Here is a 57,671-nt window from a genome sequence, read left to right as displayed (position 1 = left end):
AGATTTAAAAACATCGAATATAGAAATCGGTGCACACCCCAATTCTGATAAGATTAAAGGTATGGTATCTTTACCGATTCAATCTAAATAATTAAATCCATGCTCCTGCTTACATGAGTAATATAATAAGTTATTAATAGATAAAAAATGATAGCACACCACATAAAAATGGTGTGCTTTTTCATGATCAGATCCGATTATTTATAAAATAACATGCATCTTGATAGCATCTTAAATTCATTTTTTCATTTGTAAAAACCTAGACCTATAAGTTAATTTTAAATTCCATATTTGTCCATTATTAGGGCAAAAAGTTACAAAATTTTAGGGTATTTCGCTTTTTTTTGTTAAAAAAGCAATTATTATTGAATTATGGGAACACATTCCCATGAAAGGAACTTTTGAATTATGAAAAAACTATTAGGTCTTTTGGGGACTCTTGGTTTAGCCTCAACAAGCGCGACGGCTGTTGTCTCATTGGTCGAAATACCAAAAAGCAATGATTCTAAAACGATATCAAAAGAAAGTTTGCAGACGCTAATTACTGAAGTCAGAAACTTAGCAACTACTAACAAAGATAAAGCACCCGACGCTTATAAAACACTATATAAAGCAATTGGAGAAGCTGAAGGGGTTTTGGTAATTTATCAAAACGAAACTGAAAACTATGGTGTGTTAGATGAAGCACATAAAAATTTAACGAATGCTAAAGAAACTTTTATAGGTTCGTCTGATGAATTAGCAAAAATAGACACGCTTAAAAATAGAATTACTAGTGCAGAAAAAATTCCAAAAGGTGACAAACTTGAATCAGCTTGAAAGACATTACAACAACAAATTGGTGTTGCCATAACAGTTCGTGATAAAAATCCAAAAGCTGGTGAACAAAGTCTTGTTAATTCAACAGTCTTAGATTTGCAAACCGCGATGGTTGCATTTTTTGATGCAACTAACACACTTGCTGATTACACTGGTTTAAAAACTGCAATTGCAGATGCCAATAAAGCTTTAGAAACACCTAAAGCTGAAGAAGCAATGAAAAAATTAAGAGATGCAATTAAAGCAGCAGAAAGTTTTCCAACTGATTTATCATCAGGGGCACAAGCTGAAGTTAATAAAGCAGTTCAAAGATTGCGAGATGCAATTGAAGAATATAACAAGTCAGGGCAACCAGAAATTCCTGAAACTGATCTTGATTTAAAAGCTTTAAAAGCTTTAATTGTTACAGCCAAAGGAATTGCAAGCGATGCAAAAAATCAATTCAAACCATTAGCAGAACGTAATAAATTTGAAGAAGCAATTGGACATGCTGAAGGAATTATTGCTGGAAAACCAGTTCTTGGTCAAGAGCAAAAAATTAAAGCTGAAGTTACAGCCTTACAAACTGCAATCACCAACTTTAACAAAGTAACTGATGAAAAAGCTGATAAAACAATGTTGGGGAAAAACATTGATGCTGCTAGAAATATTCAAACAGCAAACAAAAAACCAGATGCAGTGACTAAATTTAAACAAGCCATTGATGCTGCAGATGTTGTTTGAAACAGGGATCTAAACATTGATAAACAAAATGAATACGATCAAGCTGCAGAAAATATGTGACAAGCAACTTTTGATTTCGTTAGCTCAGCTAATCGAATCAATATTAATTATGAAATCTATAATGGAGCTCTTTTAACTGTTCCTTTAGCAGATAGTAAAAAAGAAACAATTAAGAGACAATTAGAAATCCAATTCCCAAAAGTTAAAGAAGGAACCGATTATACAATTGGAGATGTTAAAAAATCAAACAAGGTTGATAAGACAAGCGTTCTAATAACTGGAATGGGTAATTACACAGCAACAGCGACTGTCTACTTTGTATTAGATATTAAAAGCATTGAAGGTGAACTTGATACTCTTGTAAATGCGAATCCAGCATTTTGAACCACTGCTGAATTAAAAGCTGAAATTGAGAAAAAAGGTATAGATGTTGGAAATGGTTTAAAAGTAACTGAAATCTATGTCGATATACCATTTAAATTGAAAAGATTTAAAATTAAAGCTAATGATAGATATGAGTTTAGTGCTTATAAAGGTGAAGTAATTATTAATCAATTTTTAGAAAGAGAAAGAAGATCTAAAACTGTTTATGTTGATATAAACACTAATATAATAAAAGAACCAGATACTCCAGCTCCTGAAGGAACAAAAGAAATTATCCATCTTGGATGAGACGCAAAAACATTTCAAGCACATAAAGTCCCTTCAACTATTGAAAAAGTTTCACCATATGTTAGTCCAAAAATAACTAATATGAGTAAAATGTTTAATAAAGCCAAAGTATTTAATGGAAATATTTCGAGTTGAGATACTAAAAATGTAACCAATATGAGTGATATGTTTTGAGAAGCTGAAAAATTTAATGGAGATATTTCAAAATGAAATACTTCAAGTGTAACCAATATGAATGCTATGTTCCAACATGCTTCATCATTTAATCAAGACTTAAAAACAAATGGTAATTCTTGAAATGTTTCAAAAGTGACCGATATGGGTATTATGTTTGAAGATACAAAAGCATTTAATGGTGATATCACAAATTGAACCACAGGACAAGTAACTGTTATGAATAGAATGTTTCAAAGAGCGACATCATTTAATCAAGATTTAAGTAAGTGAAATGTCGGAAAAGTAACAGATAAGACTAATTTTGATACGGGTGCAACTGTCTGAGAAGAAAAATTTAAACCAAATCTTAAATCGTAATTTAAATAAACTTTAACAACTAATTAGTTTCAAAAGATTAAGAATCTTCAAATCACCACCTTTTTATCAGGTGGTGATTTTAATGCCGTGGGTGTCATTATTTGTAAAAAATTAAAGGTTTCTAATGAAGATCATTTGATCAAAAACCGATTCTTAATTAGCGTAAAACCCCCATCTCTGACTAATCTTTAAAAATCTCCACCTGTTTTAAATCTCTATTATAAAAATGCATATTTCACTTAAAACGTTCTCGGTTTTATTCAATTTTAAATTAAAATTTTATCCACTATTGAGGTAAAAAGTTACAAAATTTTAGGGTATTTCGCTTTTTTTTATCAAAAAAGCAATTATTATTGAATTATGGGAACACAATCCCATGGAAGGAATTTTTGAATTATGAAAAAACTATTAGGTCTTTTGGGGACTCTTGGTTTAGCCTCAACAAGCGCGACGGCTGTTGTCTCATTGGTTGAAATACCAAAAAGCAATGATTCTAAAACAATATCAATTGAAAGTTTAAAGGCGCTAATTAATGAAGTCACAAACTTAGCAAATACTAACAAAGATAAAGCACCTGATGCTTATAAAGCACTATATAAAGCAATCGGAGAAGCTGAAGGGGTTTTGGTAATTTATCAAAACGAAACTGAAAACTATGGTGTGTTAGATACGGCACATAAAAATTTAACGAATGCTAAACAAACTTTTGAAGGATCACCTGATGCATTTGCGCAAATAGACACACTTAAAAATAGAATCATTAGTGCAGAAAAAATTAAAAAAGGTGACAAACTTGAATCAGCTTGAAATACATTACAACAACAAATTGGTGTTGCCAAAACAGTTCGTGATAGAAATCCAAAAGCTGGCGAACAAGGTGTTGTCAATTCAACAGTCTTAGATTTACAAACCGCGATGGTTGCATTTTTTGATGCAACTAACACACTTGCTGATTACACAGGTTTAGATAATGCAATTGCAGATGCTGAGAAAGCTTTAAAAACACCTAAGGCTGAAGAAGCGGTTAAAAAATTAAAAGATGCAATTAAAGCTGCGAATGATTTTCCTCGTGATTTATCATCAGGGGAACAAGCTGAAGTTGAAAAAGCAGTTCAAAGATTGCGAGATGCAATTGAAGAATATAACAGTTCAGGTAAACCCGTACTTCCACCAACACATCCTGATCTAACGGCTTTAAGAGCGAAAATTGAAGAAGCTAAAAAAATTGCAAGCGATGCCAAAAATAAATTCAAACCTTTAGCAGAACGTAATACATTTGAAGAAGCAATTGGACATGCTGAAGGAATTATTGCCGGAAACCCAGTTGAAGGACAAGAGCAAAAAATCAAAGATGAAATTACAGCCTTACAAACTGCAATTGATAACTTTATCAAGGTAACTGATGAAAAAGCTGATAAAACAATGTTGAGCAATAACATTAATGCTGCGAAAGGGATTCAAACAGAAAACAAAAAACCAGATGCAGTTACTAAATTTAAGCAAGCCATTACTGATGCGAATGCTGTGTTGCAAAAGAATCTAAACATTGATAAACAATCAGAATATGATCAAGCTGCTGAAGATATGTGACAAGCAACTTTCGATTTTGTCAGCTCAGCTAACCGAATCAATATTAATTTTGAAATCTATAATGGAGCTTTCTTAACTGTTCCTTTAGCAGATAGTAAAAAAGAAACAATTAAGAAACAATTAGAAATCCAATTCAAAAATGTTAAAGAAGGCAAAGATTACACCATTGGAGATGTTAAAAAAGCATACAAGGATGACAAAACAAGCGTTCTAATAACTGGGGTTGGTAATTACACAGCAACAGCGACTGTTTACTTTGTATTAGATATTAAAAACATTGAAAGTGAACTTAATACAATTGCAAATTCAGGAGCAAATAAAGATTTTTGAACAGCTGCTGGATTAAAAGCTGAAATTGAGAAGAAAGGTATAGATGTTGTAAATGGTTTAAAAGTAGTTGAATCAACAAAATATAAAAATGAATTAACGTATGTAAAACAGTTCAAAATTTCAACCAATAATAGACTTGACTTTAGTGCCTATAAAGGTGAAGTAATCGTAACTCAAATTACAGATATCCTAAAAAAAGGTTGAACTGTCTATGTTGATAATAATAAAAACACAATCGAACATATTGGTGGTAGTGCCCCAGAAGGAACTAAAGAAATTCTGTTAATGGGACATACAGGTGGTAAAGCGTGACCAGCACCTAAAAGTATTGAAAAAGTACCAAATTACATCAATCCAACAATAACCAATTTGACGAGTGTATTTCAACAAGCAACAACATTTAATGGTGATATTTCAAACTGAGATACATCACAAGTAACAACTTTTGAAAAATTGTTCTGACAAGCAAAGAAATTCAACCAAGATATTTCCAAATGAAACACTGCAAAAGTTACAAATATGCAAAATGTTTTTGATACAGCAGAAGCATTTAATCAAAACATTAAAACTAATGGCAATAGTTGAAATGTTTCTAATGTAACTGATATGTCAACTATGTTCTGAGGTGCAAAAGCTTTTAACCAAGACATTTCAAATTGAAATGTGACGAAAGTTAAAGCGTATGTAGAATTTGATGCTCGAGCAAATCCTAATTGAAAAAAAGAACATAAACCAAATTTTAAATAGTTTTTATTCACTAATTCATTTAAACGATTAAGAATCTTCAAATCACCACCTGATAAAAAGGTGGTGTTTTTAATGTCTCGAGTGGCATTATTTGAAAAAAATTAAGGTTTTTAATGAAGATCGTCTGTTCAAACCCATCATGAATTAGACTAAAAAACTTAATGATAAGCAACATGGAAAAGTGTTTATCCTTTTTAAACCCCTATTATAAAATGTGTATGTCACTTAAAAACTCCTTGTTTTATTCCATTTTAAATTAAATTTTTATCCACTATTGGGGTAAAAAGTTACAAAATTTTAGGGTATTTCGCTTTTTTTTGTAAAAAAAGCAATTATTATTGAATTATGGGAACACAATCCCATGGAAGGAATTTTTGAATTATGAAAAAACTATTAGGCCTATTAGGGACCCTAGGTTTAGTCTCAACAAGTGCAACAGCTGTTGTCTCATTGGTCCAAGCACCAAGAGGGAATGATGCTGAATCAAAACCAATAGATAAAGATGTATTAATTAAGTTGATTGGTGAAGCTAGAGCTATGGCAACTGATCAAAAAAGCAAGCATCCTGATGCTTATAAAGCACTACATAAAGCAATTGGAGAAGCTGATGGGGTTTTAATTATTTATGAAAATGAAACAGAAAACCCTAATGTGCTAAGCACAGCACATAAAAACCTAACGAGTGCGATGGGTATTTTTTCAGAATTTCCAGATCAACTTGCAAACATAGAGATGCTTCGAAAAAGAATTACTGATGCCAATACAGTTTTAGAAGCGCCTGTGAATCAATGAAAAGATCAAGCAGATAAGACAAGACTACAAGAAGCAATTGCAAAAGCTCAAAAAATTATTGATGGAAAACCAAAATCTGCTGAACAAAACGTTGTTAATACAGGGGTTTCGGACTTGCAATTTGCGACGCTTAAATTTTTTGATGCAACTGACGCTTATGCAAACACAGATGCATTAGTAGCAGAAATTGCAAAGGCTATTGAGGCTTTAAAAACACCTCAAGCCGATGAAGCTATGGACGCATTACGAAAAGAAATTAAACTTGCTGAAGATGTTCGCGATGCTAAATACTCATCGGGTGAACAAAATATTGTTGATGCTGCAACTGAACGATTAAAACAAGCAATTGAAGATTATAAAAATGCAGGACAACCACCAATTCCACCAGATGACGTTGATTTAACAAAACTAAAAGATTTAATTGTTACAGCCAAACGAATTGCGAGCGATGTAAACAATCAATTAAAACCTTTAGAAGAGCGTAATAAATTTGAACAAGCAATTGGACATGCCGAAGGAATTATTGCCGGAAAACCAGTTATTACTCAAAAAGATAAAATTACAGCTGAACTTAAACTCTTGCAAACAGCAATAGATAACTTTGGCTTGGTAAAAAATGAAAAAGCAAATAAGTCAATGTTACAAAACAACATTGATGCTGCTGAAAAAATTGATAAAACCAAGAAAAAACCAGCTGCAGTTGGAATTTTTGACACAGCAATTGCCACTGCTAAAGCTGTAAATGAAACAAATCATGACATTGATCAACAAAAAGTATATGACGACGCAGCTAATGCTATGTGAGATGCGACTTTAACATTCTTAAGTTCAGACAACAGAATCAATATTAATGCTCAAATTTATACTGGAGCTAAACTAACTGCAGTTTTAGCAGATAGTAAAGAAGCAACAATTAAGCAACAATTGGAAATCCAATTTCCAAATGTTAAAGAAAAAATTCATTATACAATTACAGATATTAAAGTAGCAAACAACGAAAACAAATCAAGTGCACTAATAACCGGAGTTAATGATTATCGCGCAACAGCCGTTGTGTATTTTAGATTAGCTATCAAAAACATTGAAGCTCAACTTACTACAATTGCTAATAAAGGTACAAAACTTTTAACAGCTGCTGAATTAAAAGCTGAAATTGAAAACAATAAGATAGATGTTATAAATGGTTTAAATGTAACTGAAATGTCTGAAGGTGCAACAAGTAAAACTAGAAAATTTGAAATTACAGCTAATAATAGATATGGCTTTAGTGGTTATGATGGTATAGTGACCATTACTCAAACTATAAAATAATTAGGATGAACAATATGTTTAATAATGCAATTACTTGAAAATTACCAAAACCAAAATTTAAATAGGTTGTAATTGATAACTTCTTTTTAAACATGAAATTATCAATACTTGATTAAATCTGTATTAGACTTAATCAAGTATTGGTGTGAATATGAATGTCGTATATAGAAAGGCATGCATAATGAAAAAACTATTAAGTATATTAGGAACTCTTGGTCTTGCTTCAACAAGCACGACCATGGTTGTATCTTGAACAATGACTCCGAGGACAAACGATCTTCAAGTTATAACAAAAGATAGCCTAACTCAATTAATTGCTGATGCTAATGCATTAGCAATTAAAGAAAAAAGTAAACCTTCTGTGGCTTATCAAACATTGCATCAAGCAATTGGACAAGCCAAAGGAGTTTTAGATATTTACTTAAATGAAACAGAAAATCATGGTGTGTTAAGCGAGGCTTATGAAGCTTTACAAACTGCTATGAAGACTTTCGAAAACACAAACGATGAATTAGCACATATTACTACATTAAAAACTAGAACCACTGATGCTAATAGTCTTTTAAATAAACATCCTGATAAAACCGAAGCAGAAAAGAACAGACTAAAAGCTGTGATTAGTGAAGCAGAAGCTTTATCAAAGAAAAACCCCCCAAAAAATGATCAAAATTTAGTTGATAAAGCTTTATTAAAATTACAAACTGCCATGGTCAGCTTTTTAAACTCGACCAATACTAGTGCTGATTATTCGAAATTAAATACAGCAATCACTGAAGCCAACAAAGCCTTAAAAGATCATCCTAAAAAAGCTGAAGGGGTTAAAAACTCTTTAAGAAAAGCAATTAAACATGCACAAGAAGTTATTGATAAGCAATATACAACATCTGACCAATTACTTGTTGATCAAGAAGTTACTCATTTAAAAGATGCAATTCAAAAATTTCTTGATGCAGGTAAAGAAAGAGCTAATACTGACAAATTAGAAGCAATCATTGTTGACTATCGAAATATTTCACAATGACATAAATCTGATCAAGCATGGCTTGTTTTTCAACAAGCCATTGAGCATGCTCAAGGAGTTGTTGATGGACAACCAACACTTGATAAACAACAAGTTGTCGATCAAGAAGTTGAAGATATCCAAAAAGCAGAATCAGATTTTATTAACAGTCAAGATCAAAAAGCTGATTTACAATGATTAAATTCGAATATTGCAATGGCCAGAACAATTAAAATAATGAACAAGAAGCAATCCGATTGAGATGTTTTTCAAAGCGCCATTGTTAAAGCTGAAAATTATGTGAAAAACCCACCAACTATTGATAAACAAGATGAAGTGGACAAAGAGGCCGAAGATTTATGACAAGCAACATATCAATTTTTAAATGCAGTCAATCATAAAGACATCAGTAGTACTATTTTTTGGAAAACATCAATTGGGGCTTTAAGTGATAACAAACCAGCAACGATTAAAAAACGCTTAGAAGAAAAATACACACTTAAAGAAGGTAAGGACTACAACATTGGAGAAGTTAAAGACTATAATGGTCGATTTGGTGTGGAATTAATAGGAATTAATGACTACACTAAGACAACGGTTGTGACTTTTGTTTTAGAGATTAAAAACATTGAATATGACCTATTCGATCTTGTCAATTCAAAGCAAAATCAATTATGAACAGCTGATGAATTACAAACAGCCATCGAAGGTAAAAACCTTGATATTGAGAATGCTTTAAAAGTAACTGAAGTTGCACATGAACAAGCACTGCAAGTTAAACGTTTTAAAATCACGGCCAATGACCAATATGATTATAGTAACTACAAAGGTGAAATTATCGTCAACCAAGTTTTGAATCGAGAAAATCAAACCAAAACAATTTATATTGACCCAGCAGATGACACAATAAAGTCAAAAGATTATCGGGCACCAGAAGGGGTTAAAGAAATTATCAATCTTGGTTGAGATGGAATTAAAATTCATCGAACACCGACAACTATTGAAAAAGTTCCTGATTTTATCAGTCCAAACATTGAAAGTTTAGAAAGGTTATTTGAAGGTGCAACAAAGTTTAACCAAGATATTTCAAAATGAGAGACACAAAATATAGTTAATATGGCTTCTATGTTTCGATATGCAGATGCATTTAATCAGAATTTAAAAACTAATGGTAATCAGTGAAACACTTCAAATGTCACAAACATGATAGCTATGTTTAGTGGTGCACTAACCTTTAATAAAAATATTTCAAATTGAAACACTGTTAAACTAACAAACATGGGCGATATGTTTCAACGTGCAAAAGCATTTAATCAGGATTTATCTAAATGAAATATGCAAAACGTTATTGATTATAAAGGTTTTGATAATGAGGCCATTGCTTGACAAGATGAATATAAACCCAAATTTAACTAATAATAACAAACCCAAATCAAAAATTTAAATTTTTGGAGAAAGAGAAAGGATGCTTTAAATGAAAAAATTATTAAGTCTATTAGCTGCTGTTTCATTAAGTGTTCCCACTACTTTGCTTGTTGTTAGTTGTGGGGTTAAAATTATCAGTTTAAGCGAATTAGAAACCAATATTGGGGCAATTGATGGCTTGGATAAGCGCTATATTATTGAAGGAATTCGAAAAGCAAATTCAGGTTATACAATAAGCGCAAACGATCTAGAAATTGATTTTGATACATTACAAACTGAGGATGGTGAACCAAGAACTGGATCTGTGGATGTTCAAGGACAAGGAAGATACCATGGTTCTTTAACAGTTAACTTTACACTTAATAAAGCAGATTTAGAAGAGTTAAAAGAGTTGGTTAAGAAGGCAGAAAAAGAACATGCACAAGGTTCTAAACTTGATGATGCATGATTTACTTTTAACCAAGAAATTGGATTTGCAAAAGGAGTTATTGGAGTTGATCCTTTAGCTCATAAACAAACTGAAATTGATGCTGCTTATTATAGATTACAAAAGGCAATTATTGATTTTGATGAGGCTGGGACTAAAAAAATCAATCCATGAATGTTGGATGCGAATATTGCTTCAGCAAAAAAAGCGGCTGAAAATGATAGGAAAGAACCAGCAGCACTTGAGAAATTGAAAAATGAAATTATAAAAGCTGAAGGAATTCGAAAACAAGCAGTAGATGAAAATTGAGAGATTGATAAACAAGATTATGTTGATAAAGTGGCAGATGATTTATGAAGTGAAGTATTTACATTTATTATGTCGCCAAATGCAGAAACTCTTCCCCCAGGAATTGAACCTCCCCAACCAGATCAAAACACTCTAAAATTAAGCAATAGTATGCAAGCAGACGCTTTAGAAAACGAACACCAACAATCAATTGAACAATTAGTTTTAGAAGGAGAAAATATGTCAATAAACACTAGTGATGTAGATAATTCTTATAAAACACCACAACAAGACTTAGAAGCCTTGTTAAAACAAGCAAATGCTCTTGGACAAAATGATAAAGCTTTTGATGAATATTTAAAATTAAGAAGAGCCATTGGCCTTGCTGAAGGAATTTTAAGTGTTTATGAAAATGAAACAGAAAACGAAGGTGTATTAACTCAAGCGATTACAGATTTACAATCTGCAATCAACACATTTACTGGAAGTAAAGATTTAAAAGCAGACAAAGCAACTGATAAATTAATAAAAAAAATAGAAGTTGCTAAAAAAGCTTTTGATGATGGACATTTTAAACCAACTAATATAAAAAATGAGTTAAAACAAGCATTAGATAAAGCAAACGGAATAGCAAATCCAATTTTAGGAATTAGTCAAGAACATAGAGTTCATCAAGCAATCAATGATTTACAATTAGCATTAATTAAATTCCATGCTGCTGATAATGGTTCAGCAAACTATGCTGAATTGGATAAAACAATCAATGAAGCCACAACCTTACTTGCAAAAGAAAGAGACAACAAAATTCAATTAGCTGTTACGATGTTAGAACGTGGAATCGCCATAGCTCAAGAAGTTCGTGGTAAAAATTTAACAAGTGATCAACAAGACCAAGTGGATAACGCAAATAATAGACTAAAAACTGCAATTGAAGAATTTAAAAAGGTAGAAAATAATAAAAAAGAAATTAAAGAATTAATTAAATTCACTGATTTAGGTGAATTAAAAGATAATGATGCAAACTCTATCAAAGAGGCGGTTATTCTTAAGAATCCCAGAGTGTCTGTTAGAGATTTTGAAGTTGACCCCAACAGCATATTAGAAACAAAAGCAACAATTAAAGGAATTGGTGATTATAAAGGAGTCGTTGAAGTAACTTTTATACTTTCACTAAAAGATATTTCTATAATCAAATATGAATTAGAACAAGTTGTTTATAAAAAACCTAATAGTTTTTGAGAAGCAAAAGATTTAGAAAAAGAATTTGTTAAAGATGGATTTGATATTGAAGGTGGAATCAGTGTTAGTGTGACAAGAACCGTTAACTTTCCAGAAATTAAGATACGTTCATTTGTGGTCACTGGAAATGCTGAACTAAACAAAAATGATTTTAAGTACGAAGGACAAATCAATATTTATCAACTTCTAGATCGAGAAAACCAAACCAAAACGGTTTATATAGATCCAATATATGGAATAGTATGAGCGGATTCAGGATTCATTCAGAAAGAAATTATTCATATCGGTTGGGATAAAGAGGGTAGGTCAGACAATTTCAGTGAAAATCTTGAAATACTTCCAAGTTATATAAGTCCAAAAATAAAATCTTTAGAAGGAATAGCTATGAGTTCAAAAACATTTAATGGAGATATTTCAAAATGAGATACCTCAAATGTAACAAACATGTGAGGTATGTTTCAAGATGCTCTGTCATTTAATGGAGATATTTCAAACTGAGATACTTCAAATGTAACTAATATGGATAAAATGTTTAATGGCGCCCTATCATTTAATCAAAATTTAAGTGGGTGAAATATTTCAAATGTCACAACGTACAAGTTATTTGACAACAACACTCCAGTTTGAGAAACCAAAAACAAACCAAAATTCCCAAATTAAATTATCTTAAAACATAAACTCTTAACTTTAAAATTCAATAATCGATACACTAGCAAAAGCTGGTGTATTTTTATTTTATTGATCTTTATTAGGAAGATGATTTCCTATTTTAGATTAAATTATGTTGAATATATTTTGCATAAGAAGGTTCATTTAAATGACAAAGTTTTATTAAATCTTTAATAAAACTCAAAAACTGAAAAGTAATAATTTTTCAGTTTTTGATCTTATTTTTACTTCATAAAGACTTATTTTAGGACATTTTAAGAAGATAAATTGTAAATTTTTAGGCCCATATTAAATTATTTTTCTAAAAATTATGTATTATAAAATTAAGGGCATAAAGACCCTTAGGAGGAAATTCTTAATAGTGAAATTATTATTAAGCTTATTAGGAACTCTCGGACTTGCTTCAACAAGCACAACAACTGTCGTTGCTTTAGCAGAAACATCAAAAGCTAATGCAAATACATACATAACTAAAGAAAACTTAACTAAGTTAATTGCTGATGCTCAAGCATTAGCAATTAATGAAAAAAGTAAACCACTTGATGCTTACCAAAAATTGCATAAAGCAATTGGACAAGCCAAAGGAACTTTAGAAATTTACCTAAATGAAACAGAAAATACAGGCGTGTTAGATGAGGCTTATGCTGAACTAACAACAGCGATTGATGTTTTTAAAGCCACTAAGAATGAGTTAGCTCAAAAAGAAACTTTAAAAACTAGAATTGCCAATGCAAAGAATATTTTAAAAACATATCCTGGTAAATTAGAGACAGAAAAACAAAAATTAAATAATGCAATTGTTGAAGCCGAGGGTTTAGTTCAAAAAGAAACACCACGCAAAGATCAAGATATAGTTGATCAAACTTTATTAAAGTTACAAAATGCAATGGTGAGCTTTTTGAACTCAACTAATGAAAAAGCAAACTATACAAAATTAAACCAAACAATGGTTGAAGCCAAAAAGGCTTTAACCGACCATCCTAAAAAAGATCCTGGAGCAATTAACGCTTTAACCAAAGCAATTGCAAATGCACAATGAGTTATTGACCAAAAATACACAAGCTCTGATCAAATCTTAGTTGACAAAGCAGTGGATGCTTTAAAAGCTGCAATTAAAAAATTTCTTGATGCAGGTAAAGCCAAAGCCAAACTTGAAGCATTAGAACAAGCAATTGTTGATGCAAGCAAAATTCAACAAGGACATAAAACTAATCAAGCATGACTTAAATTTCAACAAGCGATTACTCATGCTCAAGGAGTTGTTGACGGACAACCAACACTTGATAAACAACAAGTTGTTGATCAAGAAGTTAAGAATTTAAATCAAGCGAAAACAGACTTTAATAAAGCTGAAAATGCCAAAGCTGATTTACAATGATTAAATTCAAATATCAAAATGGCTAGAACGATTAAAATCATGAATAAGAAAAAATCTGATTGGGATGTTTTTCAAAGCGCCATTGTGAAAGCTGAAAATTATGTTAAAAACCCACCTTTAATTGATAAACAAGATGAGGTTGATCAAATGGCAGAAGATTTATGACAAGCAACTTATAAATTTTTAAATGCAGGTGACAGAAAAGACATTCGTAGTATTATTTTTTGAAAAACATCAATTGGGGTTTTAAAAGACAACAAACCCGAAACCATTAAACAACAATTAGAAACCAAATATCCAACACTTAAAGAAGGTCGAGATTATACAATCGGATCAGTTAAAGAATACAATAATAAATTGGGTGTAGAACTAACAGGAATCAATGACTATCTTGAAAAAACAGTTGTGACTTTTGTTTTGGACATCGACAATATCAGAAGAGATATTGATAACATCATTGACGAAAAACAAACAGCTTGAACACAATCAGAATTACAACAAGCAATTGAAAAGAAAAATCTTGATGTTTCAAATGCATTAAAAGTTATTGAAGTTCAATACGAGGCAAAGCTTCAAGTGAAGCATTTTAAAATTATAGCTGATGATAAATATGACTTTAGTAAATACAAAGGTGAGATGAACGTCTTCCAAGTAATCGATAAAGAAAATCAAAATAAAACAATTTATCTTGATCCAAAAGAACAAATTATCGCAACAACTGATAGTAGTGCTCCAATGGGGGTCAAGGAAATTATTAATATTGGTTGAAGTTCAAATAAACAAACTCATAGAATACCATCAACTGTGGAAAAAGTTCCTAATAATATTAGTCCCAACATTAGAAGCTTGGAAAGATTATTCCAAGGTGCAATAAACTTTAACCAAGATATTTCCAATTGAGACACATCAAATATAACAAATATGCATAAGATGTTTTTTGAAGCAACTTCTTTTAATCAAAATTTAAAAACTAATGGTAACAAATGAAACACTTCAAAAGTCACCGATATGTTCGATATGTTTTGAGTAGCAAAATCATTTAATGGGGATATTTCCAATTGAGACACATCAAGTGTGGTAACGATGAGAGCGATGTTCCAAGATGCAAGCGCCTTTAATCAAGATATTTCCAAATGAAACACTGCAAAAGTCACTAACATGAGTATTATGTTTGAAAATGCTTCTGCCTTTAACCAAAATTTAAAAACTAACGGTAATAGTTGAAATGTGTCTAATGTAACAACTATGGAAAGAATGTTTACAGGGGCTACATCATTTAATGGGGATATTTCAAACTGAAACACTTCAAAAGTAGAAACTTTTGAAAAATTGTTCTGAAAAGCACGTAAATTTAATCAAGATATTTCCAAATGAAACACTGCAAAAGTCACAAATATGCGAAATGTTTTTGATCAAGCAGAAGCATTTAACCAAAACATTAAAACTAATGGCAATAGCTGAAATGTTTCTAATGTAACTGATATGTCAACTATGTTCTGAGGTGCAAAAGCCTTTAATCAAGACATTTCAAACTGAAGTGTGGGCAAAGTTAAAGCATATAAAGAATTTGCTGATAATGCCAATCCAAATTGAAAAAAAGAACATAAACCAAAATTTAAGTAATAAAAATAAATTTATATAAATCAAAATTTTATAAGTTTAACTTGATAGCACTGGCAAACCAGTGCTTTTCTTATGATTTTAGTTTGTCTTTTATTGAGTTAAAGGCTTAATGATTTAAAAAGAAATCTTTTACATTTCAAATTTCATTTTTTCATAATAAAGGCTCATTTCATTACATTTTAAAGTTAAAAATTGTCAATTTTTAGTCCCAATTGACTTATTTTGTGAAAAATTAGGTATTATAAAATTAAGGATTAAAAGATTCTTATGATGGGAGGAAATCCTTGATAATGAAAAAACTATTAAGTATATTAGGAACTCTTGGTCTTGCTTCAACAAGCACGACCATGGTTGTATCTTGAACAATGACTCCGAGGACTAATGATCTTCAAGTTATAACAAAAGATAGCCTAACTCAATTAATTGCTGATGCTAATGCATTAGCAATTAAAGAAAAAAGTAAACCTTCTGTGGCTTATCAAACATTGCATCAAGCAATTGGACAAGCCAAAGGAGTTTTAGATATTTACTTAAATGAAACAGAAAATCATGGTGTGTTAAGCGAGGCTTATGAAGCTTTACAAACTGCTATGAAGACTTTCGAAAACACAAACGATGAATTAGCACATATTACTACATTAAAAACTAGAACCACTGATGCTAATAGCCTTTTAAATAAACATCCTGATAAAACCGAAGCAGAAAAGAACAGACTAAAAGTTGTGATTAGTGAAGCAGAAGCCTTATCAAAGAAAAACCCCCCAAAAAATGATCAAAGTTTAGTTGATAAAGCTTTATTAAAATTGCAAACTGCCATGGTCAGCTTTTTAAACTCGACCAATACTGCTGCTGATTATTCGAAATTAAACACAACAATCATTGAAGCTGAAAAAGCCTTAAAAGATCACCCTAAAAAAGCTGAAGGGGTTAAAAACTCTTTAAAAAAAGCAATTAAACATGCCCAAGAAGTTATTGACAAACAATATACAACATCTGACCAATTACTTGTTGATCAAGAAGTTACTCATTTAAAAGCTGCAATTCAAAAATTTCTTGATGCCGGTAAAGAAAAAGCAAATACTGAATTATTAGAAGCAATCATTGTTGACTATCGAAATATTTCACAATGACATAAATCTGATCAAGCATGGCTTGTTTTTCAACAAGCCATTGAGCATGCTCAAGGAGTTGTTGATGGACAACCAACACTTGATAAACAACAAGTTGTCGATCAAGAAGTTGAAGATATCCAAAAAGCAGAATCAGATTTTATTAACAGTCAAGATCAAAAAGCTGATTTACAATGATTAAATTCGAATATTGCAATGGCCAGAACAATTAAAATAATGAACAAGAAGCAATCTGATTGGGATGTTTTTCAAAGTGCCATTGTCAAAGCTGAAAATTATGTGAAAAACCCACCAACCATTGATAAACAAGATGAAGTGGACAAAGAGGCCGAAGATTTATGACAAGCAACATATCAATTTTTAAATGCAGCTGATCGTAAAGATATTCGTAGTACTATTTTTTGAAAGACATCAATTGGAGTTTTGAGTGATAACAAACCAGCAACAATTAAAAAACAACTAGAAGAAAAATACACCCTTAAAGCTGACAAGGATTACACCATTGGAGATGTTAAAGACTATAACGGCCGATTTGGTGTGGAATTAACAGGAATTAATGGCTACTCTAAAACAACAGTTGTGACTTTTGTTTTAGAGATTAAAAACATTGAATATGACCTATTCGATCTTGCCAATTCAAAGCAAAACCAATTTTGAACAGCTGGTGAATTACAAACAGCTGTTGAAGGTAAAAACCTTGATATTAAGAATGCTTTAAAGGTGACTGAAGTTGCACATGATGCAGCACTTCAAGTTAAACGTTTTAAAATCACAGCCAATGACCAACATGATTATAGTAACTACAAAGGAGACATAACTATATCTCAAGTTTTAAATCGAGAAAACCAAAGTCAAACAATTTATATAGATCCAACAGATAACACAATCAAGTCAAAGAGTGATACAGTCCCAAATGGAGTAAAAGAAATTATTAATATTGGTTGAACTGGAAGATTTGTTCACACAATGCCTTCAACTATTGAAAAAGTTCCCAACTATATTAGTCCAAAAATAACGCATTATCAAAATGCTTTTCGAGGAACAACATTGTTCAATGGTGATATTTCAAAATGAGATACTTCAAATGTAATTGATATGACAGCGGTCTTTTCACGTACTAAAATGTTTAATCAAGATATTTCAAAATGAGATACTTCAAAAGTGACTAGTATGAATAATATGTTTCGAGAAGCCGGATTATTTAATCAAGATATTTCAAAATGAGATACTTCAAAAGTCACGAACATGAATGCAATGTTTTGGTCAACAAAAGCGTTTAATCAAAATTTGAGTGGTTGAGATGTTAAAAAGGTTACGTCTCACGATTCATTTGATGGGAACACTCCTGCTTGAAAATTACCGAAACCAAACTTTAACTAATAATAACAAACCCAAACCAAAAATCTAAATTTTTGGGAAAGAGAAAGGATGCTTTAAATGAAAAAATTATTAAGTCTATTAGCCGCTGTTTCATTAAGTGTTCCCACTACTTTGCTTGTTGTTAGTTGTGGGATTAAAATTATCAGTTTAAGTGAATTAGAAACCAATATCGGTGCAATCGATGGCTTGGATAAGCGCTATATTATTGAAGGAATTCGAAAAGCAAATTCAGGTTATACAATAAGCGCAAACGATCTAGAAATTGATTTTGATACATTACAAACTGAGGATGGTGAACCAAGAACCGGATCGGTTGATGTTCGAGGACAAGGAAGATATCACGGTTCTTTAACGGTTCACTTTACACTTAATAAAGCAAATTTAGAAGATTTAAAAAACCTAGTTGAAAAAGCAGAAAAAGACCGCGCACAAGGTTCTAAACTTGATGATGCTTGATTTACTTTTAACCAAGAAATTGGATTTGCAAAAGGAGTTATTGGAGTTGATCCTTTAGCTCATAAACAAACTGAAATTGATGCTGCTTATTATAGATTACAAATGGCAATTATTGATTTTGATGAGGCTGGGACTAAAAAAGTGAATCCATGAATGTTGGAAGCAAATATTGAATCTGCAAAAACAGCAGCTAAAAATGACAGAAAAGGCTTAGGGCCAAAATGAATATTGGAAGAAAAAATTTCTTTTGCTGAATCCATTCGAGATAAAGCAGCGAATGAAATTTGAGAGATTGATAAACAAGATGAAGTTGATAAAGTTGCAGATGATTTATGGAGTGAAGTATTCACATTTATCATGTCACCAAATGTAGAAACTCTTCCCCCAGGAATTGAACCTCCTCAACCAGATCAAAACACTCTAAAATTAAGCAACAGAACACAAGCAGACGCTTTAGAAAACGAACACCAACAATCAAGTGAACAATTAGTTTTAGAAGGAGAAAATATGTCAATAAAGACTAGTGATGTAGATAATTCTTATAAAACACCACAACAAGACTTAGAAGCCTTGTTAAAACAAGCAAATGCTCTTGGACAAAATGATAAAGCTTTTGATGAATATTTAAAATTAAGAAGAGCCATCGGACTTGCTGAAGGAATTTTAAGTGTTTATGAAAATGAAACAGAAAATGAAGGTGTATTAAGTCAAGCGATTGCAGATTTGCAATCTGCAATCAACACATTTACTGGAAGTAAAGATTTAAAAGCAGACAAAGCAACTGATAAATTAATAAAAAAAATAGAAGTTGCTCAAGCAGCTTTTGATGATGGACATTCTAAACCAACTAATGTAAAAAATGAATTAAAAGTAGCATTAGATAAAGCAAATGGGATAGCCAATCCAGTTTTAGGAATTAGTCAAAAACATAAAGTTCATCAAGCAATTAATGATTTACAGTTAGCATTGATTAAATTCCATGCAGCTGATAATAATTCAGCAAACTATGCTGAATTGGTTAAAACAATCAGTGAAGCCACAACCTTACTTGCAAAAGAAAAAGACAACAAAATTCAATCAGCTGTTGCGATGTTAGAATATGGAATCGCAACAGCACAACAAATTCTTGGTCAAAACTTAACAAGTGATCAACAAAACCAAGTGGATAAAGCAAATAATAGACTAAAAACTGCAATTGAAGAATTTAAAAAAGCAGAAAATAATAAAAAAGAGATTAAAGAATTAATTAAGGTTACTGATTTAGATAAGTTGGAAAACAGTGCGCTAGACACTATCAAAGGTGCGATTATTTCTAAAAACCCAGGTGCTACAGAGAATGATTTTGAAATTGATCCAAATACAATAACAAATAATAAGGCTACAATCAAAGGAATTGGCGATTATAAAGGAACAGTTGAAGTAACATTTTTATTTGAAATAAAACCCATTTCTACCATTGAAATCAAATTACAACAAATAGTAGATTCAAAATTAGATGGATTATGAGATCGTCGTCAATTAGAAGAAACGATTGTTAAGGCTAATTTGGATATTCAAGGGGGGATAAGTGTAACTCCTGAAGGTTGGCAACTAAATCAAGAATTACAGGTACTTAAAATCACAATTAAAGGTAATGCCAAAGAAGGGGCAAATAACTATAGATATAACGGAGAAGTAGTCCTATATCAAGTTGGACGTAATGCAGACAAAAGATTCACAATTTATGTTGATCATAATGATGGGTCAATCAAATCAAATTATGGTTCAGCTCCAAATGGGACCAAGCAAATTATTAATATTGGTTTCACAACTTCTTTAATTGGAGAACAAATATTTTATCGTGCCTTTCGTGCACCTGAATCAATTTTAAAAGTGCCGAATCAGATTCCACCAACTATTCAAATTTTCGATTCAATGTTTTACGGTGCAAGCGCCTTTAACCAAGACATTTCTATGTGAAACACTCAAAACATTACAAGTATGACAGGAATGTTTGCATTTGCATCATCATTTAACCAAGATATTTCAAGTTGAGATACCTCAAATGTAACTAGTATGCAAGCTATGTTTTTTTATGCATCTGGATTCAACAAAAATATTTCAAGTTGAAATACCTCAAATGTAACTAATATGGATAACATGTTTAATAGTGCCCTATCATTCAATCAAAATTTAAGTGGGTGAAATGTTTCAAATGTTAAAACTCACAATTCATTTGACAACAACACTCCAATTTGAGAACCCAAAAACAAACCAAAATTCACAAATTAAATTATCTTAAAACATCAACGCTTAATTTTAAAATTTAATAATTGATACACTAGCTTTTGCTAGTGTATTTTCATTTTGTTGTTCTTTACTAGGAAGATCATTTCCTATTTTAGATTAAATTATGTTGAGTATATTTTGCATAAAATTATTCATTTAAATGTGATCTTTTAATTAAATCTTTAATAAAAATCAAAAACTGAAAAGTGATATTTTTTTAGATTTTAATGTTAGTTTATTTACTAGACTATAAATTTACATTTAAAGTGCTCCTTTAGAAAAATATGTATTTCCACCATTTTTTCACCCATAAAAGGTAAAAAAATGGTAATTTTTGTGTTTTTACTCTTTTATTTTGAGTTTCATATGTGTATACTTGATTTATTGGCTTTTTTAGCCTTTGAAAGGAAACTATTATATAATGAAAAAATTATTAAGTATATTAGGAACTCTTGGACTAGTTTCAACCAGTGCAACAGCTGTTGTTTCTTTTACAGAAATAACAAAAGATAATAACTCAGAAGTAGAAACTGAAAACGGGATTCAAAAAGAATTAAATGCTTTAATCGAGGAAGCTAAAGAATTAGTTAAACAACCAAATAAAGGAGTTGAAGCATACCAAGCATTACACAATGCAATTGGAGCAGCTAACGGGACTCTTGATATTTATAAAAATGAAGATGATCATATTGGTGTTTTAGCAATTGCTAAAACAACATTACAAGATGCAATTAATGTATTTGAAAATATAAAAGCAAAAAATGCTGATAAAAAACTATTAGATGAAAGAATTAAAGATGCAAAAGAACATCTTGCAAAACCAACTAATAATAATAAACTTGACCAAGCCAAAACAGATTTTGAAGAAGCAATTGAAGATGCAAATAATATTTTCAAAGCTACACATATGTTAAGTGAACAAAAAGAAGTTGATAATGCTGTATTGGTATTACAAAAAGCTATGGTTGACTTTTTAAAAGCAACTAATGAAAGAGCAGATTATAAAGAATTAGACGCTGCAATTATTAAAGCTACTAATTCTCACAAAGATAAAAACAAAGATAAAAACGATGCAGCAAATAAAAGCATATTAGAAGCAATTAAAACAGCTGAAGCTGTTGTTCGTGAGAACCACACAACAGGTAAACAAGACATTGTAAACAAAGCAACTCAAGCATTGCTAGATGCAATTGCAAAATATGAAAAAGCAGGATTACCACCGCTTAATCCTGAAAATGAAGAAGGTGTTGATTTAAAAGCATTAATTGCAAAAATTAAAGAAGCTAACAATGTTGCTAATGCTGATGCAGTTGTTCCAAATCACAAAACTGAAGCAAATCGTATTATCTTCCAAACAGCAATTGGACATGCACAAGGAATTGTTGATGGTAAACCAGTTAAAGGTCAAGAAGAAGCAATTAAAGCTGAAACTAACAAATTAGATGCTGCAATTAAAGCATTTACAGGTTCAGATAATGCTAAAGCAAATATTGATATGTTAAAAGCAAACATCACTGCTGCCAAAGCAATTAAAGATACAAATAAAACACCTAAAGCAATTAAGACTTTTAATGATGCAATTGCAGCAGCTGAAAAAGTATTAGGATCAGAGACAGAAGTTAACAAACAACCAGATATTGATAAACAAGTTGAAGTTAATACTGCAGCTAATGCTATGTGAAAAGCAACTGTTGATTTCTTAAGTTCAGTAGAAAGAACTGATATTAGACATGAAATTGCTAATAATACTTTATTGAGTGCTCCTTTAGAAAATATTGAAGAAGCAACTATTAAAGCACAATTAGAAAAAGATTTTAAAGAGTTTGCTTCATACACAATCGGAAATGCTGAACAAACAACAAAAGGTGAAAAATATCATGTTGTTCTTACAGGAACTGGTGACTACTCAGACACAACAATTGTAAAATTTGTATTAAAAATCGATTATATTAAAGATCAACTTACAAAAATCGTAAATGACAAGAAAGATCAACTTTGAACAGTTTCTGACTTACAAGCTGCAATTAATGATGCTGGATTAGATCGTACAAATGGGTTAATAGTAAAAGAAATGCCAAACGACGGAACAGTTGAAGGTAAAAATTTCAGAATTAGTGCAAATAAAAGTTTTGATTACAGTTCATTTAGTGGGGATCTAATAATATCTCAAAAATTAGAAAAATAGTTCTAACAACAACAATTGTTAGAACTACATAGCTTAAATGCTAATTAAAATAATGGTAATAAATGGCGTTTAATGCCTTTATTCATGGAAAGATATCAACTCATGTTCGTTTGTGAACTAACATGAGTTGAATTTTTCTTAAAACTAAGGACTTTAATTCTTTGAACACTCAGTCAGTGTTGAAAATTGTTTAATTAAAGACTCAATCAATAACAAGAAAATAAGAAACAAAAAATAAAATTTTTTGGGAAAGAAAAGAAATATAAATGAAAAAATTATTAACTATATTTGCAAGTGTGTTTTTAGTTGTTCCAACCACTTTGCTTGTTGTTAGTTGTGGAACTCAATTAATCTCAATTAGTAATTTTCAAACTGATCTAGGTGCCATTAATCAATTGAATAAAGAAGCAATTATTAAAGCATTTCAGAAGGTAAATCCAAATTACAAAATGAGTAGTGCTGATATAGATGTTAATTTTGATTCATTAGAATTCGAAAAATCAGACAGCCCTGAGAATAGAATTTATTATGTTCAATTAGAAGGAAAAACTACATTTGTTGGGACACATATAGTTCATTTTAAACTTAACTTAGCAAATTTAGAAAAATTAAAACAATTAATTAACCAAGCAAATAATGTTAAAAAAGAGATTGTAATGAATGACGAATGATTTACATTTTCTGAACAAATCGGGTATGCCGAAGGAGTTGCTAGTGTTGCTCCAACAATTAATAAAGAAGCTGAAGTTGCAGAAACTTGTCAAAAATTAGAAGATGCAATTGATTGATTTGAAACTTGTGGTCGTAAAACAGTTGATTTATGAATGTTAAAAGAAAATATTAAAACAGCACAAGAAGTTTTAACAACAACTAAAAAAGACGATGATTGCAAAAAGACTTTACAAGAGGCCATTACTTTAGCACAATCCAAGATAGAAGAAACTAAAAACTGAAACGCTGTGGATCACCAAGATGATATAAACAAAGCTGCTAATTCATTGTGAGCAGCCATTCTTGCTTTTGTGATCAAACCAGATATTTATAATTATAATGTTCAACAATCAAATCAAAAGAATGTTGATTTGATTGTTGAAAACCAAACAAACCCTTTAAGAAAAAATGTTCCAGAAAAAACTAATCCATTAGTTTTAGAGGATGATAGTAAATCTATTAAGAGTGGTGATTTAGAAAACACAAATAATACAACAAAACAACAATTAGAAACTTTAATCAACAAAGCCAAAGATATTAAACAAAATGATAAAGGCTTTGACAAGTATGCAGAATTGAAAAAAGCTATTGGTCATGCACAAGGTGTGAGTGCTATTTATCAGAATGAATTAAATCATCCATACATTTTAGAAGATGCCCTTGAATATTTACAAGCTGCAATGAGAAAATTTGATCGTCAACAAGATATTAAAGCAATTGAAGCAACAGAAAATTTACAAACTAGAATAACTGAAGCTAATGACGCTTTAAAAAATACAAAGTATAAATCAGAAGATGCAGTTAAAAAATTAAATAATGCAGTTATAGAAGCAAGTAAAATTGTGAAGTCTAATTTGGGAATTAGCCAAGAAGATGAAGTTTTTAAAGCAATAAAAACATTACAATCAGCCATCATTAAATTCTATAGTGCTATTAATGTATTTGATCTTAAAGAATTAAATAAAACAATTGATGAAGCAAATGCTTTACCAAAAAAAGTAAATAAAACTGAAGAAGCAACAAGATGATTTAATGAAGTAATTCAACAAACAGAAGATGATGCTAAAAATTTAACATTTGAAAACCAAAATCAAATTAAAAATTATATTGACCAATTAACCAAGGCAATGGAAAGATTTGAAAGAAGTCCAAACAAAACTGATATTAAAACAGTTATTAAAAATAAGAATCTAGATCGCATTCCAAATAATGATGAAGAATCAATTAGAAAAGCAATTCTTAAAAAGAATCCAGATGCTAAGGATGCAAAATTTGATATCGAAGTTTTAAACAATAACAATGTAGAAATTACTGGAACTTGAAATCATTTTGGAACAATAAATGTCCAATACACATTAATTCAACAAATCACAGAACTTGAATATAAATTAAAAGAAATTTTAAATTCTAAAATGACAGAATTTTGAACCGATGATCAATTGCAAAAAGCAATTGATGATGCAAAATTTGATATAAAAGACGGAATTAAGGTACAAAAAGTTAATGAATGAGATACACATGGTCTTCAAAAATGAAAATTCATTGGTCAAGCACAAAGTGATAATGAATTTAATTATGCTTCATCAATTGAAATTTATTTTGTCAAAAATAGAGATACAAATTCAAAAACGATCTATTTTGACCACATTTATAACAAAATGTATTCAGTAGAACGTAGTGCTCCAAGGCATATTGAAGAAATTCTTCATATTGGTTGAGATAAAAATGGGCAAGCACATGTAATGCCTGATCATATTAAAAAAGTTCCAATTTACATTAGTCCTAAGATAACTAAACTAGATGGATTGTTTAAACATGCATTTGCAGGCAGTGTGGATCTTTCAAGATGAGATACCTCACATGTAACTAGTATGCAAGAAATGTTTTTCATGTCTGCAAATTTTGAGAGTGATCTTTCAAACTGAAACACAATCAATGTAACTAACATGAAAGAAATGTTTTATGGTGCTCAGCACTTTAATAGTGATATTTCAAAATGAAAGACTGATAATGTAACTGACATGACTGAAATGTTTAAAATAACAATGGCATTTAGACAAGATCTTTCGGGTTGAAATGTTCAAAAAGTTAAACATCATGAAAATTTTGCAATAGCTTCAGGAATTGAATCTTTCCCTGAAATACACCCAAAATGAGTAATGTAAAAAATATGGTTAGCATATCGAATTAAAAAGTCATTTTATTAATTTTAAAAAAGTAACGTTAGCAACACATGCTAACGTTTTTTAAATTCGATTTTTTTATATTGAATTATATAAAGATATTTTGTAATTATGAAAAATGTATTGGTCAAGTCTTTGGTAAATCATGGACTGCTTGGATAGAAATAATGATTTTTATATTTAAAAAACCGGTATAAACACATTAAATAGAAACTGCATTTCACTTATTAAGGATAAAAAAACTTACCCAGATAAACTTATACTGGGTCTTTAAAACATCAAAATTTACAATAAAAAGCATTATTTTTGGATAAAAATAGTAGATTTTTGGGTCTAATCTGTGGTTTTTGTCTAAAAAAGCAATAAGATAATAATTAGATAACTATATCTACGAAAGGATTTTTTTACATTATGAAAAAATTATTAAGTTTATTAGGAACTCTTGGACTAGTCTCAACAAGTGCAACAGCTGTCATTTCTTTGACGACCATTCCAAAAAGCAAAGAAGGGGAAGAAGCGCCTGAAGTAACTGCTTTAAAAAAATTAATAATAGAAGCTGAAGAATTAGTAAAAAATGAAGGTCAAGATAAAACTAATGAAGCTAATAAAAAGTTATTTAATGCAATTGGAGAAGCTAAAGGTACTTTAGAAATCTATGAAAATACAAAAGAAAATGGAGATGCCTTGAGTAATGCTACTACTACTTTAGAACAAGCCATGAATAAATTCAAAGATTCAAATAGTAATGCTTATGCAGAAATAACAAGATTGAATACACGAATTGAACAAGCTGAAAACATTATTAAAGGTTATGAAGAGCAAGGTCAAGGTGAACAAAAACCTCCCGCACCAGAAACTTCATTTAAAACAAGAAATTTAGATGAAACCCAACCAGAAACCAAACCAGCAAAGGCTGATCCTATAGAAGCGTTAAAAAAAGCACTAGAAGAAGCTAAAGATGTTTTGGGTGGTAAAGATAAACTACCTATGTCAAAACAGAACGATGTGAATTTAGCAGCAAACAACTTGCAAAACGCGATGCTCATTTATAAAGGGAATGAAAAATCAGTAGATAAATCTAAGTTAACTGCTGCATATCAAGAAGGAAACAGTTATTGGGGTTCTGATGCTGGACACAAACATAATAACATAGCAAGAGGGACATTTGAAATAGTACTGAAGGGTGCATTCCAGATCCTTATTTCATCTGAACTATCAGGTGTTGAAGGACAAAAAGTGGTTGATGGATGAACCCAAAAAGTAGAAGAAGCTTTTGTAATATTTAAAGATTCAAATAAAGAGAAGGCAAAAAATCTTCCAAATTTAAAGACATTGTTAGAAGAAGCCAAGACAATTGCTAAATTAGACAAGCACCGTTATAAAAATAAAGAGTCTCGTAAAGAGTTTGAAGAAAAAATTGCGACTGCCCAAGGAATTGTTAATGGTGAACCCTCAATCGATAGGGAAAAATTTGTCGAAGCAAAAATAAAAGAATTAGAAGCGGCTATCAAAACTTTTGAAGCGGCTGAGAATGAGCCAGCAAATATTGAAACGTTTAAAACAACAATTGAACAAGCAACAAAATTACAAAACGGCAATAAAGATAAAAAAAGACCAGGTGATATTAAAACATTCGAAGCTGCTCTTAAAAGAGCAACGGAATTTTTAGGAACAAGCCCAACTATCGATAAACAAGGTGAAGTTGAAAATGAACATGAAATTTTATGAGATGCTATGCTTCATTTTGCAGGACAAAAGAATAGATCATATATTCAACTTTATATCCCTGCTTATACCAGTCTTGGTCTATTGCCAAACAATGATAAAGATACAGTGAAAAATGCAATAATTGAAAAATTTAAAGATACACCTGTTAAAGAAGGGGATGACTATACAATTGGAGATCCTACAATAGATGATGTAGATAAAGGCGATGTAGCAAAATGATATGTCAAAATTGAAGGTATTGGTAATTATAGAAGCAATTCAATTTTAATTTTCACTTTACCTATCGGACACATTCAAAAAGAAATTGAAGACATGATTCATTCTTCAAAAGAAATTTGAAAGATTGGTCCTTTACAAAAAGCTATTGAAGATAAAAAAATAGATAGAAAAAATGCAATTGAAGTAGATACAGAATTTGAATATGCAGATATTGGGGTTAAAAGATTTTCAATTAAAGCAAATGAAAAATCTAACTATAGTAGATATAAAGGTGGATTCATTGTTGATCAAATTTTAAATAGAGAAACTCAAAGTCTAACAATGTATTTAGATATATGAGGTAACCTAAAATGAATAGATGGTGTTGCTCCTGAAGGAACTAAGGAAATTGTTAATTTAGGTTGAGATAAAACTGGTAAAGCATACAAAATGCCTTCAACTGTTCAAAAAGTTCCAAAATATGTTAGTCCAAACATAACTAACATGGATAGTATGTTTGAAGGAGCGAAAGACTTTAATCAAGATCTATCAGGCTGAGATGTTTCAAAAGTTACATCATATAAAGATTTTGACAAAGATGCAACTGCTTGAACCTTACCAAAACCAAACTTTGTACATAATATTTAATCTACTTTTAATTTAATTAGAAATTAGACAATTTATAATATTCTATAGTGTCAGCACACGCTGACACTTTTTAATTCGTTTTTTATGTTTTTGTAACTCAAAGCTATTGGTTTTGAGTAAAGCAAAAAATGTATAATTAGATAATTCAATTGGACTTAAAAGTAAAAAACCAATAAGAGAACAACATTAAGACCATATTATAATTTAATCTTTGGTAATAAAATTTCTCATTTTTGTGCCTTTTTTGTGCATTTTTGTTTAAAAAAAGTAATATATCACTAAGGAATGACAATTTATCTCTCGAAAGGAATCCTTGAAATTATGAAAAAGCTATTAAGTATATTAGGAACTTTAGGACTTGTTTCAACAAGTGCAACAGCGATTGTTTCTTTTGCTAAATTACCAAGAACTAATATTCCTGCAGTTCTTACAATAATAACTAGAGAACAATTAACTAAATTAATTGCTAATGCTAACACATTGACAAATCAAGAACAAAGCAAACCAATTGCTTCATACAAACTATTGCATGAAGCAATTGGAGAAGCTAACGGGACTTTGGATATCTATATCAATGAAACAGAAAACTTTAATGTCTTAACTGAAGCTTATGAAAGATTAACAGCGGCAATGGATCTTTTTAAGCAAACTGATGATGAATTAGTCAACATAGAAATTTTAAAAAATCGAATTGCTAATGCAAATAGTCTGCTTGAACAAAATCCGAAAAAATTACCAACAGAAAAAACAAAATTAAAAAACCTAATTACAGAAATAGAAACTGTGGCATCTAAAACTTCATTAAGAAAAGATCAAGGGTTAATCAATGAAAATGTTTTTAAATTACAAACTGCAATGCTTGGTTTTTTGAATTCAACTAATGAATTTGCAGATTATACTCAATTAAAGAATGCACTCAATAAAGCGAGTCAAGCTTTGATTGATTATCCTAAAAAAGATCTTAGAGCAGCAACGGGGTTAAATCGTGCAATTGTTGAGGGGAAAAAAGTTGTTAATAAGCAATACACAACAGCCGATCAAGACCTTGTAGAACAAGCGACAATCAGATTAAACAAAGCAATTGAAGCATACATTAATGCAGGTAAACAAAAAGCGAATGTTGACACACTACAACAATTAGTCATTGATGCTCAAAAAATTTCACAAGATTTAAAACCAAAGTCATCATGAATAGGATTACAAACAAAAATTATGCATGCTCAAGGAATTGTTGATGCTGAACCAACATTTGACCAACAAAGCAAAATTGATCAAGAAGTTCAAGACTTACAACGAATCATGAAAGATTTTAATAACATATTAAATCAAGAAGCTGATTTAACATGATTAAAAGCAAATATTAAAATGGCTAGCAAGCTGACTCAAAAAAATAAACGTGATCAAGATTGGAAACTTTTAAAAGCTGCCATTGATCAGGCTGAAAAATATATCGAGAACAAATTAACAGTAGATAAACAAGATGAAGTTGATCAAAAGACTGAGGATTTATGACAAGCAACTTTAAAGTTTATCAGTACAGCAGACCGAATTAACCTAGCAAGTGTTATCTTTTACAAAACCTCGCTTGGTGTTTTGAAAGATAACAATATACCAACTATTAAAGAAAAGTTACAAGCTCAATTTCCTAAACTTAAAGAAGGACGAGATTATATAATGGGTCAAGTTGAACTATTTAATGGCACTGGGGAATTTAGTCTTAAACTAACAGGGGTTAATGATTATCTTGCAACAACAGTTGTGACTTTTGTTTTAGATATTGAAAACCTTAGATATGAACTTGATGATCTTGTGAATACAAAAAAAGATTTTTGAACAGCTCATCAATTGCAACTAGCAATTGAAAAGAAAAATTTTGATCAAAAGAATGCATTAAGAGTAATTGAAACTAAATATAGTGAAAACCCAAAAGTTAAACGTTTTAAAGTTCAAGCATATGACAAATATGATTTCAGCAAATATAAAGGTGAATTAACTCTCTATCAAGTTTTAGATCGAGAGAATCAAGATAAAACTATTTATCTTGATAAAAATGATGACATCAAAGCAATTAATGACAGTGCTCCTGAAGGGATTGAAGAATTTATCAATATTGGTTGAGATAAAAATGGTAATGCTTATCAGTTGCCTAAAACTGTTAAGCAAGTTCCTAATTATATTAGTCCAAAAATAGAAAGCACAAAAAACTTGTTTTTAGAAGCAAAAACATTTAATGGAGATATTTCAAAATGAAATACTTCAAATATCACAAACATGATGCAAATGTTTGGCGGAGCTGAAATCTTTAATGGAGACATTTCAAACTGAAACACTTCAAATGTCACAAACATGTATCAAATGTTTGGAGGTGCTTACCGTTTTAATAATAATATTTCAAACTGAAACACTTCAAATGTTACTAATATGGGAGGAATGTTTCTATACGCCTATCGATTTAGTCAAGATCTATCTAAATGAGACGTTCAAAAAGTCACAAATAAGTTCGAATTTGACGATGGCACCCCAGCAACATGAAAACAAGAACAAAAACCAAAATTTAACTAACAATAAAAAACCTAAAAATTAAAAAATTTTTTAGAAAGATAAAAGGCATTTTGTATGAAAAAGTTATTAAGTATATTAGTGGGTATATCCTTGGTTGTTCCAACCACTTTGCTTGTGGTTAGTTGCGGACATAAAATCATCAATTTAAAAAGTTTAAAGACAAATATCGGTGGGATAGATGGATTAGACAAAAAATATATTATTGGAGGCATTAAAAAGGCCAATCCAAACTATACATTTAACCAAGATGATCTAATTATTAATTTTGATTCATTTAAACATGAAACAGATACTATTTGTTCAATTGAGGTAGATGGGCAAAACATGTTTGCCAGTTCATTTACAGTTGAATTCACACTTAATTCAGCAGACTTAAATGCTTTAGAAGCAAAAATTGAAGAGGCTGCAAAGCTAGTTGAATCTAATACATATTCAACAATGATTAACTCAGCAAAATTCACGCTTTATCAAGAAATTGGATATGGAAAAGGAATTGTTAAAACTAAACCGTTGGCTCATAAACAAGATGAAATTGGAGATGCTATTGCGAAATTAGATGCAGCAATTTTTGATTTTACAAGGGCTGACAGAGAAGTGGTTGATGTCTTTATGTTGGGTGCAAATATCAATTCTTATGGAAAAGTTAAAACTGACCGAAAGGACCCAAAAGATCCTGCCATTGAAGCAATGAAACAAGCATTCGAAGAAGCTAAAAATATTTATCAAAAAGCAAAATCTTGAGATAACAGCAAAGAACATCGAAACGCGGTAGATAAAGCAGCAGAGCATTTATGATCAACAATCTTTGGTGTGATTATGTTACCAAACGTTGACAACCAAAGACCTAATGTGGAAAATGGAAACTTAACAAGAAGTAATTTAAATGATAGAATGTTGGGTGATGTATTAGAACAAAATCAAGATAGTCAGCAATTAGCTCCAAGAGCTAATGATATTGAATTAAATGCTAATAAATTAGATGCTGTTGACAACCCAAAACTAGATACATTTGAAAATTTAATTCAGCAAGCCAATAAGATTGAACAAAAAGATAAAGGTTTTGTTCAATATGCTGAATTGAAAAAAGCGATTGGGCTTGCCGAAGGAATTGATAGTGTTTATGAAAACGAAATAGAAAACGAAGGTGTTTTATCTAAAGCAATTGACGATTTACAAAAAGCAATTAATGACTTTAATGATCCAATTAAAAACCCAGATCTAAAAGCAGTTAAGGCTTCTAAAAAATTAAATGCTTTATTAGCTGAAGCTAATCAAGTTTCAAGTTCAAAACACTTTAAACCAGAACAAGTAACAAATAATTTAACTGATGCAATCATCAAAGCTAATGATGTTGGCATTGCTGATCTTGGAATTAGTCGAGAAAAAGAAGTTTATCAAGCAATCAACAAATTACAGTTGGCAATTCTTGAGTTCTATCAAGCAGATAATAAATTTGTTGATTACAGCCGATTAGATACAACACTTGCAACAGCCAAAGGTTTACTTTTTGGTGATAAAAATAACAAACTCCATGCAGTTGTTGATCATTTAGAACGAGAAATTAAAAAAGCAGAACATATCCGCGAGCAAAATTTATTAGCAGATCAAGAAGCGCAAGTCACACAAGTGACAAAAACATTAAGTGAAGCTTATGAAGCATTTATCAAGTCAGAAAGTAATAAAGTTGATATTAAAAAAGTGATTACAACGACTAATCTAGGACGTGTAAAAAATAATCAAGAAGAAACAATTAGAAGAATAGTTATTAAGGAAAACCCAGAAATTAAATTACAAGGATTAGATATTGAAATCATTAATGAAACTAGTGCAAAAATTAAAGGGAATTATGACTATGTTGGAGAAGTTATTGTGAATTACACTATTATCCCTTCAGTTGCCAAAGTTGAAACCCCAATAGTAAAAATTTTGAATACAAAAATGACAGATCTTTGAAAGCAATCTGATTTACAAAAAGCAATTAATCAAGCAAATTTAGATGTTGAAGGTGGAATTACTGTTGAAGAAGATAAGACTTTAAATGAATCATATATTCAGCGATGAAAAGTTACCGGGAATGGAAGTGATGATAACACCTTTAAGTACGCTTCAGAAATTGATCTCTATTTTATCAAAAATAGAGACACCAATTCTAATACTATTTATTTAGATGGAAATAATAAGATTCAAGTGACTTCAACTTGGGCTCCTGAAGGAACAAAAGAAATTATTAATATTGGTTGAAATGGCAATGGATGAAGAAATACTCTGCCTGATTCTGTTGAAAAGGTGCCTAACTATATCAGTCCAAAAATAATTAGTTTGTCTCAGGCTTTAGCTTATAAACCAAAGTTTAATAGTGATATATCTAATTGAGACACATCAAATGTAGTTAATATGGAAGCATTGTTTATGGGAGCTACATCATTCAATCAAGATATTTCAAAGTGAAATACTTCAAAAGTAACTACTGTGGAAGGAATGTTTTGATCAGCCAGAGCATTTAATCAAGATCTATCCAAATGAGATGTTTCGAATGTTACAAACACTAATCTATACGATAATATGGCTGATGTTTGAAACAAAGATTTTAGACCAAAATTTAATAAATAACATATGTAAAAAGGAAGGAACACTTCCTTTTTACACGGTTAATTAAGACCCTTCACAACCATCATGATTTTTGAAAAAACTTTATTAAATTTTATTGCTTGGATTTCATTTTTGAATCTTTAAATCCTAAATGATGCTTTTGAATCTTGCAGAATCAAGAAAAGTTTTTTCAAAAAAATAACTTAGAGTTTAAACCAAGTATAATTTATATAAAGAAAAGAGAAAAAATATGAAAAAACTTTTTTTAAAAGACTTAGTAGAAACATTTAATTTTAAAATTTTGGCAGGTGAAAGCAAAATTGCTAACACAGAAATTAAAGTTTATGGTTTAAATCGTGCCGGATTAGAATTGGCTGGTTTTTTTGGTCAACCAAATGATAATTCAAAACGTTTAGTTTTACTTTCAACCAAAGAATATAACTACATGATGCAATTTGATTTAGCAATCAAAAGACAAAAATATGAAACATTAATGAAGTCTGGAATTCCAGCGATTGTGCTAACCCAAAAATTTACTGATCCTGAATTAACTAATATTGCTAAAGAACTAAATTTTCCATTGTTAATTACTGATAGTGATATTTCGACTCTAAACCTAACTAAAAAGATTTTAGAAGAGTATGACCAATATATTGCGCTCCAAGAAGAAGTTCACGCCTCATTGGTCAACATTTTTGGTAAAGGAATTTTGATTACTGGTGCATCAGGGATTGGTAAATCTGAAGCCACAATTGATATCATTAAAAAAAATCATATGTTTGTTGGAGATGACCGTATTATTTTAACGAATAAAAATAATAAAATTTATGGAAAATCGCATCCGATTTTACAAAACTTGATTGAAGTGAGAGGAATTGGAATTATTGATGTTTCATGAACCAATGGTTATCAAGCAATTATGTATGAAACAGAAATCAATATGTTAATTGAGTTAATTCCGTTTGCCCAAGATGGATGTGATGAAACTGAACGTTTAGGCAATGAATATCAAACTGTAACAATTTTAGATAAGAAAATTCCATCACTTAAAATTCCTGTCAAAGCTGGAAGAAATATTGCCAACCTAATTGAAACTGCTGTTGCTGAATTAAAAATTAAGGAAACTGGTAAAGCTCGAGATATTGTCGAAGTGATGTCAGAACGCATGAAAAGAGAATAGATGGAGGTAGTATGCTGGGAACGAGCAAAACGTATTTAGAATGATTCCAACAAAATGGCGATCCAAGTGGTGAACGTGTTTTTTTTGGTGTCATTCCAGCATATCCTGTTTTTATGTTTATCGGTGTGGCTGTCACAATCATAATTGCAGCCATCCGCTTTAAACAAAAAGGAGTTCCCTTAAGAGAACTTGAACTCGCAATTTTTATCACGATCCCATTGGGTATTCTTGGGGCATCAATTTTTGGAAAAGCGTTTATCCCACATATGGTTTGGTATAAAGCATTTTTCTTTTGAGAACCGGGAATGTCATTGTTTGGATGTTTATTACTTGGAATGAGTTCGGGATTTGGTTGGTTTTATATCCGGTCAAAAAAAACCCAAATTTCGATGTGGGTTTATGCAGATTGCATCATCCCACATATTTTAATCGGTCAAGCAATTGGGCGCTGAGGGAACTTATTTAATCATGAAATTTTAGGTGACCCAATTGCTTACGAACAATTGAGTTGATTGCCAGAAGTGATCAAAAATAAATTGTTTTATTTCCCGAATTTAACTGACTTTAATTTGGTTGGTGATTGATGAAATAACATCGATAGTTTCTCAGGTTTAAGAGACTTTTTGAATAAACCAATTCAATATCACCAACCAATATTCTTGTATGAAAGCATTGCTAATTTAGGTCTATGACTTGTCATTGTTTTTGGGGTTGATAATCTGGGACGCATTTTTTCCAAACCAAAACCTTGAGATTTACAACCAAAAGCTTATCCTGGTTGATATAATTCCCAATGCAAAAGTTTGCAAGAAAAAGATTTGATTGATGTGCAAACTCAATTGCCAATTAGATATAAAAATATTAAAATTAAAACAGAATCAGGAGAAAGTTTAGAATTAAAACTCGGATTTTTCCAAGCTTGAAATAAAGCTTATTACTGATATGTTCCTGATTCTGTTCAAAGTAAAGACATTGAAGATCGAGAAACTGAATGAAGAAATTCAGTTGATCAAGGATTAAAAAAATTAAATAAAATTAAAGTTGATCATAAAATTAAAATCAAGAAAACAAATGAAAACTATAAAAATAAAATGCGATCACTTGATAAAAACAACCCAAAATATCAACAACTTTTAAATGAAAAGAAAACAAATATTGAATCTGAATTGAATAAATATTGAAACCAAAAACAAGAGATTAAAAATGTGATCGGAACTTGATCAAGAAAAATTAAAGGTAATCCTTTAAGTCGAGAATTAGCAACTCTGCACAACCCGAATAAATATTTCGTGATTTATTCGGGTGTCTTGACTGGGTGTTATGTGGTTGGATATTTACTCATCCGAATCATTTTAGAAACCCAAAGAAGACCAGAAGAATTATTTATTCAAAATAGTTTAGTTGTAGATTTTATTATTCTTTCATTAATTTTGGTTGGAGGAATTATAATTATCTTATTGGCCCAATTTGTGGCCCCGTATAGATATAGAGAGGTACATTGATTATATGAAAAATCTTACTAATGACATGATTGATGTTTTAATTGTTGGAGCAGGTCCAGCTGGTTTAACGGCGGCAGTTTATGCTGCACGTGGGGGAGCTAAGACAGTAATTCTCGAAAAAGAGTTCCCTGGTGGGAAAATGGTAAAAACAGATTTAATTGAAAATTATCCTGGTTTTGAATCAATTCAAGGTCCTGATCTATCAAATAAAATGTATGAACAAGCTGTGAAATTAAACACAGAATTTATTTTTAATGAAGCACAACATATTAAACCAATTGATAAAATTTTTGAAGTTCATTGTCTTGATGGAACCATTCTAAAATCACGAGCAGTGATTTTAGCCACCGGAACTAAAGAAAATGAATTAGGGATTCCTGGTGAAGAAAGATTGTACGGAAAAGGTGTTTCTTATTGTGCAGTTTGTGATGGTGCCTTCCATAAAGGCAAGCCTGTCGCTGTTGTTGGTGGAGGTTATTCTGCTGTCCAAGAAGGAACTTATCTTGCTAAATTTGTCGGAAAAATTTACGTGATTGTGCGTAAAAATTATTTTAGAGTTGATAATCAAACTTTGAAAGATTTCCAAAATCTTCCAAACGTCGAAATTTTATTAGAAACTGTGACAACCAAAATTAATGGAACAGAAAAAGTTGAATCAATCACAATTAAAGATGCAAATGGTGTTGAACGCGATTTAGAAGTGAGTGCAATTTTCCCTTATATTGGGGCTAATCCTTTAACAAAAACCATTGAAGGATTACAATTAACTAATCATGAAGGTTATGTTAATCAAACAGATGAAAAATTAGAAACATCAATTCCTGGTTTATTTGCAGCTGGAGATGTGAGGGCAAAAGAATTGCGTCAAATCGCCACAGCGGTTGGAGATGGATCAATTGCCGGACAAATGGCATTAGATTTCTTATATAATATAAGAAAAAAATAAGACAATAAAATAGAAACAAGGGGGTTTTGGCATGTGACAAGATTGAAGTGGCAGAGATTGAAGTATAGTAATGTCGAATGAAATTAAACCTGAATATGGTGGTTTTTTTCGGGTTTATGCTTTTACAATGACTTTAGGAATGGCCTTGGCCATTCTCTATTCTGTTTATAAATTTAAAAGAAAAGGTTTACCACTTTCAGCAATTCCAATTGCAACTATTTTTATCATTCCGATTTCGTTATTTGGGGCTAGTCTATTTGGAAAATTAAATGAATTCCAAACCGGAGTTCAAAATTTTCAAGAATTTTTAGCTCTCTTTGCATTTTGGCAAGGTGGATTATCCATTCATGGTGGAGTTTATGGTGGAGTGCTTGCTGGGATCATCATTTTCTATTTCATTGGTCGCAAAACCCATATCTCCTTACTCACTTATTTTGATGCAATCGTTCCCAATATTCTATTGGGACAAGTTGCAGGACGCTGAGGTAATTTCTTCAACCATGAACTAACAGGTCCAGCATGATTCAAAGTTGGAACATGTCCGATGTATTCTGCAGACACTATTGATTATAGTCAAATCCATATAAACTCTGAATATCAGAGTATGTATGATGGTCCTTTTTCATGACTTTTAAGAAATACATTAGGAGTTGAAAAAGGAACTGGGGATGTGTATCAAATGGTGCCAATCTTTTTGATTGAATCGGTATCGTTATTATTAGTTTGAGTTTTAATTACTTTTGTTGTTCCGAACATCGGAAAATGATTAGGGCCAAAACCATATAAAAAATATCCAAATAAATATCAATTTTCATGATCATTTACTTTCTTGCACTTCGTGGCCCCTTGAGTTAAATCAGAGACAAAAAAAACATACAACCAAGTTTGAGATGATGCATATTACAAAAATGTTGATGAAAAAGCTAAAGATGAATTCATTTTAAAAGCGCAAGCAATTCAAGCTTCAACAGATTCAAAATGAGTTAAAAGAAGAAAAACGGTCAAAGAATTAAACAGCGCAAATAACCCAGAGCGTTATTGAATTACTAAGGTTGGATTTGAAGGATTTGCTTTCTTCTTTGGTTGAAACCTAGTAAGATTCTTATTAGAAATGTCTCGATCAGAGGATGGACTATTTATTATGTATGACAAGCCATTGTCATTAACAGTGATTGGATTAAGTGCTTTAGTTGGATTAATCGGAATGATTATTACACAAATTGGAGTACCACAATTCTTTAGAAAAGATGGTTATATTTATGAAAAAGAATATTTCTCACTTCAAGATGCTACAAATGTGGAAGTAAAAAAAGAACCAAAAACGCATGTTGTCAATGAATCTAAACAAGAAAAAAACAAAGCTAAACAAGCAAAAGCACAAGCTAAACTTGAAAAATTAGAAAAGAAAAAATAAAGAAAAAAGGTGAGAAATAATGTCGTTTGCTTTAAAAGTAAAAGAAGAGATTGTTTCTCACTCTTTTACGCACATTCAAAAACAAACCTTCTTGTGTGGATTTATTAAATCTAATGGTGAATTTATTTACACGAGCACAGGAATTAAATTAAGGTTAAGTACAATTTCAAATCGCATTGCACGTTCACTGCTTTCGATGTGTAAAGAATTTTTCAAAGGTGAAATTCAAATTGCAATTATTCAATCGCAATCATTGAAAAAGCAAAAAACTTTTCACCTAACTTTAATCGGAGAAACTGAAGCGTTTCTCCGAGATTTGGAAATCTATGATTTCAACAATCATAAAAACATTGCAGTGAATGAAACTGTTTTAAAAACTGATGATTTATTGAGAGCTTATATTGCCGGGATGTTTGTTGCACTTGGCTCTGTCAATTCCCCAGAAACAATTAATTATCACTTAGAGGTGCAGTTTAAAGATCTGGAAAGTGCAGAATATTTTTCTCAAATTTTAAATAAAAAATATGATTTTGATTTTAAAATTTTAGTACGTAGTGAAAATAAAATCATTTGTTATATTAAAAAATCTGCTTTGGTGTCTGATTTTATCAAACTAGTTGATGCCCCAATTTCGGTCATGGAATTTGAGAATGAAAGAATTTCTCGAGATCTTGTGAACAATATAAATCGCATTCAAAATATTGATATTTATAATCAAAGAAAAACCACATCAACTGCTGAAAAACAAACTAAACAAATTCATTGATTGAAAGAACAAAAAATGTTTAACGCATTATCAGATCGGATTAAAATATTGGCTAATTTAAGATTAGCCAATCCTGAAATGTCATATTTGGAATTAGCCCAAGCGATGAATAAAAAAGGTCATAAAATCACTAAATCTGGGATCAGTAATATCTTCCGAACAATAGACAAAATCGCTGGAGTCGACCATGAAAAATAATCAACAATATGTTTTAGAAAATTTAGCGTATAATCTCAAAACAGAACGAGAAAAGCAAAAAATCAGCCAAGAGGAATTATCATTTAGATCTGATTTGCATAAAAATTACATTTCAGATATTGAATTAGCTAAACGCAATCCATCAATCAAATCCTTATTAAAACTTGCCAACGGCTTGGAGATCGATTGGTTGGATTTATTAAAAGAAACATAAAAAAATGATGCCGATGAACTTAATCATCTGCATCATTTTTTTATAGCATCAAATCTTTGCTTTTAAAGTTAAAACAAGAGAGATAAGTGAAACCAAACATTAAGGCGATATTGATGGCCATTGAACCAAAAACTCATCCTTGATTTGTAAAACCTGTGTCTTTATCGTTAGAAGACATCACGGATGGAAGTAGTGATCTCAAATTTATATAATCTAAGTATTCTCCTCAAGTATAACCATAACTCATTAAAACATTTGTTAAAATGGTTAAGAGAAACATATACCCCAAGATTGCAGATTGAACGAATCCAGTTAATCGGCCCATTGATGAAAAATACAAACCAATGACTGTGAAAAGGGTTGAAATCATTAATAAAAATAAGACCATCGTTGCTAATTGTTCAACAAGATAACCAAAATATGTACCAGCATCACTAGCAATTCCACCATAAATTAAAATCGGAACTAATGCTGGGGCCATTATCAGTAAGTTAGCTAATCAAATAAAAACTATTTTAGAAACTATAATTTTATTTCTTGATAAGGGAGAAGCCATTCACAAAGTTATTTGTCCTCTTCGTATTTCTTGACCAATGGTGAAATTAACCAAAACCATACTCACCAATGACATAAAAATAAGCCCAGATGTAGTTACTTGGTTGACTAAATTAGCAAGGCTAAGATAGTAGTTTTTTCCGGTCATAAGAATGGTGATTACATGGTCGTGATTCAAAAACTCAAGTCTTAAAATAATCATGCCTGAAGAAATCGCAAATCAAATAACCACATATATAAGAATTATTTTTCAATTACTTTTGAATTGATAATTAATCAAATTTTTATTTGGGAGAAATGTATTGAGTTTTTGCATTATAAAACACTTTCTGTTGCAAAGATGGTTTTAAATTTTTCATGTAATTTGTCAACATCTTTATCAATTACTTCGTATTCTTCGATTAGTTCTCCCGCCTTGATGAAACCGATATAATCTGACAATTTGATCACTTCTTCAAAAATATGTGAACAAATAATAATTGTTGTATGGTTTTCTTTTCTTAATTTATTGATCAATTCATTGAAACGATCTTGCATCACGGGATCAAGTCCAGATGTTGGTTCATCTAAAACCAAAAATCTTGGTTTGTTCATCACAGCTGCAATAATCGCAATTTTTTGCTTCATTCCTTTTGACATTTTTTTGATTTTTCTTGAAGCATCAAGCTCAAAATGTTTTAATAAGGTTTCAACAAATGATCACTCAGTTTCCTTCTTTAATTTAGAGACCAATTTCAAATAATCTAAACCAGTTAAATTATCATATAAGCTAATTTCACCAGCAATATATCCAGTAAATTGCATAATCTCTTCACGTTTTTTTCAAGGCTCTATGCCACTAATGTGGATATCACCACTTGTTGGTTTAATAAACCCTAAAAGTTGTCTAATTAACGTTGTTTTACCAGCACCATTTGGCCCAACAATGCCATATGTTTTTCCTTCTTGGATTGATAAATTAATACAAAAATTTCCAATATGTGGTCCGTAATCTTTTGTTAAATTTGTTATTTTAATCACAAAAAAACCCTCCTTTTATCACCATAAAATTATTTTAACATTTAGGTTTTACTATTTCTTTGTTTTGTTAAACATTAGAAAAAAATGCAGTGGTTATATTTTCGAAGTTACTGAAAAGAGATAGATTTTTTGCAATATCCGAAGTATACTAAAAATGATCAAATTTCATTTGATGATAAAAGCTGGGAGCAAGTACTCTGCTAAAAGAAGAGCGAAAGCTCTTTTTTTGGTTATAAAATTATTGGTGTGTTATATTAAAATTTTTTTTCAAGAATCACACCTGTTTAAGTATTTAAAAAATAATGCAAAGGTATGGATTTTTTAAAATATTAAGTGCAAACTAAAATTAATCAAAGCTATCTTTGGTGCTCAAGTATGTAGGCAAGTGCCTCTCTAAAAATAGAACTTTGGCTCTTTTTTTAGTTGTAAAATTACTTTAGATGTTAGCAAAGAACTGGTGAAAATAGTATGAATGTGAAAGTCGGAGAAATATATAAAGGATGATCAGAAGCACCTGGAGATTATCATAAAGAAACTGGTGAATATAAATTTGGTAGGCTCTTGATTATTGAACAGACATACCCAAAAGAAAAATGGTTTTAATTTTAATAAAACAAGGATAAGATAAATAGTCAAAATTAAAACCATTTTTTCAAGGTTTTGTTTTACAACATCAAATCTTTTCTTTTGAAAATTCAACAAGCTAAATATGAGAAAACACTAGTTAAGGCAATGTTGATTGCGAGCGCACCCAAAACCCATCCTAAATTTGTTTCCATCAAATTGATCACACCTTTGGTTCCAGAAACAAGCACCACAACAAGCAGTGAACGAATGTCAAAATATTGGAGATATTGAGTTCAATCTGGACCTCAAAGTTCCAAGACTTCAAAAAGAAACATATAACCAATGATACTAAATTGGATAATTAATACTAAACGTGAACTATGTGAAAAAAGTGAAGCAATTAAGGCAAAAATAGCTGTAAACATTAAGCTAAAAACAAACATTCCCACTAATTCTAAAACCATATGACCAAAATATTGATTAGCATCAACTGCAATCCCTGAATAAACAAAAATTGGGACTAATGAAGGGGCAAGAATAAGCAAATTGACTAATCAAACAAACATGATTTTCGAATACATAATCCTATTTCTTGAAAGTGATGAAGTCATTCACAAAGTTATTTGTCCGCGACTAATTTCTTGCGTGATTGTGTTTTCAATCATTGAACTACTTACAACGGCTGCAATAAAAATCGGGCTTGATTGAATGATGCGTTTTAAAGCTAGAGAAATACTATTATGAGAATTTGGGACATCATCAATCACAATCGAAATCAGATTTGAAGCATTATTGATGTGGACTGTGTAAATCAATATTCCAACAACAGCAATTAATCAAGAAGCCGTCATTCCAGCAATTCATTTTCAATTACTTTTAAAATGGGCAATGATAATGTATTTATTTGGCAGTGGATTTGTAAATTTCATTATTGATAGCCCTTTCTTTAGATTAAATATATGATACCATTTTCTCTAATTTTTAAAATTTTTTGATAACCAAAATTACTTTAACAAAAATATGTGTCACATCTCATAAAAAGCATTAAATTTTATAAATTAAGCTTTTTTTAACAACATATATCCGATGTCTTTTAATGGTTTTTGAATAAATTATCGTAGTGTGTAGTATTATTAATAAGAATAAGAAAAGGAAATATTTATGAGCTTTTTAAATCTACTTGCTGAATCTAGTAAAACTGGTAAGGGTATGGAAAATACCATTGTTTTTGTGTTTGAAATTTTGATGATGATCATTGCCTTGACAATGATCATCATTGGGATGTTGCAAAACAAAAAATCACAAACTGGATTAAGTGCACTTAATGGTGGTAATGAAGAATTATTTTCAAACACAAAAGAACGTGGTTTTGAAAGAACAATGTCACTTTGAATGATGTCATTAGGAATATCTTTTTTTGTAATAACAATTATTATTTCCATATTAACAAACACTGTTTTAAAATAGTGTTTTATTTTTCTGATTAGAACAAAGGGGCATATTAAATATGAAAGAAACAATTATCCAAACTTTAAAATCAAATGATTTTAAAATCTCAATTGAAGATTTAGCACAGAAATTAAAGGTCAAAGATTTATTCGAATTAAATCAAGATTTAGATAGTTTGATCCATGATTTTAAAATTATCAAAACACAAAACCAAAACATTTATTTGTTAGAAAATTCTAAATATAAAGCTGGAACTTTAAAGATGAATCCTAAAGGTTTTGGTTTTGTAAATGATCTTACTCAACTTGATGCTGATGATTTTTTTGTGCCTCCAACAATGACCAATGGGGCAATCGGAAGTGATGTGATTGTTTACCAAGTTTCAAAAGGTAGAGATGACAAAATTTTTGCTGAAATTATTGAAATCGCTGAACGCACAAAAGAAATGGTGATTGGTGAGATCGTAAAATCGAGAGATGGTCAATTTTTAGACTTCATTCCAACAGATTTATCACTTTCCAATTTTAGAGTTGTGATGGTGAATAAAAGAGATTTCGAACTAAAACCAAACATGTTATTTAAAGCTAAAATTTTAGAAGCAAAAGATCGCAAACTTTTTGTTAGATTGAAAAAAATGATCGGTGATTCAACAAAAGCAGCTGACAGAATTTTATCAATTGCTGAAGAATTTAATATTAAAACTGAATTTGGATATAAAACAATCAAAAATGCTGAAGAAGTAAATATTCCAGTGATCAAAGAACAAGATGAAATTAAAAGACGTGAAAAAACATCATTGATTGATACAATGCTTGTCACAATTGATGGATCAGATTCCAAAGATTTAGATGACTCAATTTATGTTGAAAAAGTCAAAGACGGATACAAATTAATTGTTGCGATTGCCGATGTTTCACATTATGTAAAACCAAGATCACCACTAGACAATGAAGCTTTGTTAAGAGGAAATTCAACATACTTAGCAAATAAAGTGTTACCAATGTTACCAAAAATTTTAAGTGATGATTTGTGTTCTTTGAACCCAAACACTGAAAAGTTTGCGCTAGCTTGTGAAATGATGTTTGATCAAAATGGAAATCTAATTTCTAAAAAAGTTTATGAAACTATCATGATTTCAAAAGCAAGATTAACATATAGTGAAGTGAATGAATATTTTGCAAATAAACATTGAACCAAACAACCAGAAGTTGCTCAAATGCTTGATGTGGCCAAAGAATTATATTTAGCAATTGCCAAAATAAAAGCAGCAAACGGAATGATTAATTTAGATGTTCGTGAAGCGAAAGTTGTCATGGACAAAGATTCAAATGTGCTTGAAATTAAAGCTCGTGAAACTGGTGAATCAGAAAAATTAATCGAAAACTTTATGGTTAGTGCAAACGAAGCAGTTGCTGAACTGATTTTTGAAAAGGAATTACCATTTATTTATCGTAACCACCAAAAACCAGAAGAAAGTTCTTTGGTTGAATGGTATGCAACAATCAAATCTTTTGGAATCGACCCTAAATTAACTAATTTAGAAATGATTGATCCAAAAAATTTAAACAAAACTTTAATGCAAATTGATAATCAAATTAGTGATCCAATTTCAAATGAGTTATTACACCTATCACTTCTAAGACATATGGAAAAAGCTAAATATGGTTTAGAAAATGTCGGTCATTTTGGTCTTGCTTCAAAATGTTATACCCACTTTACATCACCAATTCGTCGTTATTCAGATTTGATGGTTCATCGATATTTGAAACAATATATTATTCAAAATGAAAAACGAGATTTTATTTTACAATCTAATCAAGAATTCATTAATAAAGCTTGTCCAATTATCAATGAAACAGAAATCACATCTGTTGATTGTGAACGCGAAGTTGTGAAAGTTTGTATGGTCGAATACTTATCTGATAAAGTTGGACGTGTTTTTGATGGGACAATTTCGATTGCTTTAAAATTTGGATTTTTTGTTCAATTAGAAAATATGGTTGAAGGGCTTGTCCATATTTCAACATTGGGAGATGGTTTAGTTTATGATGAAAAACTTCAAACTCTAACCAAACCTGACAACACTTTTTATCGTATGGGACAAAAAGTGAAAATTAAATTAGTTGGTGCTGATATTAAAAAGAGAACAATAGATTTTGAACTAGTAAAATAATAAAGGAGAATTTTTATGAGTGAAAAAATTATTGCACAAAATAGAAAAGCTTATTTTCATTATGAAATTTTAGAAAAAATTGAAGCAGGTCTAGTCTTAAGTGGACCTGAAATCAAATCAATTCGAAATCACGATGTCACACTTGAAGGGAGTTTTATTTTAATTCGTAAAGGTGAATGTTTTATTTTAAACATGCATATTAAAAAATATGAATATGCTAATTATGTTGCTGGAATTGAAGAAACCAGAACACGTAAATTATTACTGCATCAAAAACAAATCAAAAAACTTGGTGAAGAAATTCAATTAAAACGTTTAGTCATTGTGCCATTGAAATTATATTTTCAAGAAGGTTTAGTCAAGCTTGAAATTGGATTAGGACGACCAAAAAAACTTTATGACAAACGACAAACAATTAAACAACGTGATTTAGATCGTAAAGCTAAATCTAATAAATATTAATAATGAACAAAATCTGGTTTTCTCACATTTAATGTAAGAAAACCAGATTTTATATTTTCCATTAGATATGGGTTATATGACATAATCGAAGCAAAATTTTAGTATGATATAAGTGAATAAAGGAGAGTTAATTATGGAATGATGAGTATGGCTGATTGTTGGGGTGCTTTTCTTTGCAGCAATGATATCAGCTGGTTGATATGGGTTTTCAGTTTGAGAATTGAAAATCGAATTATTTATGAAAAATAAAGAACACAAATGATATGCAAAACTAAAAAGCAAAGACGCAATTAAATTAGATAAAATTGATGACTTAAATAGTGATGATCAAAAAATGATCATCCTAATGGTTGTTGGTAAAAAGTGACACTTTAAAGATGAATTTTTACCATTACAATTAATCTCAACACCTAATCTGAAAAAGGAGTTATTACATATTAAAAATGGTTTAAATGATAATAAAAAACTTTTAGATTACTTACAATTTACCAATCAATCAATTGATGATATTAAGTTTTATATCCTAGAAATTATTGACAACGATCAAGAATCAAATAATCACTTACATAATTGAAAGAAAACTACCAAAATCACTGAAAAACCTTTTGTTTAAACCACAAAAGGTTTTTTGTATCAGATTATTTCCTATTTTGGTTTATAAGTGGTTTAATAAATAAGGGAGAATTTATTGTGCTATTTACATCACTGCTTTTCACAGCCTTAGAAAATAATAAAATAATCGGGATTTCATTAATAGTTATTGGTTTACTAATGACTCTTTTGTTTGTCGGATTATATTTTTTAATTAAGAAAAGAAGTGAAAGATTTAACAGTTTCAGACAACATAATCGTGAATCAAAAAACGTATGGGATTTTACTAAAAAGAACTTTCCATTAGTTTTAATCGTTTTCGGGATTATGCTATTTGTAGCCGGTCTTACAATGGCGATTAAATAAATTCTTTTTGAAAAAACACAATTACATAAAAGGAGGTCTTAATGGAAAAAGCCATTAAATCAAAAGACATCACAGCCTTTACCGAAACCACTAAAAAGAAAAAAAGTGGGCCCGGAATTATGGCTATCATGTCAACATTGAGTAGAGCCTTTTTGTTACCAATCGCGTTATTACCAATCGCGGGTGTATTCTTGGGAATTGGAGCATTAATTGCTTCAAAAACCACTGAATTATCTACAGGGTGATACATTGGTTCAACAATTAAAGCAATGGGAGATGTTGCATTTGGAAACTTACCAATTCTATTTGCAATGTCAGTTGCTTTAGCTTACTCAAAAGAATCAGGAATTGCTGCTTTAACAGCAGTTGTTGGATTCTTAGTTATGAACGCAATGCAAGGTGCATTGCTACAACATCATGATGCAGTAGACGGAAATTCAGCTTACTATACTCTATTATTTTATAATGGATCATCAGAAGTATTAAAAGTTCCGGACAAACTAATTGCTTCTAATTTAGGAGTAACATCACTAAATACAGGAGTCTTTGCCGGAATCTTTGTCGGTGCTATGTCAGCATATGCCTATAATAAATTTAGAACAAAAAAACTACCAGCAGGGATTGATTTTTTTGGGGGGACAAGACTTGTACCAATCGTTACATTCTTCATGGTTATCCCTCTATCATTCATTTTCATGATCGTATGACCAATCATTGGTATTGGTTTATCATATTTTGGAAACTGAACAGGAACACTTCCAACAGGAGTTGATTCATTAGTGTTTGAAATCGTAGAACGTTCATTAGTACCTTTTGGTCTACACCACGTATTCTACGCACCACTATGATGAACTCAAGCTGGGGGATCGATTTCAGAAGCATTACAAAATGCTGGAAGACAATGAGATATTAATCGTGACTTGATTCTTAATTCATCATGATTACCAACATTCTTAAGTGGATCAGAAATGAATTTTGATCAATGAATCCAACAATATTTACTTTTACCTAAACATGCCAATGTTGAAGGTATGACTCCAATTCAAGCTATGCAAGCAATTCTTGATTTCTGAAAAACTCAAGGTCTTGCAGGAATTAAATTGTTTGATGCTAACGGGGATCAATACATGATGCAAGCTGTTATTGGTGGTAGCTCAATGATGAACTTTACATTATTGGAAAACTTAGGATTAAACCTTGGACGTTTCCAATCAGGTAAGTTTGGATTTATGCTATTAGGATTACCAATGGCTGGATTAGCAATGTGATTAACAGTGCCAAAAGAAAACCGTAAATCAGTTATGGGGATTTATTTCTCAGCTGCGTTTACTTGTTTCTTAACAGGAATTACAGAACCACTAGAATATTCATTCTTATTCTTAGCGCCATGATTATTCTATGGAGTGCATATGCCATTGGCAGCCACTTCATTCTTCTTAGCAGGAGCATTGCAAACTCACGTTTCAATGACTGTTTCTGGTGGAATCATCGATTACATCGTATTTGGAATTATTCCATTTGCATCAGGATTGATGAAATGACAATCAGCATTTGGAATTCTGGTTGTTGCCGCTGCCATGGCCCCACTTTACTTCTTCGCTTTCTACTTCTCAGTAAAAGCAGGAAAAGTTGAAGTGCCAGGTCGTGAAGGAGCAAAACTATTTACTAAAGCAGATTTTCAAGCTAAAAAAGCTGAACCAAAAGTTGAAAAAACAGTTGATGAAAAACCTGAAGTAAAAGTTGAAGTGAAAGCTACAGTTGCAACTCCAGTTCAAAAAGAAACTATCAAAGTTGAACAACCAAAAACTGAAGTTAAAGTTGAACAACCAAAAACTGAAGTTGCAAAAAAAGTTGAACAACCAAAAGTTGAAAAGAAAACTGAACCAAAAGTTGCAAAACCAAAACAACCAAAAACTGAAGTAAAAGATTTAACAAATGATTTAGTTAAAAAATATGATGCTAAATTATCAACTAAAAAAATCGTTGATGAAGAAGCACATGCTAAATTAGATATTAAATCACGTGCTAAAGTTGATGGATCAGCTGAAATCACAGAAGCAAGAAGCGAATTACAAAAACACGCTTCATCACTTCGTGCCGAAGCAAAAAAACAAGGGATTAAATTAAAAGATGCAAATCTACGTAATATGACTAAAAAAGAACTTATTGTGTACATGAAAAATACAGCATTAAAAATTAATTCTTAATAATAATTAACCACCTATAAACTGGGAAAAAATAATTCTACACAACCATGAAAGGAAGTGTGGAATTTTTTATGTCCAAACAATTAACAACAAGTGAGTGAGTAGAAATTGTAGAAATTTACAATAAAAAAGGGATTGATCTAGCGGTTACTGAATATTTAAAAACAAGAGATAAAAATTTACATTTAAAAGACGCGAGAAAAAGAATTAGAAAAAAAGCCAAATTATTAGATAATTTAGGTATGCAAGAATACAAAAAGAAAAAAATTAATGGGAGACCTTTAAAAAGAGATGACTCGGATATTCCGGGTATTATAGATAAATTGAATGAGGAACAAAAAAGAGAAATCATTGAACACTGAATAAAAGATCAACGAGATAAAGAAAAGAAAGAAAAGTTGAGCGATTTTTCTACTTTAACAAATTCTTTAAAAGCTGAGGTTTTATCACTCCATAGAACAACAATGTATAAGAAACATATTACAAAAACATATAAATACGATTACTTAAAAGCTGAGGTTGTAAAAATCTTTAATGAAAGCAAAAAAATATATGGGAGTAGAAAAATTGCGATAATCCTTGGTGAAAATGGGATTTCCATTAGTGATAGAACGCTAAGAAATTACATGATTAGATGGGGAATAGCCACTTTAACTAGACAAAAGAAAAGAAAATCTGAGCAAAAAAACACTAAAGTGAAATATGTTGATCAAGTAAATAGAAATTATAATCCAGAAAAAGATAACATTGTCGCAACCGATGTTTCTTATATTCCTGCCAATACACAGCAAAATTTTGTATATTTATCAGTCGTGATCAGTCACAAAACTAAACTAATAGAATCATGAAAATTATCTTATTTAAATGACACAAAACTTGTATTAGATACAATTGATGAACTAAAAAGAACAAACTTTATTTTTCACTCTGATCATGGAATCCAATATTCCTCATACCAAGTTATTGAAAAATTAAGAAACATGAGTGGAATAACATCTATGAGTCGAATTGGTAATTCTTTAGATAATAGAGAGGCTGAATATTTCTTTAGTTGCCTAAAAGGAGAATACCTTAATCATATAAAAACCAAAACAATGGGTTTAGAAGAAATCCATAAGCATATTGCAGAATATATAGAATGATATAATTCTAAAAGAATACAAAAAAGATTGAATTGAAAAACGCCAGCTTATGCCAGCGCTCTAAATTCATAATGTGTAGAATTATTTTTTCCCAGTTTACTATGGTGGTTTTTTTATTTTTGGATTATAATAATGGTACGGGGATGTCCTGGTTTCGACAGGATAACTTTGTTTTAAGATAGCAGTGGTTTGGTAGACCATAATACTTTAGGCGAAATAAACGCAGAATCAAAAAAATCAGAATTTGAAATGCCAGAATTCATGCCAAATTATATGGCATCTGGAGCACCAGCTTACGCTTTTGCTTAATTAATTTAATTAATAGCATTCAATCACTAGTTATATTTTAAGCTTTATAACTTAGTCGAATTACCCAAGTTTAATAGAGAGCAACATCGTGGTTAGTTGTTCTTGAAATTCGAATCACGAATGATTTTTAACTTTTGGTAAGTTTTAGTTAGACTTCATAAATTATAAAATTTACTAAACTGTAGAAATCTTTTAGCAAACTATTTTGGACGCGAGTTCGATTCTCGCCATCTCCACCATTATTCGAAACAACCTCACCATTTAATGGTGAGTTTTTTGTTTTCACTTTAAATTTAGTTTTTTGTTAATATATAATATATTAAACAATATAAAGGAAGTACATGTTAGAAATATCGGATCTGAAAGAGCAGTTAATTCAAGCTGCGATAAATAATGATTTAAATGAAGTAAGAAATATCGCCAAAAAATCACAACAAGTTGATTTTGCAGAAGTTTTGGGAGAATTAAACGAAAGACTAATTTTGCGAATCTTCAGAATGTTAAACAAGGAAGATGAAACTGATATTTTTTCTTATCTGAAACCCGAAATTCAAGAATTTATTATCAGATCTTTTTCTTCAAAAGAAGTCGAAGAAATTGTTAAAGATTTATACAGTGATGATTTAGTTGATTTAATCGATGAACTACCAGCCACAATTGTAAAAAAAGTTTTAAGAGCAGCATCTCCTAAAATCCGTGCAGAAATTAATAACATTCTTAAGTATGAAGAAGACACTGCTGGTGGAATTATGACTGTGAATTTCATTGAAATCAAAGAGAAAGATTCAATTGAAAAAACAATCAAATATGTCCGAGAAATTCATGAAGAATTTGAAACAATTGATACGTTATTTGTGTTAGATGATTATGGTCATTTAAAAGGTTTTGTGGAATTAAAAGATTTGATTTTTAATTCCCCAAAAACCAAAATCAAAGAGATTATGGAAACTAGACTTTTATATGTCAATTCAACAGCCGATCAAGAAGAAGTGGCCAATATGTTCAAACGTTATGATGTCACAAGTATTCCTGTGGTTGATGATTCAAATAAAATGATCGGAATTATCACAGTTGATGATATTGTGGATGTGATTGAAAAAGAAACATCTGAAGACATGAATAAAATGGCTGGAATTAAACATGATGATCAAAACTATTTTGATTTAAGCATTTTTAAAATGTTTAAATCAAGAACACTTTGATTAGTTCTTTTATTAGTTTTAGGAACCATTACCCAAATTCTAACAATGGTTTTTTATAATTTATATCTTGGTGATGTTACTAGTTTACCAGTCACTTCTAAAGCATATATTGGAATTGTTTTATTGGCTCCAATGGCGATTGTGATTGCTGGGGTGATTGGTCTTTACGGAAGCCAATCTGCAACAATTATGATGCGGGCATTAACACTTCGTGAAGTGAAGAAAAAAACCATTAAAACTTTTCTAATGAAAGAATTTATCACAACCATGCTTGTGGCACTAATTTTAATAGTGGTAAATATTGTCCGACTTCTAATTGTTTATGTTGTTCAAGTTGGAGAAATAAACACAATCGTTTGAGAACTAATTGGGGTTTCTTCAATCACGATTTTGATTTCAATTCTGGTGGCTGGAATCATTGCCACATTAGCACCAATTATTGCCAAAGCTTTGAAAATAGACCCAGCAAATGCAACAGGTCCATTTATCACTTTGGTGATTGACATCATTACAATTTCTGTCTTTTTTGGAATTGGATTAGCATTTTTTTAAGAGGTTGATATGAGATTAAGAAATAAGAAATGAACTCATGATTTTTTAGAAAATCATGCTGAATTTTTGATTGATTGAACAGAAGATAAAAAAATCAATTCGATAAATTTTTTCCAAAATTCACAACCAATTTCACTTGAAATTGGTTCTGGTAAAGGGCAATTTCTGATTGAAAATGCTTTGCAAAATCCAGGCATTAATTTTATTGCAATGGAAAAAGAAAAGACTGTTGTTGGGGTTGCATTAAAAAAAGCGATTCAAACATTAGGCAAAGAAAAGATGACTAATTTAAAATTTTTAAATAAGTTTGCCGAGAATTTATTAATGATGTTTGAACCAAATAGTGTGGATCAAATTTATTTAAACTTTTCAGATCCTTGACCAAAAACAAGGGATGCTAAAAAACGATTAACTCATGTGAATTTTTTAGAAATCTATTCCCAAATTTTAAAACCCAATGGGATTTTACAACTAAAAACTGATAATGATGGATTGTTCGAATTTAGCTTAGAACAATTAAAAGAAACCAAAAATTGAAAATTACTGGTTGAAACAAAAGATTTATATGATGATCAAAAACTTTTAATCGGCAATATTCCAACCGAATATGAAACCAAATTTAATCAATTAAATAAGAATATTAATATGTACCGCATTCAGAATGTAAAAAAATAAGCTCGTGCTTATTTTTTTAATGCATTATTGTACATATAAGTTTTAAAACCAAATGATAAATATGTGATCAAAGCATTTCAAAAGAAACACACAACAATCACTCATCAATATGTTGATAACAAACTGCTAAATTTTTCACCAACCAAACCCATCGTTACGATTTGAAGAGTTGTAATAATTAGTAAAACAGTAATGATTGTGATGTGTGAAATTTTACTCATTTCAAATTTTTCTTGCATGATTTGTTGATTATTTTGATCTTTATAACTTACTTGGTGATAAAGAAATGAAGTGATAATTTGGCTTCAACCAATCAATAAAATGGTGATTAAAATCAAAATACAATTAATCAACAAATTTAAAGAAATGACGATTTGTTGATTTTTATGAATGGTTGGGAGTGAAACGATGATCACCAAAGCAATAATTAACACAAAAAAAGTCACTGCTCCCATTCACAAAGCAACTTTATTGTTTATTTTTTTAATCATTTTAAAATCGATAGTAGTATTCATAATATCTATTATCTCAAAATAAGTTAAGATATTAATACTTAGGAGGTTTTTATTATGAAAATATTAGCAATTGAATCAAGTTGTGATGAGTTTTCAATTGGGGTGATTGAAAATGATAAAATTCTTTGCAACGTTGTTTCTTCACAAATTGAAAACCACAAACAGTTTGGTGGCGTGGTTCCAGAATTGGCGGCCCGATTACATTTAGAAAATCTCAATTGAGTTTTAAATGAGGTTCAAGAAAAAATTAAACTTGATTGAAACACAATTGATCAAGTCGCGTACACTGCCAATCCTGGATTATTAGGATCATTAATTATCGGAAAAATGGTTGCTGAAACAATTGGAACATATTTAGATGTTCCAATTGTTCCGCTTGATCATATTGAAGGACATATTTTCGCATCATCAATTGACAATGATTTTGTTTACCCTGTCCTTGCTTTGATTGTAAGTGGGGGTCATACCCAAATTGAATTAGTGAAATCACCCAACAATTTTGAGATTATTGGTTCAACAATTGATGATGCAATTGGTGAAAGTTATGACAAGGTGGCACGTGTTCTGGGGTTTGATTATCCTGGTGGACCACAAGTCGATAAACTTGCTCAATTAGGAACTCCAACTTACCAATTACCTTTGAGTAAAAATGATCAAAGTTATGATTTTTCATACTCAGGCTTAAAAACAGCAGCGATTAATTTGATTCATAATCTCAATCAAAAACAAGAACCGATTAAAATCAATGATTTTTGTGCTTCTTTTCAAGAAGCAGCAACAAAAGTGATTGCGATGAAATTAGAAAGAGCAATTCAAGAATATAAACCACAAACTTTAACAGTTGGTGGTGGGGTGTCGGCAAATAGTCGAATTAGAACCACAATCATGGAATTGGGAAAAAAATATCAAATTCATAAAACAATCATTCCTAAATTTGAGTATTGCACTGACAATGGTGCCATGATGGCCCAACTTGCATATGCTAAATTCACCGAAAAATAGTTTATGGAAAAAATAAATAGAAAACAGCAAAAAAATTGGTAAATTTTCCATTTTCATATAAAATAAATTTATGATTAGAAAGAAAACGGTATAAAAAATGAGATCATTTCTTGGAAAATTAGCCACAATTGATAAAAATAAATTAACAACTCGTGAGACAAAAATCGTTGATTATATTAAGAAAAATTTACAAATGATTGTTGCAACAAATATGAAAATTGTAACCTTATCACAAGAGGTAGAAACAGGTTATTCAGCAATCTACGGATTGCTGAAAAAATTGAATATTCAAGGATATCGTGATTTTTCTATTTCATTGGCAAATGATGCAGAAGCGATTGAAATCGATATCTCTAAAAATGATGAACATGTAACAAATGGATACATTAGTATGATTCAACATAACTATTCATTGCTTGAAAAAAAGGTCATGTTTGAAACATTGAAATTAATCAAAAATACATCTCGATTGTATATAGTTTATTGAGAAAGTGTTTTAAGAGGGGCAACAACAGAGCTTGCTAATTTCTTTTATTCTCAAAAATTACCAGTCATTTTATTGGACTCGGATTGAGACACAATTAACCAAAGAGTTTTAGATGCTGATAAAGGTGATTTATTTATTTTTTACACAAAATATGGGACATCATTGCATTTGGAAAAAGTGATCACCAGAATCAAAGATAAAAATGCAAAAGTTGTTTTCGTTTCGGGAAGAATCCCTTCACCTCAAATTCAAAAAAACTCTGATTCGGTTCATACATTAGTTATTGATAATGTTGATGAAAATAAAGAAGTCGTACTTTCTAAGTCAGTTCCATTCCACTATTTCAATGATTTATTAATCTATCACTATAACCACATTACAAAAAAATAATTTTTCTAAAAATTATTTTTTATCTTTTTTATACAAGGAGAATCCATGAAAAATTTTTTTGAGAAAAGAATTTATCGAAAAATGTTCAAAAAAATTAATAAAGATTTAATCAAATTTTTTAATTTAATTGGAACTTTTTTTTGTGGTGTGAGTAACAAAAAATTAAAAAAACACATTTATTTTTACCCAGAAATTAGACGCATGAACAAGGTGATGAAAAAACTTTTCAAGCAACCATCACTCCAATTATCAATGTCAGATAATTTGATTCCGTTTAAATTTACAACTGATGATAATGTGGTTTTACATGGTATGCAATATATCACAGATCAAAACAGTGATAAATGAATGATTGCATGCCATGGTTTTGGCGAAGATAAATATTGAGCGTTATATTCAACAAAACCATTTATTGAATTGGGATATAATATTCTTGCTTTTGATTTTAGAAATCATGGTGATAGTCAAAAAGAACAACCAGTCACAATGGGGATTTTGGAACAAAAAGATCTGTTGGCTGCCATGAAATGATTGTATGAAAATAAGAGTTATAAACACTTGGGATTATTAGGAATTAGTATGGGTGCTTTTGTTGCAAATATTGTTCAAGCAAAAGATGAAAAATTAATGAAAAAATACCGCTTAAAATTTACCATAAGTGATGTCACTTATGGTTCGATTCAAACATTGTTGTTGCATATTAGAAATGTTTTTTTCAAAAAATTAATTGGAAAAAAACGCATTGCCCAAAGAATAAATAGAATTATTCAATCTCAAAATGATGAAACCAATTTAGATTGAAATGAAATTGATGTCTTTAAAATTTATGAAAAAGATGGAAAAAAATCATCAATTCCAACCTTGTTCACACATGGGTCCAATGATTGAGTCACACCACCAACAGACAGTTATCGTTTATTCATTGATCGAAAATCGTTTTCACCAAATGATGAAATCTTAATTTATAATTTTTCAGCCCATGGTTTTTCATTGAAAGAGCATTTGATATCTCAAACATATCACTGAATTAAATTTGAAAATAAAGTGATCGGAACTGACAAACAAATAAGCATCAACGCATTAGAAAAAATGGGCATTGATCAAAATACAATTTTAAATAATCAAGAAGAAAAATATGAAATTAAAACATTCTATTTTTCTAATGAAAAATAAGGAGAAACATGAAGGAATTACAAGAAATATATCAAGATTTTGCAAAATTAGAAGGCAAAGAAATCAGCATCATCGGAAGGGTTAGATCAAATCGACAAGGTAAAAATGTTTGTTTCATGGTTATCAATGACGGAACTAGTTTTGATGATTTGCAAGTGGTTTACAAAGAAGGAATTGATGGTTTTGAAGATGGGACCAAATCAAGAGTTGCTTCAATTGTTGAAATTACAGGAACATTGTTATTAACACCAACCAAAGGCCAACCTTTTGAATTATCAGCTCATAAAATAGAATTATTAGATCAAGCTGTGGAGAGTTATCCATTGCAAAAAAAAGAACATTCACCAGAATTTTTAAGAGAGATCGCGCATCTAAGAGCAAGAACCAAAACCTTCAATGCCGTTTATAAAATTCGTTCAGAATTAGCTTTCGCAATTCATAAATATTTTAATGATCGTGGCTTTATTTATGCTCAAACACCAATCATCACCGGAAATGATGCTGAAGGTGCTGGGGAAGCATTTACAGTCACTACCAGAGGTGATGATAAGTATGAAAAAGATTTTTTTGGTAAACAATCAACATTAACAGTTTCGGGACAATTACATGCTGAAGCATTTGCTCAAGCGTTTAAAAAAGTTTATACATTTGGTCCAACTTTCAGAGCTGAAAACTCAAACACAAGTAAACATGCAGCTGAATTTTGAATGATTGAACCTGAAGTGGCTTTCAGTGATTTACAAGATAATATTGTTCTGATTGAATCATTAATTAAGTACACTGTGAATTATGTTTTTGAAAAATGCGATGCTGAATTCAAATTCTTAGATGCTAATTTAGAAGCTGGTTTAATTGATAAAATTAAAAATTTGGTTGAATCAAAATTCAAAACCACATCTTATTCTGAAGCAATCAAATTGTTACAAAACGCAGTTAAAAATGGACACCAATTTGAAGAAAATAAAATTGCATTTGGTTTAGATTTAGCAACAGAACATGAACGCTACAT

General features: G+C 30.5%; 37 protein-coding genes and 1 other RNA gene (2 of these 38 cut by a window edge). 34 read left to right on the top strand and 4 right to left on the bottom strand.

From position 1 onward, the window contains the following. The 20 genes from ELUMI_RS00470 to ELUMI_RS00375 form a co-directional block, all read left to right on the top strand. Nucleotides 1–91, top strand: the 3' portion of a protein-coding gene (locus ELUMI_RS00470) for a Vmc-like lipoprotein signal peptide domain-containing protein (protein ID WP_025734447.1). 1,130 nt of this gene lie to the left of the window's left edge; only the last 91 of its 1,221 coding nucleotides appear in the window; its start codon lies off the left edge, out of view; its stop codon occupies nt 89–91. A gap of 317 nt (nt 92–408) precedes the next feature. Next, on the top strand, nt 409–2,748 hold the full coding sequence (locus ELUMI_RS00465; RefSeq protein WP_025734448.1) for a BspA family leucine-rich repeat surface protein: 2,340 nt from the start codon (nt 409–411) through the stop codon (nt 2,746–2,748). 396 nt (nt 2,749–3,144) lie between these two features. Next, complete coding sequence (locus tag ELUMI_RS00460; RefSeq protein ID WP_025734449.1) at nt 3,145–5,415, top strand: BspA family leucine-rich repeat surface protein; 2,271 nt, start codon at nt 3,145–3,147, stop codon at nt 5,413–5,415. A gap of 381 nt (nt 5,416–5,796) precedes the next feature. Next, nucleotides 5,797–7,518, top strand: coding sequence for a lipoprotein (locus ELUMI_RS00455; RefSeq protein WP_025734450.1), 1,722 nt, complete (start codon nt 5,797–5,799; stop codon nt 7,516–7,518). Nucleotides 7,519–7,699: 181 nt separating this feature from the next. After that, a complete protein-coding gene (locus ELUMI_RS00450) occupies nt 7,700–9,934 on the top strand; it encodes a BspA family leucine-rich repeat surface protein (RefSeq protein WP_100618525.1) in 2,235 nt (744 codons plus the stop codon). Nucleotides 9,935–9,992: 58 nt separating this feature from the next. After that, the gene (locus ELUMI_RS04585) at nt 9,993–12,557 is read left to right on the top strand and encodes a BspA family leucine-rich repeat surface protein (RefSeq protein ID WP_100618524.1); all 2,565 of its coding nucleotides are present in this window, start codon (nt 9,993–9,995) and stop codon (nt 12,555–12,557) included. Nucleotides 12,558–12,927: 370 nt separating this feature from the next. After that, nucleotides 12,928–15,567, top strand: a complete 2,640-nt coding sequence (locus ELUMI_RS00440) for a BspA family leucine-rich repeat surface protein (RefSeq protein ID WP_100618523.1) — start codon at nt 12,928–12,930, stop codon at nt 15,565–15,567. Between the two features lie 290 nt (nt 15,568–15,857). Next, a complete protein-coding gene (locus ELUMI_RS04580; RefSeq protein WP_100618522.1) occupies nt 15,858–18,077 on the top strand; it encodes a BspA family leucine-rich repeat surface protein in 2,220 nt (739 codons plus the stop codon). A 57-nt stretch (nt 18,078–18,134) separates the two neighbouring features. Further along, nucleotides 18,135–20,804 carry a BspA family leucine-rich repeat surface protein gene (locus tag ELUMI_RS04575; protein WP_100618521.1) on the top strand — a complete coding sequence of 890 codons (2,670 nt, stop codon included), beginning with the start codon at nt 18,135–18,137 and terminating at the stop codon, nt 20,802–20,804. A 418-nt stretch (nt 20,805–21,222) separates the two neighbouring features. Continuing rightward, nucleotides 21,223–22,986 carry a lipoprotein gene (locus tag ELUMI_RS00425; protein WP_025734715.1) on the top strand — a complete coding sequence of 588 codons (1,764 nt, stop codon included), beginning with the start codon at nt 21,223–21,225 and terminating at the stop codon, nt 22,984–22,986. A 266-nt stretch (nt 22,987–23,252) separates the two neighbouring features. After that, nucleotides 23,253–25,862 (top strand): BspA family leucine-rich repeat surface protein, encoded by a 2,610-nt coding sequence (locus tag ELUMI_RS00420; protein WP_025734716.1) that lies wholly within the window; start codon nt 23,253–23,255, stop codon nt 25,860–25,862. A 429-nt stretch (nt 25,863–26,291) separates the two neighbouring features. Next, nucleotides 26,292–28,454, top strand: coding sequence for a BspA family leucine-rich repeat surface protein (locus ELUMI_RS00415; RefSeq protein WP_025734717.1), 2,163 nt, complete (start codon nt 26,292–26,294; stop codon nt 28,452–28,454). 321 nt (nt 28,455–28,775) lie between these two features. Next, nucleotides 28,776–31,016 carry a BspA family leucine-rich repeat surface protein gene (locus ELUMI_RS04570; protein WP_025734718.1) on the top strand — a complete coding sequence of 747 codons (2,241 nt, stop codon included), beginning with the start codon at nt 28,776–28,778 and terminating at the stop codon, nt 31,014–31,016. A 54-nt stretch (nt 31,017–31,070) separates the two neighbouring features. Continuing rightward, entirely contained in the window at nt 31,071–33,626 is a 2,556-nt protein-coding gene (locus ELUMI_RS00405; protein WP_025734719.1) for a BspA family leucine-rich repeat surface protein, read from the top strand. A gap of 229 nt (nt 33,627–33,855) precedes the next feature. Beyond that, entirely contained in the window at nt 33,856–34,785 is a 930-nt protein-coding gene (gene hprK, locus ELUMI_RS00400; protein WP_025734720.1) for an HPr(Ser) kinase/phosphatase, read from the top strand. Nucleotides 34,786–34,796: 11 nt separating this feature from the next. Then, on the top strand, nt 34,797–36,308 hold the full coding sequence (locus ELUMI_RS00395) for a prolipoprotein diacylglyceryl transferase (RefSeq protein WP_025734721.1): 1,512 nt from the start codon (nt 34,797–34,799) through the stop codon (nt 36,306–36,308). Then, nucleotides 36,292–37,233 (top strand): NAD(P)/FAD-dependent oxidoreductase, encoded by a 942-nt coding sequence (locus tag ELUMI_RS00390; RefSeq protein ID WP_025734722.1) that lies wholly within the window; start codon nt 36,292–36,294, stop codon nt 37,231–37,233. The genes ELUMI_RS00395 and ELUMI_RS00390 overlap by 17 nt, the downstream gene beginning before the upstream one ends. 31 nt (nt 37,234–37,264) lie before the next feature. Beyond that, a complete protein-coding gene (locus tag ELUMI_RS00385; RefSeq protein ID WP_025734723.1) occupies nt 37,265–38,647 on the top strand; it encodes a prolipoprotein diacylglyceryl transferase in 1,383 nt (460 codons plus the stop codon). Between the two features lie 19 nt (nt 38,648–38,666). Then, nucleotides 38,667–39,611: a DNA-binding protein WhiA gene (gene whiA, locus ELUMI_RS00380; RefSeq protein WP_025734724.1), complete on the top strand. Its 945-nt coding sequence runs from the start codon at nt 38,667–38,669 to the stop codon at nt 39,609–39,611. Beyond that, nucleotides 39,601–39,825, top strand: coding sequence for a helix-turn-helix domain-containing protein (locus ELUMI_RS00375; RefSeq protein WP_025734725.1), 225 nt, complete (start codon nt 39,601–39,603; stop codon nt 39,823–39,825). The genes whiA and ELUMI_RS00375 overlap by 11 nt, the downstream gene beginning before the upstream one ends. A gap of 40 nt (nt 39,826–39,865) precedes the next feature. Here ELUMI_RS00375 and ELUMI_RS00370 read toward each other — a convergent pair whose 3' ends face one another. Continuing rightward, entirely contained in the window at nt 39,866–40,696 is an 831-nt protein-coding gene (locus ELUMI_RS00370) for an ABC transporter permease (RefSeq protein ID WP_025734726.1), read from the bottom strand. Continuing rightward, nucleotides 40,696–41,400, bottom strand: a complete 705-nt coding sequence (locus tag ELUMI_RS00365) for an ABC transporter ATP-binding protein (RefSeq protein WP_025734727.1) — start codon at nt 41,398–41,400, stop codon at nt 40,696–40,698. The genes ELUMI_RS00370 and ELUMI_RS00365 overlap by 1 nt, the downstream gene beginning before the upstream one ends. Before the next feature lie 468 nt (nt 41,401–41,868). On the opposite strand from ELUMI_RS00365, the gene ELUMI_RS04620 reads away from it, so the two are divergent. Next, entirely contained in the window at nt 41,869–42,003 is a 135-nt protein-coding gene (locus tag ELUMI_RS04620) for a hypothetical protein (protein WP_275667563.1), read from the top strand. Nucleotides 42,004–42,065: 62 nt separating this feature from the next. Here the strand turns inward: ELUMI_RS04620 and ELUMI_RS00360 are convergent, their stop codons facing one another. Next, entirely contained in the window at nt 42,066–42,896 is an 831-nt protein-coding gene (locus ELUMI_RS00360; protein ID WP_025734728.1) for an ABC transporter permease, read from the bottom strand. A gap of 232 nt (nt 42,897–43,128) precedes the next feature. Here ELUMI_RS00360 and secG point away from each other — a divergent pair, with 232 nt between their 5' ends. The 9 genes from secG (at nt 43,129) to trmB (ending at nt 53,095) form a co-directional block, all read left to right on the top strand. Further along, the gene (gene secG, locus ELUMI_RS00355) at nt 43,129–43,434 is read left to right on the top strand and encodes a preprotein translocase subunit SecG (RefSeq protein WP_035019063.1); all 306 of its coding nucleotides are present in this window, start codon (nt 43,129–43,131) and stop codon (nt 43,432–43,434) included. Nucleotides 43,435–43,474: 40 nt separating this feature from the next. After that, entirely contained in the window at nt 43,475–45,589 is a 2,115-nt protein-coding gene (gene rnr / locus ELUMI_RS00350) for a ribonuclease R (RefSeq protein WP_025734730.1), read from the top strand. A gap of 15 nt (nt 45,590–45,604) precedes the next feature. Continuing rightward, complete coding sequence (gene smpB / locus ELUMI_RS00345) at nt 45,605–46,051, top strand: SsrA-binding protein SmpB (protein ID WP_025734731.1); 447 nt, start codon at nt 45,605–45,607, stop codon at nt 46,049–46,051. Nucleotides 46,052–46,184: 133 nt separating this feature from the next. After that, entirely contained in the window at nt 46,185–46,664 is a 480-nt protein-coding gene (locus ELUMI_RS00340) for a hypothetical protein (protein WP_025734732.1), read from the top strand. 463 nt (nt 46,665–47,127) lie between these two features. Beyond that, nucleotides 47,128–49,215, top strand: coding sequence for a PTS transporter subunit EIIC (locus ELUMI_RS00330; protein WP_025734734.1), 2,088 nt, complete (start codon nt 47,128–47,130; stop codon nt 49,213–49,215). 47 nt (nt 49,216–49,262) lie between these two features. After that, nucleotides 49,263–50,429, top strand: coding sequence for an IS3 family transposase (locus ELUMI_RS00325; RefSeq protein WP_198514018.1), 1,167 nt, complete (start codon nt 49,263–49,265; stop codon nt 50,427–50,429). A 67-nt stretch (nt 50,430–50,496) separates the two neighbouring features. After that, nucleotides 50,497–50,905: a transfer-messenger RNA gene (gene ssrA, locus ELUMI_RS00320) on the top strand. Between the two features lie 102 nt (nt 50,906–51,007). Continuing rightward, nucleotides 51,008–52,420 (top strand): magnesium transporter, encoded by a 1,413-nt coding sequence (mgtE, locus tag ELUMI_RS00315; RefSeq protein ID WP_025734548.1) that lies wholly within the window; start codon nt 51,008–51,010, stop codon nt 52,418–52,420. 9 nt (nt 52,421–52,429) lie between these two features. After that, nucleotides 52,430–53,095: a tRNA (guanosine(46)-N7)-methyltransferase TrmB gene (gene trmB, locus ELUMI_RS00310; protein WP_025734547.1), complete on the top strand. Its 666-nt coding sequence runs from the start codon at nt 52,430–52,432 to the stop codon at nt 53,093–53,095. A gap of 8 nt (nt 53,096–53,103) precedes the next feature. Here trmB and ELUMI_RS00305 read toward each other — a convergent pair whose 3' ends face one another. Then, nucleotides 53,104–53,586: a hypothetical protein gene (locus ELUMI_RS00305; RefSeq protein WP_198514017.1), complete on the bottom strand. Its 483-nt coding sequence runs from the start codon at nt 53,584–53,586 to the stop codon at nt 53,104–53,106. Nucleotides 53,587–53,664: 78 nt separating this feature from the next. Between ELUMI_RS00305 and tsaD the strand changes: the two genes are divergently transcribed. The 4 genes from tsaD to asnS all read left to right on the top strand — a co-directional run. Then, on the top strand, nt 53,665–54,612 hold the full coding sequence (tsaD, locus tag ELUMI_RS00300; RefSeq protein ID WP_025734545.1) for a tRNA (adenosine(37)-N6)-threonylcarbamoyltransferase complex transferase subunit TsaD: 948 nt from the start codon (nt 53,665–53,667) through the stop codon (nt 54,610–54,612). A gap of 97 nt (nt 54,613–54,709) precedes the next feature. Then, nucleotides 54,710–55,489: a MurR/RpiR family transcriptional regulator gene (locus tag ELUMI_RS00295; protein ID WP_025734544.1), complete on the top strand. Its 780-nt coding sequence runs from the start codon at nt 54,710–54,712 to the stop codon at nt 55,487–55,489. A 45-nt stretch (nt 55,490–55,534) separates the two neighbouring features. After that, nucleotides 55,535–56,662, top strand: a complete 1,128-nt coding sequence (locus tag ELUMI_RS00290) for an alpha/beta hydrolase (RefSeq protein ID WP_035018960.1) — start codon at nt 55,535–55,537, stop codon at nt 56,660–56,662. Nucleotides 56,663–56,670: 8 nt separating this feature from the next. Next, a protein-coding gene (gene asnS, locus ELUMI_RS00285; protein ID WP_025734542.1) for an asparagine--tRNA ligase crosses the window boundary here: on the top strand, nt 56,671–57,671 show its 5' portion. It continues 367 nt past the right edge of the window; the window shows 1,001 of its 1,368 coding nt (coding positions 1–1,001); the start codon lies at nt 56,671–56,673; its stop codon lies beyond the right edge, outside the window.

It is taken from the genome of Williamsoniiplasma luminosum (assembly GCF_002803985.1).
Taxonomy (GTDB): domain Bacteria; phylum Bacillota_I; class Bacilli_A; order Mycoplasmatales; family Mycoplasmataceae; genus Williamsoniiplasma; species Williamsoniiplasma luminosum.
The sequence above is the reverse complement of the archived record's forward strand: the minus strand, read 5'-3'. Positions and strand labels throughout refer to the sequence as shown.